Origin of the sequence: Kitasatospora sp. NPDC088548, from assembly GCF_044753005.1 — a bacterium.
Classification (GTDB): Bacteria; Actinomycetota; Actinomycetes; order Streptomycetales; family Streptomycetaceae; genus Kitasatospora.
Genome location: NZ_JBIVMI010000003.1, coordinates 187,779 through 245,449, shown reverse-complemented (window position 1 = coordinate 245,449; position 57,671 = coordinate 187,779). Strand labels below are relative to the sequence as shown.

The 57,671-nt window shown below is 74.8% G+C and carries 38 protein-coding genes (1 of these 38 only partly in view); 16 read left to right on the top strand and 22 right to left on the bottom strand.

Annotated elements, in window-relative coordinates; genetic code table 11:
• From ACIP82_RS06500 to ACIP82_RS06475, 6 genes are all read right to left on the bottom strand, one after another.
• Positions 1 to 527: the 5' portion of a DUF6895 family protein gene (locus ACIP82_RS06500; protein ID WP_400651506.1), read on the bottom strand. 460 nt of this gene lie to the left of the window's left edge; 527 of the gene's 987 nt are visible here — the first part of the coding sequence; its start codon is at positions 525 to 527; its stop codon lies beyond the left edge, outside the window.
• Positions 433 to 1,704, bottom strand: coding sequence for a glycosyltransferase (locus ACIP82_RS06495; protein WP_400651503.1), 1,272 nt, complete (start codon positions 1,702 to 1,704; stop codon positions 433 to 435). The genes ACIP82_RS06500 and ACIP82_RS06495 overlap by 95 nt, the downstream gene beginning before the upstream one ends.
• Positions 1,705 to 1,807: 103 nt before the next feature.
• Positions 1,808 to 1,933, bottom strand: a complete 126-nt coding sequence (locus ACIP82_RS06490; RefSeq protein WP_363608127.1) for a hypothetical protein — start codon at positions 1,931 to 1,933, stop codon at positions 1,808 to 1,810.
• A 172-nt stretch (positions 1,934 to 2,105) separates the two neighbouring features.
• Positions 2,106 to 2,231, bottom strand: a complete 126-nt coding sequence (locus tag ACIP82_RS06485; protein ID WP_363608128.1) for a hypothetical protein — start codon at positions 2,229 to 2,231, stop codon at positions 2,106 to 2,108.
• Positions 2,232 to 2,341: 110 nt separating this feature from the next.
• Positions 2,342 to 4,117, bottom strand: a complete 1,776-nt coding sequence (locus ACIP82_RS06480; RefSeq protein ID WP_400651499.1) for a BTAD domain-containing putative transcriptional regulator — start codon at positions 4,115 to 4,117, stop codon at positions 2,342 to 2,344.
• A gap of 1 nt (position 4,118) precedes the next feature.
• Positions 4,119 to 4,310 carry an aroma-sacti cluster domain-containing protein gene (locus tag ACIP82_RS06475; RefSeq protein ID WP_363608130.1) on the bottom strand — a complete coding sequence of 64 codons (192 nt, stop codon included), beginning with the start codon at positions 4,308 to 4,310 and terminating at the stop codon, positions 4,119 to 4,121.
• Between the two features lie 691 nt (positions 4,311 to 5,001).
• Between ACIP82_RS06475 and ACIP82_RS06470 the strand changes: the two genes are divergently transcribed.
• Together ACIP82_RS06470 and ACIP82_RS06465 are read left to right on the top strand one after the other, a co-directional pair.
• The gene (locus ACIP82_RS06470) at positions 5,002 to 5,679 is read left to right on the top strand and encodes a TetR family transcriptional regulator (RefSeq protein WP_400651497.1); all 678 of its coding nucleotides are present in this window, start codon (positions 5,002 to 5,004) and stop codon (positions 5,677 to 5,679) included.
• Positions 5,680 to 5,766: 87 nt separating this feature from the next.
• The gene (locus ACIP82_RS06465; protein ID WP_363608132.1) at positions 5,767 to 5,961 is read left to right on the top strand and encodes a DUF1918 domain-containing protein; all 195 of its coding nucleotides are present in this window, start codon (positions 5,767 to 5,769) and stop codon (positions 5,959 to 5,961) included.
• Positions 5,962 to 6,043: 82 nt separating this feature from the next.
• Here ACIP82_RS06465 and ACIP82_RS06460 read toward each other — a convergent pair whose 3' ends face one another.
• From ACIP82_RS06460 to ACIP82_RS06435, 6 genes are all read right to left on the bottom strand, one after another.
• Complete coding sequence (locus ACIP82_RS06460) at positions 6,044 to 6,784, bottom strand: PIG-L deacetylase family protein (protein WP_363608133.1); 741 nt, start codon at positions 6,782 to 6,784, stop codon at positions 6,044 to 6,046.
• Positions 6,785 to 7,085: 301 nt separating this feature from the next.
• The gene (locus ACIP82_RS06455; protein ID WP_400651494.1) at positions 7,086 to 8,324 is read right to left on the bottom strand and encodes an MFS transporter; all 1,239 of its coding nucleotides are present in this window, start codon (positions 8,322 to 8,324) and stop codon (positions 7,086 to 7,088) included.
• 5 nt (positions 8,325 to 8,329) lie between these two features.
• Positions 8,330 to 8,899, bottom strand: coding sequence for a GNAT family N-acetyltransferase (locus tag ACIP82_RS06450; RefSeq protein ID WP_363608135.1), 570 nt, complete (start codon positions 8,897 to 8,899; stop codon positions 8,330 to 8,332).
• Positions 8,900 to 10,093, bottom strand: a complete 1,194-nt coding sequence (locus ACIP82_RS06445) for a type III PLP-dependent enzyme (RefSeq protein WP_400651490.1) — start codon at positions 10,091 to 10,093, stop codon at positions 8,900 to 8,902.
• A 19-nt stretch (positions 10,094 to 10,112) separates the two neighbouring features.
• On the bottom strand, positions 10,113 to 11,426 hold the full coding sequence (locus ACIP82_RS06440; RefSeq protein ID WP_400651487.1) for a DUF6271 family protein: 1,314 nt from the start codon (positions 11,424 to 11,426) through the stop codon (positions 10,113 to 10,115).
• Positions 11,408 to 12,472 (bottom strand): phytanoyl-CoA dioxygenase family protein, encoded by a 1,065-nt coding sequence (locus tag ACIP82_RS06435; protein ID WP_363608138.1) that lies wholly within the window; start codon positions 12,470 to 12,472, stop codon positions 11,408 to 11,410. The genes ACIP82_RS06440 and ACIP82_RS06435 overlap by 19 nt, the downstream gene beginning before the upstream one ends.
• A gap of 909 nt (positions 12,473 to 13,381) precedes the next feature.
• Here ACIP82_RS06435 and ACIP82_RS06430 point away from each other — a divergent pair.
• From ACIP82_RS06430 to ACIP82_RS06420, 3 genes are all read left to right on the top strand, one after another.
• Positions 13,382 to 13,987 (top strand): ArsR/SmtB family transcription factor, encoded by a 606-nt coding sequence (locus ACIP82_RS06430; protein WP_400651483.1) that lies wholly within the window; start codon positions 13,382 to 13,384, stop codon positions 13,985 to 13,987.
• Positions 13,984 to 15,291, top strand: a complete 1,308-nt coding sequence (locus ACIP82_RS06425) for an MFS transporter (RefSeq protein ID WP_400651480.1) — start codon at positions 13,984 to 13,986, stop codon at positions 15,289 to 15,291. Before ACIP82_RS06430 ends, ACIP82_RS06425 begins: the two co-directional genes overlap by 4 nt.
• Positions 15,292 to 15,386: 95 nt before the next feature.
• The gene (locus ACIP82_RS06420; protein ID WP_400651477.1) at positions 15,387 to 16,172 is read left to right on the top strand and encodes a GNAT family N-acetyltransferase; all 786 of its coding nucleotides are present in this window, start codon (positions 15,387 to 15,389) and stop codon (positions 16,170 to 16,172) included.
• 92 nt (positions 16,173 to 16,264) lie between these two features.
• Here the strand turns inward: ACIP82_RS06420 and ACIP82_RS06415 are convergent, their stop codons facing one another.
• From ACIP82_RS06415 to ACIP82_RS06375, 9 genes are all read right to left on the bottom strand, one after another.
• Positions 16,265 to 17,749 carry a trypsin-like serine protease gene (locus tag ACIP82_RS06415; protein WP_400651474.1) on the bottom strand — a complete coding sequence of 495 codons (1,485 nt, stop codon included), beginning with the start codon at positions 17,747 to 17,749 and terminating at the stop codon, positions 16,265 to 16,267.
• Positions 17,750 to 18,276: 527 nt separating this feature from the next.
• Positions 18,277 to 19,359, bottom strand: a complete 1,083-nt coding sequence (locus ACIP82_RS06410) for a polyprenyl synthetase family protein (protein ID WP_400651471.1) — start codon at positions 19,357 to 19,359, stop codon at positions 18,277 to 18,279.
• Between the two features lie 85 nt (positions 19,360 to 19,444).
• The gene (locus ACIP82_RS06405) at positions 19,445 to 22,399 is read right to left on the bottom strand and encodes a condensation domain-containing protein (protein WP_400651468.1); all 2,955 of its coding nucleotides are present in this window, start codon (positions 22,397 to 22,399) and stop codon (positions 19,445 to 19,447) included.
• Positions 22,396 to 24,336, bottom strand: coding sequence for a non-ribosomal peptide synthetase (locus tag ACIP82_RS06400; RefSeq protein WP_400651465.1), 1,941 nt, complete (start codon positions 24,334 to 24,336; stop codon positions 22,396 to 22,398). The genes ACIP82_RS06405 and ACIP82_RS06400 overlap by 4 nt, the downstream gene beginning before the upstream one ends.
• Before the next feature lie 58 nt (positions 24,337 to 24,394).
• The gene (locus ACIP82_RS06395) at positions 24,395 to 26,248 is read right to left on the bottom strand and encodes an amino acid adenylation domain-containing protein (RefSeq protein ID WP_400651462.1); all 1,854 of its coding nucleotides are present in this window, start codon (positions 26,246 to 26,248) and stop codon (positions 24,395 to 24,397) included.
• Positions 26,245 to 27,456, bottom strand: a complete 1,212-nt coding sequence (locus ACIP82_RS06390) for an acyl-CoA dehydrogenase family protein (RefSeq protein WP_400651460.1) — start codon at positions 27,454 to 27,456, stop codon at positions 26,245 to 26,247. The genes ACIP82_RS06395 and ACIP82_RS06390 overlap by 4 nt, the downstream gene beginning before the upstream one ends.
• Positions 27,453 to 30,614 (bottom strand): amino acid adenylation domain-containing protein, encoded by a 3,162-nt coding sequence (locus tag ACIP82_RS06385; protein WP_400651458.1) that lies wholly within the window; start codon positions 30,612 to 30,614, stop codon positions 27,453 to 27,455. Before ACIP82_RS06385 ends, ACIP82_RS06390 begins: the two co-directional genes overlap by 4 nt.
• 184 nt (positions 30,615 to 30,798) lie before the next feature.
• A complete protein-coding gene (locus tag ACIP82_RS06380) occupies positions 30,799 to 32,127 on the bottom strand; it encodes a non-ribosomal peptide synthetase (protein ID WP_400651456.1) in 1,329 nt (442 codons plus the stop codon).
• A 138-nt stretch (positions 32,128 to 32,265) separates the two neighbouring features.
• Entirely contained in the window at positions 32,266 to 33,630 is a 1,365-nt protein-coding gene (locus ACIP82_RS06375; protein WP_363608150.1) for an MFS transporter, read from the bottom strand.
• Positions 33,631 to 34,053: 423 nt separating this feature from the next.
• Between ACIP82_RS06375 and ACIP82_RS06370 the strand changes: the two genes are divergently transcribed.
• The 3 genes from ACIP82_RS06370 (at position 34,054) to ACIP82_RS06360 (ending at position 36,619) form a co-directional block, all read left to right on the top strand.
• Positions 34,054 to 35,016 (top strand): hypothetical protein, encoded by a 963-nt coding sequence (locus ACIP82_RS06370; RefSeq protein ID WP_400651452.1) that lies wholly within the window; start codon positions 34,054 to 34,056, stop codon positions 35,014 to 35,016.
• 69 nt (positions 35,017 to 35,085) lie between these two features.
• Complete coding sequence (locus ACIP82_RS06365) at positions 35,086 to 35,760, top strand: hypothetical protein (protein ID WP_363608152.1); 675 nt, start codon at positions 35,086 to 35,088, stop codon at positions 35,758 to 35,760.
• On the top strand, positions 35,738 to 36,619 hold the full coding sequence (locus ACIP82_RS06360) for an inositol monophosphatase (protein ID WP_363608153.1): 882 nt from the start codon (positions 35,738 to 35,740) through the stop codon (positions 36,617 to 36,619). Before ACIP82_RS06365 ends, ACIP82_RS06360 begins: the two co-directional genes overlap by 23 nt.
• Positions 36,620 to 36,656: 37 nt before the next feature.
• Here the strand turns inward: ACIP82_RS06360 and ACIP82_RS06355 are convergent, their stop codons facing one another.
• The gene (locus tag ACIP82_RS06355) at positions 36,657 to 37,859 is read right to left on the bottom strand and encodes an SLC13 family permease (protein WP_363608154.1); all 1,203 of its coding nucleotides are present in this window, start codon (positions 37,857 to 37,859) and stop codon (positions 36,657 to 36,659) included.
• An 85-nt stretch (positions 37,860 to 37,944) separates the two neighbouring features.
• Between ACIP82_RS06355 and ACIP82_RS06350 the strand changes: the two genes are divergently transcribed.
• The 8 genes from ACIP82_RS06350 to ACIP82_RS06315 form a co-directional block, all read left to right on the top strand.
• A complete protein-coding gene (locus ACIP82_RS06350) occupies positions 37,945 to 43,788 on the top strand; it encodes a TIR domain-containing protein (protein WP_400651449.1) in 5,844 nt (1,947 codons plus the stop codon).
• A gap of 340 nt (positions 43,789 to 44,128) precedes the next feature.
• Positions 44,129 to 46,579 carry an amino acid adenylation domain-containing protein gene (locus ACIP82_RS06345; protein ID WP_400651447.1) on the top strand — a complete coding sequence of 817 codons (2,451 nt, stop codon included), beginning with the start codon at positions 44,129 to 44,131 and terminating at the stop codon, positions 46,577 to 46,579.
• An 88-nt stretch (positions 46,580 to 46,667) separates the two neighbouring features.
• Entirely contained in the window at positions 46,668 to 50,738 is a 4,071-nt protein-coding gene (locus ACIP82_RS06340) for an amino acid adenylation domain-containing protein (protein ID WP_400651445.1), read from the top strand.
• Positions 50,739 to 50,778: 40 nt separating this feature from the next.
• A complete protein-coding gene (locus tag ACIP82_RS06335; RefSeq protein WP_400651442.1) occupies positions 50,779 to 52,194 on the top strand; it encodes an FAD-binding oxidoreductase in 1,416 nt (471 codons plus the stop codon).
• Between the two features lie 13 nt (positions 52,195 to 52,207).
• Positions 52,208 to 53,263, top strand: a complete 1,056-nt coding sequence (locus ACIP82_RS06330) for an amino acid--tRNA ligase-related protein (protein ID WP_400651439.1) — start codon at positions 52,208 to 52,210, stop codon at positions 53,261 to 53,263.
• Between the two features lie 111 nt (positions 53,264 to 53,374).
• Positions 53,375 to 54,139, top strand: coding sequence for a thioesterase II family protein (locus ACIP82_RS06325; protein WP_400651437.1), 765 nt, complete (start codon positions 53,375 to 53,377; stop codon positions 54,137 to 54,139).
• Positions 54,130 to 54,954, top strand: coding sequence for an SDR family oxidoreductase (locus ACIP82_RS06320; protein ID WP_363608161.1), 825 nt, complete (start codon positions 54,130 to 54,132; stop codon positions 54,952 to 54,954). The genes ACIP82_RS06325 and ACIP82_RS06320 overlap by 10 nt, the downstream gene beginning before the upstream one ends.
• A gap of 34 nt (positions 54,955 to 54,988) precedes the next feature.
• Positions 54,989 to 57,671: amino acid adenylation domain-containing protein (locus tag ACIP82_RS06315; protein ID WP_400651434.1), on the top strand; the 2,683-nt coding region annotated here is incomplete at its 3' end.

Below are 57,671 nucleotides of genomic sequence, written 5' to 3'. Positions count from 1 at the left end.
ACCGACCGCCCGTCACCGTGCCGGGCCAGCAGGCTGGCTTCGTACAGCTCCCGGTAGGAGTGCAACCGGTGGCCGACGCCCGCGAGATCGGCGTAGTACCTGGTCTCCAGATGGAGGTACGGCGACTTCCCGCGCGGCGTCAGAAAGCCGTCGTCCTCGACCCGGGCGAGCGCGGCCCGGTGCGGCCCTCCGGCGAGCCCGGCGGGTGCCAGCGCGCCGTATATCAGCTGGAACGCCCGTGCGTAGCGCGGGTCGAGGGTGAGCAGGCGCGCGTGGTCCGGGTTCTGCCAGACCCGTTCGACGGTCGCGGCCACCTGGCCCAGGCCCGGGTCCGACGGCGCGGCCTTCTCCCAGCAGCGGTACAGCAGGGCGAGTTGCAGCAGCGCCTTCACCCGAGGGGTCACCGGAAGCTCGGCACGACCTGACGCAGAGTCAAGATAGGCCGAGTGCAGCCGTATCCACCGTAGCGCTCCCTCCGACAGCCTCTCCACGGCCGCCTTGTCCAGGCCGGTGGACCGAGTACCCATGCTTCTCCCTAGTCCTGGAGGTCGCGGACCGCTGAGCCGCCCGCTCGATGACATCGGCCGCGCGGACCGGGTTGTTCGCCGCGGCGAGCCGGTGGCCGAGTTCGCGGGCGCGTTCCCGCAACAGGTCGTTCTGCCAAGCCGATTCGAGCGGACCGGAGGGGTCCGGCGTCACCGCTCTCGGGATGTGCGCGGCGACACCGGCCCGCAGACAGGCCCCGGAGAGCAGCGGCTGCTCGGCGCCGTTGGGCGAGACCCCGAGGACCCGGCCGCGCACCAGTGCGGCCAGCACCGGGGCGGACGTGCCGTTGGTCAGCACCAGTCCGGCCAGATCGATGAGCGGCCCCATCCACGGCTTGCGCACGAGCAGGATGTCGGCGCCGGGCGCGGGCCGCGGATCCGTCGACCGCCCCTGCTCGACCACGGCCTGGAACCGGCCGTCGGTGAAGGTGGCGTTGAGGCGGGGCCACGGGGTGCCACCCCCGAAGAAGCGGCCCAGATGCACATAGACGACGGGCTTGCCGGACAGCTCCACCTGGGCCCTGACCGCCGCGAGCTCGGCCTGGTCGGCGGCCGGCTCCCACGCCAGCGGCCCGACGTGGTGCACCCGTTCGGGCAGCACCGCTCCCGGACACTCCAGCACGGGGTCGCCGCGGAGCAGCAGCGCGTCGCCCAGCAGCGGGCTCTCCGGCCACCGGGGACGCCGCCCGGCCAGACCGGCCTGCTCCCGGGTGGCGGTGTACAGCTCCAGGCACGCGTGGGTCCGGTTCTTCCTGGTCCGGCCCAGCTGCGGCTCATCGTCCCCGCCGGCCCGGTAGTTCCACAGGTGGACCGAGAGCCCGATCACCACCACCGGAATGTCCAGCGCCTCGGCGGCGAGCAGGGCGCCGTTGCACAGCACCGAGGTGACCAGCAGGTCGGCCCCGGCCTGCCGGGCGGCGCGCACGGTCGCCCGGTACTGGGCCGGCCCGGTGGTGCCCCAGCAGGCGGCGGAGAAGGCCCGCCGCCCGCCGAAGTCCTCGGCCGCCGCGAACGGCAGGCCGGCCTCGGCCGCGACGGGCGCGGCGGCGGACCGGCCGAGCACGCCGACCTGGTGACCCCGGCGCCGCAGCTCACGCCCGGCCGCGATCGCGGGGTAGAGGTAGCCGCCGTCACTGAGCGGGCAGAGCAGGATGTTCACGGCGCCTCCGGGGCTGTCGGGCGTCGAGCGGGCCACCCGGCCTCCGGCAGCCTGTGCCGGAGGCCGGGCGGCCCGCTCAGTCCTCACGACTCGACGTGTCGGGTCAGAGCGCCGAGCTGTTGTTGACGATGCAGCCGGCGGTGTCGTCGTGCGCACCGTGCGCGACGACGTCGACGTCCTCCTCCTCGGCCTCGACCTCGGTCGGCTCCGGGTTGATGTCCTCGGACATGCTGTCCTCCTCTGCGATGGCGGCGTCCGCTACGCCGGTTCAAGAGAAACCTTGCGGATCTCCGGTTTGACGGCGACTGGTCAGCGGTTTGATATCGGTATGACGATTGGTCAGCGGCTCGACACCGTCCCGCACAACCCACCCGGCAGGGCCCGGGGATCGACGTGTCGGGTCAGAGCGACGCGGTCAAGTTGACGATGCAGCAGGCGTCGTCGTCGTGCGCACCGTGCGCGACGACGTCGACGTCCTCCTCCTCGGCCTCGACCTCGGCCGGCTCCGGGTTGACGGACTCGGGCATGCTGTCCTCCTCTGCGATGGCGGCGTCCGCTACGCCGGCTCGGGAGACACCGTGCGGGCCCCCGGTATGACGACGGCTGGCCGGCGGTTCGACAGCGGCATGACGACCGGTCAGCGACTCGACGCCGGTACACGGTCGGCCGCGCGGGCCGCCAGCTCCCGCGCGTAGGCGTAGGGCAGCGCCGGCATCTCGTACTGCACCGTGTGCGCGAGCACCTCCACGTTCGGGACGGTGAGCAGGCTGGCCTCCAGCAGGTGCTCCAGCACCCGCACCGCCGTGTCCGGGTCGGAATCCAGCACGGCGGCGGCCTGCTCCAGCGTGAACACCGGCTCCGCGAGCCTGCCGAGCCGCAGGACCGCCCAGTGCGCGGCCTCGGGCAGGTCCTCGATCGACTCGGCCAGCCGGGCGCGCACCGCCGAGTCGCCCCCGCACAACTCGTCCAGCAGAGCCCTGGTGCCCGCCATCCGCGCGCCGTACTCCCGCAAGGGCACATGGCGCAGGAAGGCCAGCCGGTCGGCCACCAGCCGGACGCCGAGGGGCAGCAACCCGGCCGCCCTGACGATCCGCCCGGCGGACTCGCGGTCCGCGTCGACCCGGTCCATGCCGATCACCCGGCCCAGGAACTCCACCGCCTCCTCCGCCGCGAAGGGCGAGAGCCAGAGCCGGTGGGCGCCCTCCAGACCGATCAGCCGGGGCCGGGCCGTCACCACGACGGCGCTCTCCCCGGCCTCCGGCAGCAGCGGCCGCACCTCGCACTCCCGCCGGGCGTCGTCGACGACGACCAGGGCCCGGCGCCCGGTCAGCCAGAGTTGCCAGGCCCACCGCGGGTCCGGCGGGTCCGGCGGGCCCGGCTGTTCCGGCCGGCCTGGCGAGGCCGCGGCCAGCAGCTGGCGCAGCACGTCCTCCAGCAGCCGCAGTCTGCCGTCCTCGCCACGAAGCCGCACGAACAGGCGGCCGTCCGGGAAGTGGTCGCCGAGCCGGTGCGCGACGTGGACCGCCAGCGCGGTCTTGCCCGCGCCGAGCGGGCCGGTCACCACGGCCAGCCGGTTGCCGCCCCGGACCAGCCCGTCCGTCAGGTGCCGGGTGGCCGACACCCGCCCCGTGAAGGCCGGCGGATCGCAGGGCAGCAGGTTCGGCGGGACCTCCCGACGCGGGCGCGGAGCGGCCGGCCGCGGTTCGGCGGGCACCTGCTCGCACAGCAGCGAACGGTAGAACCGGGCCAGCGCCGGGCTGGGCGGCAGCCCGAGCTCGTAGGCCAGCGACTGACGCAGCTCGTCGTAGACCGCCAGGGCCTCGGAGCGCCGCCCCGCCTGGCACAGCGCGGTCATCTGCAGCATGCGCAGCCGCTCCCGGAACGGGTGCTGCTGAGCGATCTCGGTGACGCGCTCGATCGCGGCGGGCCCGCCGCCGGCCGCGATCTCCGCCTCCGTCCAGTCCTCGAAGACCCCGAGGAAGCGCCGGTCCAGCCGTTGAGCGGCGGCGTTGATCAGTGGTACGTCCCGGAACCCGTCCAGGGCCGAGCCGCGCCACAGCGCCAGGGCCTCGGCCAGTTCGCCGGCCCGGGCCCGCTGCTCGAAGCAGAGCGAGTCGAGCTCCCCGACCGCCGCGTGGAGCACGTACCCGCCGGCCTGGTGGCTGATCCGCGAGCCGGACTCCGCGCCGACCAGCCGGCGCAGCGCGGATATGTACACCTGAATGTTCTTGCGGGCCGTTCGCGGCGGCGCGTCGTCCCACAGCGCCTCGACCAGGGAGTCGAACGACACCCGTGAATTCGCCTGGCACAACAGCGCGACCAGGAGAATCTGCTGTTTCCGCGTTCCAGGGTCCACTGAACGGCCGTCGTCCAGCACTCGGAGAGGGCCGAGAATCCCGAAACCAACGGCCATGTCACGCCAACTTGATAGCGGTGGAATGCCCTTCTACCTCGGCGTCCGAAACAGCGTCCAGCCGCTCTTTGACGGAGTTGAGGACCGCCACCTCGTCCTCGGTGAGCCGGGAGAGAACGTCCTGCTGCTCCGGCGTCAGCAGATCGACCGGGTTCCCCGCTTGCCGAAGGGCGGCGAGGGCGTCAAAGGTCATATTCCCCTCCTGTGTCGTGTCCCAGAACGTCATCGTCCTCGGCCCGGGCGACGCCCATGGGACCTCTGGCCACAGGGCGCCACCGGCCGGAGCCGATGCGACAACCAGCGCGAAGAGTCCGGCCTGAAACCTGGACTGAAGTCTCAGTTCCGCCGGCCGCGCTGCCCTCATGCTGACGCCAGTGCCCGGCACCGGCAAGAGGGCGTACCAGCCCTGATCGTGCCAACATATCTGTGAGGCAAAGGGTTTGGGACGTGACCGGACATCCGGAAGGGCCCCTGGACCAAGGCGCGGAGGCCCGCCGGAATCGATCGCGGCTCGTCGGCCGTTCCACACCGGTCGGTGGCGACGAGGGGGGTCAGGAAATGACCTCCCGGCCGGCCCGATCGCCGACTACGGTGCGGTCATGCGCACGCAGCCCCCGGGCGGCGGACCCTCGACGCCCCCGCCGGGCCTGCTCGCGGTCCACGCCCGTCCTGACGCCCCGCACCGGTACGGCCGACCCGCCCGGCCACTTCGCCGGAGGGTGGCCCGGCGGGTGGCCGGACGGGTGGCCCGACGGGTGGAGGCGGTCGGGCATCCCGGCGCCCCCTCGGCCGTTTCACCCGCTCCTTTCCCCCGCGGCCAGAACATGAGGAAAACTCATGTTCGTGATTCGCCGCCGGAACACCGGATGCGGCACAGTGGCCCCATGAGCGCGGACACGAGGAGCCACCAGGCGGCCGGGCGGACCGGGCCTGCCCGGCGGCGGCCGGTGCAACAGCGCAGCCAGGAACGCTACGAGCGGATCCTGGACGCCTGCGCCGGGCTGCTCGACGAGGCCGGCGCCACCGCGCTCACCACCAAGGAGGTCGCGCACCGCGCCCAGGTGCCGATCGGCACGCTCTACCAGTTCTTCTCCGGCAAGGAGGACCTGCTGGCCGCGCTGGCCCACCGCAACCTCGACCACTACCTCCAGCGCCTCGACCGCCGGCTGTCCGCCGGGGCCCCCGCCGGACCGGCCGGGTTCACCGACCTCGCGGTGGACGAGTTCGTCGCGATGAAGCGGGACGTCCCCGGCTTCGGCCAGGTGGACTTCGGCCTGGCCGGCACGAGTGGCCCGACCGGTTTCCGGGGCGACCGGCACCTGCTGGACACCGATCTGGACAACAACGCGGCCGTCGCGCTGCGGCTGCAGGCCCTCGGCGGCGAAGTGTTCGCGGCGGCCGACCCGGTGGCCCTCACCATCGGCCTGCGGGTCGCGCTGGAGGCGGCCGACGCGGTGCTCAATCTCGCCTTCCGGAGCGATCCGGACGGCGACCCGGTGCTGATCGCCGAATGCAAGCGGTTGGTCCGCTGCTACCTTGCGGAGCAGCTGGGACACGATTGAGCCGAGGCGTTGCGAGCCCGCTCCCGCCGCCGCACAGTGGAAGCAGAACGGCCGCCGAGGCGGCCACCACGACCCGAGGAGCAGACCATGCACGCAGCGGTAGGTGACCAGCTCCACATCCACAGTCGGTCGGTGGGCATGGTGGACCAGAAGGGCGAGATCATCGAGATCCGCGGCACCGAGGGCGAACCGCCGTACGTGGTCCGCTTCGAGGACGGCCACACGGGCCTGATCTACCCAGGCCCCGACTGCGTCGTCGAGACCCGCCAGGCAAGTCACTGACGCGCCCGCCCCCCGGCCGCCGCCCGGTACCACGGAGGCGGCCGGGGGCGGCGGCGTGCGGCAAAGCGGCCGACGTCCGGCGTCAGCGCAGCGGGAACACCTCGAACGGCACGGCGAACCGCACCCCGAGCCGGCAGCCCGCGCCCCGGCCGAAACCCTCCAGGAACTCCCGCGGGTCGCCCATGGCGCCGCCCAGCCCGGCCAGATAGGCCCGGTGCTCCTCCAGCGAGGCCACCCCCCGGTCGAAGTACCCGGTGGTGTCCACCGCGTGCCGCGCCAGCGGCGAGGCGACCGCCCAGATCTCCCGCACCCCGTTCCAGGGCTCGTGGCCCTCGGCGGTCAGCTCGCGGAACACCCACCGGTTGCCGGCGTCCCGCACCGCGTCCAGGGTGGCCCGGCCGACCGCGATGTGGTCGGCCTGGTTGAGGAGCGTCCCGCCGTACGTCTCGCGGAAGTTGCTGGTGATCACGATGTCCGGGCGGTGGCGGCGCACCGCGCGGGCGATGTCGCGGCGCAGCGGCAGACCGTACTCCAGCGCACCGTCCGGGTAACCGAGGAACTCGACGGTGTCGACGCCGACCACGGCGGCGGAGGCGATCTGTTCGGCCTCGCGCAGCGGGCCGCACTCCTCCGGGCTCAGCGAGTCGATCCCGGCCTCGCCGCTGGTGACCATGACATAGACGACCTTCTTGCCCTGGGCCGTCCAGCGGGCGACGGCGGCGGCCCCGCCGTACTCCATGTCGTCCGGGTGGGCGACGACCGCCAGCGCGGTCTGCCAGTTCTCGGTGACGGGCTCGAACGGCTCGGGTGCCTGCTCGCTCATGGTGGTGCTGCCTTTCCGGGCGGGGGCGGTCGCGCGGTCGTACGGCCTTTCCTTCGGACGGTCGTACCGCGGGTGACTCTAGAAGATCACCGTCCGGTCGGCCGCCGGACACCGCTGCCACCCCGATGGGCCTGCCCCTGACGCACGGGTCAGGGATTGCGTCCCGGCACCCGCAGCGACCGGCCGCGCTGAACGCCGAGATCGAGCGGCTCACCCGGCTGCGCGACGGCCTCGCCCGCCACGCCGCTACGGGCGGGGCGGGCGTGGCCGACGGGGCCGGCCGAGTGGTCGGGGCGGAACCCTAGGAGGCGTCCGGGGTCAGCCGGTCGGCCAGGGCCAGGTCGTCGCCCTGCGTGCCCGCGTCCTTCTCCAGCGACGGCCAGCGGATCTGGGTGGCGCACAGGGAGACGACGACCGCCGAGGCGGCGACCGCGCCCATGCCCCAGACCAGGCTGGTGGCGTTCGCGATGAAGCCGATCACCGCGGGGCCGGCCAGCAGACCGGTCGTCCCCATCGCGGCGACCAGGGCCAGCGCCTCGGAGCCCTGGCGGGCCGCGGCCACGTAGACGCACGGGGTCACGGCCGCGACGCCCAGGCCGACGCAGGCGAACCCGAGCAGCGTCGGCACCACGCCGCCGACCAGCAGGGCGAGCGCCAGCCCGGTACCGGCCAGCACGCTGCCGAACCGGACGATCCGGCCGTCACCGAAGCGGCTGCGCCAGCCGTCGGCGAAGATCCGGGCCAGCACCATCATCACCGAGACGACCGCGATGCCCATCGGGGCCAGCGACGGCGCCGCGTGGACGACGTCCTTGATGTAGAGCGCCGACCAGTCGTTCATGGCGCCCTCGGTGACGGTGCCGAACACCATGGCGGCGCCCATCCAGATCGTCACCCGGGACGGCAGGCTGAGCTTGCGGCGCTCCTTCTTCTCCGCCTTCTCCGCCTTATCGGCCGCCTCGCCTGGATGCTGATCCTCCGTCAGGAGCCCGGGCCGGGCCAGGCCGAGGAGCAGCACCAGGAGCACGGCCGCCACCGCGAAGTGCACCATCAGGGTGGTGGTGAACGCGTTGACCGCGGAGGCGAGCAGCGCGGCGAGCAGCGAGCCGGCGCTGAACGTCGCGTGCAGCTTCGACATCGCGGTCCGCTGGAACCTCACCTCCAGCGCGGCGCCCTGCGCGTTCATGGCGACGTTCAGACAGCCGACGGCCATGCCGTCGGCGCAGAGGACCAGCAGGGCGACCGGGTAGTTCGGCACCACGGCGAGGACCGGCAGCAGCAGACCCAGGCAGAGCGCCGACAGCCCGGCCAGGCGCCGGGAGCCCAGCCGCTTCATCAGGACCGCCACGAGCGGGAAGGAGACGGCCGCACCGACGCCGCAGGCCATCAGCAGCAGGCCGATCTCGGCCTCGCTCAGGTCGAGCCGGGTCTTGAGCGCGGGCAGCCGCGACACCCAGGTCGCGTACTGAAAGCCAAGCAGGCAGAACAGTGCTGCGATGGCCAGTAGTGCTCGGTGGAATTCATCGCGAACACGGAACATGTGAATCAGCCCACTTCGTCTTTCGGTGGTGACCCGTACAACGGATCGCTGGTGTGCTTCGAGGGCTCGGCCGGGGCCGCCCCCAGGGCCATGGACATGTAGACCGCGTGGGCGCCGTAGCTCTCCGGGAACGCGACCTCGGGGTGCGCGCTGTACCCCAGCGGGGACCAGAGCACCTCGGTGCCGCCGACCGCCACCATGGAGAGCCGCTCGTACCCCTGCGCCCGGGCGGTCCGGGCCAGGTGGTTCAGCAGCCGCGGGGCCAGCCCCCGGCCGCGCAACTCCTCGGCGATCACCACGTCGTGCACGTGCAGATTGCTCGACCGGAAGCCGGCCCGCTCCTCCCGGGCCAGGTCCGGGCAGTGGAACAGCGGGTAGGGCAGGGACAGCAGATAGCCGCCCAGCCGCCCCCGGCGCTCCACCGCGAAGCAGGTGGTGGGCGAGGAGCGTCCCCGGGACTCCAGCGCGGCCCGCCCCTCGGAGAGACCGCTCGCGCTGTAGGCGCCGGCCTCCAGCGCCGCGACGCCCTCCCAGTCGTCGTCGGCCAGCGGCCGGATGCGGATGTCGTCGTCCATCTACTCAGAACCTCCCGGGGAGTCGCCGGCACCGCGGACGCAGGTGTACGGAAGCGGGTGGAAGCCGTTGAAACCCTGGGTCGCGTAGCTGGTGGCGTAGGCACCGCAGGAGTGGATCCAGACCGGATCACCCGAGGCGGCGGCCTCGGGGACCGGGACCAGGTCGCCCTCGTGGGCGTAGGCGTCGTCGCTGTCGCAGGTGGGGCCCGCGACCACGGCCGGCACCGACGTCCCGCCGGGGTGGGTGGGGAACTCCAGCCGGTACCGCAACTCGTCCATCTCGTACAGGCCGTTGAACTTCCCGCAGCTCAGGTAGAGCCAGTGCTGCCGCTCACCGGTGAGCTGCTGACGGGACGACAGCCGGGACACGTGGGCCCGGATGGCGCCGTGGTCGGCGACCAGGTGCCGCCCCGGCTCCATGAGGAACTCCAGGGGCGACTCCGACACCTCCCGCAGGCGCTGCATGCCCTCCCGGAGCACGGCGAACATCTTGTCCAGCGGCGGGTCCAGCAGCCGGCCCCGCTTGTCGAGACAGCCGAGCGCGGGCAGGCCGCCGCCGAGGTTGACGTGGTCCAGCAGGATCCCGCGCCGGTTCAGCGTCACCAGGACGTCGGCCAGCGAGTCCAGGGCGCTCTGCCAGGCCTCGGAGGTCATCTGCTGCGAGCCGACATGGACCGAGAGGCCGGACGGTGTCAGGCCCGCCGCCCGCGCGGCCTCCAGCACCCGGACGGCGTCGTCGGCCGAGCAGCCGAACTTCTGGCTCAGGCCCCAGAGCGCCCCCTCCCCGGTGGTGGCGAGGCGGCAGAACACCCGGGCGCCGGGGGCGTGGGCGGCGATCGCCGCCACGTCCTCCAGACTGTCGGTGGCGAAGTCCCTGACTCCGAGCCGGTACGCCTCGGCGATGTTCCGGTCGGACTTGATGGTGTTGCCGTAGTGGATCCGGTCGACGGGTACGCCGGTCCGGAGGGCCTGCTCGATCTCGTGCGGGCTGGCCGCGTCGAAGCCGGCGCCCCGCCCCGCGAGGCAGGCCAGGACCTCGTCGACCGGGCACGCCTTCATGGCGAAGCGCACCGCGATACCGGGCAGTTCACGCAGCAGTGCCGCGTACTGGCCCTCGATCCCGGTGAGGTCGAAGACGAGCAGGTCGTCGGTGGCGGCCGCCAGGGCCGCGCGGATGGATGTGTTCTGATGCATGTCGATGCTCCGGGTACGGCTACCGGAGTAGCTGGTGGGTGCCGACGGCCTTGCTCGCCTGCACCAGCGGGCCCCACGCGTCGATCAGCAGCGCGAAGTACTCGATGTCCGCCTGGGCCTCGTCGAGCAGGCGCTCGCGCAGGGGCCGCAGGTGGTCGGCGAACTCGGCGTACTTGCCGCCCAGTTGACGGTAGGAACGGTCAAGGACGTCCAGTCGTCGGATGTTCTCCGCCCGGTCCGCCCCTGCGCTGCGCCGGACCGAGCCGGCGATCGCGGCGACCCGCACATGGTGCTGCTCGTCGAGCAGCAGCCCGCCGGCCGCCTCCATGTCGTGGTAGACGGGGTAGAAGTAGAGCATCGACAGCAGGAACTTGGTGAACCGCAGCTGATAGGCGGTGAATCCGGGACCGGTCCGCCGCTCGGGGGTGTAGTGGTTCACGATGTTGCGGTTGTGCACGACCCCCGGCAGGGCGGCGTCACGGATCAGGTGCAGCAGGAAGTAGTCGCTGCCGATGGTGGCGGTGGCCGGCGGCAGCGGGACGCGCTCGTAGACCTCGTGGTCGAAGCCGATGTTGCACATGTCCAGCCGCCAGATGTCGGGGCTGCCCAGCGTCGACCGGTCCGCACTGAACGGCTCGGTGCCGGAGCCGACGAACGAGTCGTCGACCAGCTCCCGGCGCTCCTCCTCCGAGGCACCGGCATCGGCCCAGAGGCCGACCACCTCGTAGTAGACGGCGGGGTCCAGCTCCCTTATCTCGCCGATGTCCACCGACAGTTCACCGATGAAGGAACTGCCCACCAGCGACACCGGCCGCTCGGCGAGCGCCGGCTCCAGCTCGACGTCCGTAACGCCCGGCACCGCGTCGGCCGCCCGCTTGCCGAGCGACAGCAGTTCGTGGTGGACCGGGAAGACCGGTTCGCCGTCGAGGACCTGGTAGTCGCTGTCGGAGTCCCGGCGGAGGACGGCCTGGCAGCCGAGCGCGCCGGCGATCAGGAACGCCCGGTTGGTGCAGGCGCCGTAGGAGACGGCGTCCGGCAGCATCAGGTCCAGCACCAGCTCCGGCTCGGCGGCCCCGGACCGCTGGATCACCTGCCGCAGGAACGCGCGCTGCCGCTCCTCGTCGACGTGGTGCACGACCACGTTCGCCGCCGCGGGCAACCCGGCGACGGCCTTGGCGTGCAGGGCGAAGGTGGCCTCGTCCGAGGAGTCCAGGATCAGCAGATGCACCTCGACGTCGAAGGTCTCCGCGCCGTACACCGCCTCACCGTGGACGGCCGGGATCGTCGCGACGCACTCCCGGTTGGTCGGAAGAGTCAGGCAGACTCTGCGCATTCCGGCTCCCCCGTCGCCTCGTCGAACTCCTGGCCGCGCCACGACTTCAGCCCCAGCAGCTTCTCGCCGAGCCCGTTCAGCGCGGCGGTGCCGTAGCGGAGGGACTCGTGCCTGGTCGCGTCGCCGACCAGCGTCGCGTTCCAGTCCGGCGTGCTGAGGTGGCGCCAGGAGTCCACCCGGGAGCGGCGCAGCTTCTCGGCCTCCTCCAGGGCGGGCATCATGGACAGGTACTGGACCGAACGGACGCCGCTCTCCGAGGTGTTGCGGGCCACCCCGTGCGCGAGCAGGCCGTTCCAGATCAGCAGGTCGCCGGCCTTGAGCTCGGGCCGCACCACCGGGAACTCGTCCCAGTCGACGGCGGGCCGGATCGGGTCCCGGTCGGCCGGCTGGGAGATCTTCCACGGCTCGAACCGCCGGAACAGCTCGGGCGAGCACTGGAAGCCGCCGTGGTCCGGCTTGGTGTCGTTGAGCGCGATGATGCCCTGCACCCGCTGCGGCAGCACGCCGAGCGTGGTGTCCACGTCCCAGTGCAGCTCGATGTCGAAGCCGGTGTCGGTGGGCGCGATCAGCTTGCGGTCGCGGTTCCGGACGTTCGGCGGGTTCAGGTTGAGCCGGTCCAGCGTCACCCACAGCTCTTCGCAGTCCCAGACGTCGACGAACGCGTCGTAGACGCGCCGCGCCTGGCGGCTGTCCCAGACGAGCTGGTGGTGGTAGGCCTCGACGAAGCCGTAGACGTACAGGTCCCGGTCCAGATCGTCGCGGAACTCCCGTTCGGTGTACCAGTCTTCCGGCCGGGTCGGGTCGAGCCCCTGGAAGTCCCAGGTGAACTCCAGCAGGCGGGCCGCCGCCTCGGCGGGGATCGCCTCCTTCACCACGACGTAGCCGTAGGTCTGCCAGAACTCGAAGTCCTCTTCGGAGAGCACGCGGAGCGGCCGCGACTTCCGGATGTCCCGCAGCTGCGTCCGCGCCAGGTAGGTCTCGCCGTCCGCGCTGAAGTACGGGACGTCCGAGGCTGCTCGGTGCAGATATCCGTCAGGCGTCGACATGCAATCACTCCAAAGCTAGAAATTTCTGCGGCCGGACAGCGCGGACCGCTCCCACGAGCGGTACGCGAACGGCCTCGGCACGGCCTTCACCACCAGGCCCGCCGGAAGTACGGTGTTCGAGAGGACGGCTGACACGAGATCACCTGTCGCGAAGGGGAATCAGCCGGCCGGGCGCGATCTCATCCGCACACGTTGAAGCAAGGCCCGCCCGAGGGCGGAAAAGGACGGAAACCGACCTGCGGTGGCATATCGCGCCAAGTGGATCGGGCCCAGGGACAACGGAATTGCTGGGCACCTCCGGCCGCTTCGGCCGACTGCCCGGTGGAGGTGGCGGTTTTCCGCGCGAAAACAGCCGGAATTCCTACCTCCTCGTACTCGGCGCCCCTCACGGGACGCGGACACCCACAGCAAACTTCGCGAAGCTGGTCGGCCAACTCGCGGATCGGGCAAGGGTCTCGTTCCGTCTTCACCTTGCCGAACTTACGTTCCACTACGGTGGACTAGACCAACTTCCGGTGTCAACCCTCGACCTGGGGAGACTCGGTGACGGGACACCAGAAATCCGGAAACGCACCGCCCCTCATGAACGAACCACGCCCGTCCGCCTTTTGTTCCGTCAAACGACATACACCGGAAGCGGATCGCTCCACTCGACCGGAACCGGGCGGCTCGTCTTTTGTTCCGTTAATCGACATTCATCGAAGACGGGTATGCCATTCACCGCCCATAAGCGGCGAGGCCCGCGTCGCATGCCGCGCGGCGCGTGCCGACCGGACGGGCGGAGCGGACGGCCTCACCGAACACGCGAAGGCTTCCGCCCCGACGACCGCCACCGCAGGCCTCTCCTCCACAGAGACACCTCTACAGAGACCTCTATGCAGAGAGTCCTCTGCATCGTAGGATGCCGACATGACCGAGCAACCGGAACAGTCGCCCCCGCCCGCTAGCGCCCACCGCCGGATCGACGCCCGCAGCCTGCGCGGGCTCGCCCATCCGCTGCGGATGCAGATCTTCGAACTGCTCAACCTGGACGGCCCCTCCACCGCCACCCGGCTCGCCGAACGCCTCGGCGAGAACACCGGCACCGTCAGCTGGCACCTGCGCCACCTCGCCGAGCACGGCTTCATCGAGGAGGAGACCGGCCGGGGCACCAGGCGCGAGCGCTGGTGGCGGCGGGTGCCCGTCGCCACCCAGCTGAACAGCGCCGACTTCCACGACGACCCCGACAGCCGGGGCGCCCTCTCGCTCTACCTGCACGAGCTGGTGCAGCAGTACTTCACCCGGGTCTCCTCCTACATCAGCGAGGACTGGGAGGACGACTGGCGCAACGTCGGCACCATCTCGGACTGGAGCCACCTGCGACTGACGCCCCAACAACTCAAGGCCCTCAACGAGGACTTGGCAGCCGTCATCGCCCGCCACACCCCCGGGCCGGGCACCGAGCCCGAGGCCGGCGCGCTGCCGATCGTGGTCCAGCTCCAGTCCTTCCCGCGCAAGCCGCGCGACACCGCATGAGCGCCGACGCACGCGGCGGACTGCTCCGCCGCCACCGGGACTTCCGGCTGCTCTGGTGCGGCGAGACCGCGGGGAGGTTCGGCGCCTCCGTCTCCGGGGTCGCGATGCCGCTGATCGCCGTCACCGACCTGCACGCGAGCACCTTCGAGATCGGCCTGCTGTTCGCCGCCTCCTGGGCCCCCTGGCTGGTCATCGGCCTGCCGGCCGGCGTCTGGGTGGACCGCTTACCGCGCCGCCCGATCATGCTGGCCACGGCCGCGCTCTCGCTCGGGCTGTTCGCCGCCGTCCCGGTGGCCTCCTGGCTCGGCGTGCTCAGCACCGGTCTGCTGCTGGCCGTCGCGCTGCTCAGCGGCACCGCCGCCGTCTTCTTCCAGACCGCCTACACCGCCTACCTCCCCAGCCTGCTCGACCCCGCCGACCAGCCCGAGGGCAACGCCAAGCTGCACGGCAGCGCCTCCGCCGCGCAGATCGCCGGCCTCGGCTCCGGCGGCCTGATCGCGCAACTGGCCGGAGCGGTGAACGGCATGCTCACCAACGCCGCGACCTTCCTGGTCTCCCTCGTCTGTCTGAGCCGCATCCGGCACCGGGAGGCGCCGCCCGCCCGGCCGGACCGGCCCAGGGCGCTCGGCCGCGAGATCGGCGAGGGTCTGCGGCTGGTCGCCGGGGACCGCTGGCTGAGAGCGCTGACACTGTTCGGCGCCGCCTCCAACCTGTCCCTGATGGGGTTTCAGTCCATCCAGGTGGCCTTCCTGGTCCGCGAGGTCGGGCTCGCCCCGGGCACCGTCGGCGGGCTGATCGCGGCCGGGGCGAGCGGCGGCGTCGCCGGGGCCTTCGCCGCCCGCCGGGTCGCCGCCCGGATCGGCACCGCCCGCGCGATGATCCTCTTCGAACTGTGCCTGCCCGTCCTGGCCCTGCTCATCCCGCTCACCACCAAGGGCGCGGGCGTACTCGTCTACGTGGCGGGCGGGTTCGGCGTCTCCGCGGGCGTCGTGGCCGGCAATGTGATCAAGTCCGGCTTCCAGCAGCGTTACTGCCCGTCCGACCTGCTGGGCCGCATCACGGCCAGCACCGCCGTCCTCAACTACGGCACCATCCCGCTCGGCGCCCTCCTCGCCGGCGTCCTCGGCACCGCCCTCGGGCTGCGCCCCGCGATGTGGATCACCACCGCCGGAGTCCCGCTCGCCGCGCTCGTCCTGCTCTTCTCCCCGATCGGCCGCACTCGCGACCTCCCGACCTCCCGCACCGGCGAAGCCGCGGCCCCCACCGGCCGGGAAGCGTCCTCGCAGCCGGCGGCCTCGAAGTGATCCGCTTCCGGGACCGGCGTCCGGGCCGCCCCGGGGTCACTTCGGAAGGCACCCCGGGCGGCCGTCGGCCGGGGCGGGGCGCGTAGGCTCGGCGGATGTCCCTGCTCAGCCTGCACGACCGGGCGGCGCTGACCGACCGGTTCCGCGGTGATCCCGGCCTGCATCTCTTCGAACTCGGCGACCTCGACGACCTGTTGTGGCCGCACACCGCCTGGTACACGGTGTCGGACGACGGGCCGGTGGCGCTGCTCTACGCCGTGGGCGAGATCCCGACCCTGCTCGGGTTCGCGCCCGAGGAGCGGTGGCGGTCGCTGGAGGAGCTGCTTCGGGCCATGCTGCCGGTGCTGCCACGGCGGTTCCTGGCCCATCTGTCCGGCCGGGCGGAGGAGGCCCTCGCCCCGGTCTACCGCGTGGAGCGGCGGGCGGCGCTGCTGAGAATGACGCTGTCGGACCGGTCGTGCCTCGCACCGCACCTCGACGGCCCGTGGGCCCCGGCTCCGCTGGGGCGGGCCGATCTGCCCGAGTTGCGTGCCCTCTTCTCGGTGGCCTACCCGGGCAACTGGTTCGACGAGCGGATGCTGGACACCGGCCAGTACGTCGGTGTGCGCGAGGGCGGCGCCCTGGTGGCGGTCGCCGGGGTGCACGTCCACTCCCCCGCCCACCGGGTGGCCGCGATCGGCAACGTCGCCACCCACCCGGCGGTGCGCGGCCGGGGCGCGGCCGGCGCCTGTGTCGCGGAGCTGTGCCGCCGCCTGACCGGCACCACCGACCACATCGGGCTCAACGTCCGGGCCGACAACCCGGGCGCCGCCGGCCTCTACCGGCGGCTGGGGTTCACGGTCGTGGCGGAGTTCAACGAGTCGCTGCTCAGCGCCCGTTGACCCCGGTTCCGCCGGGTGCGGCGGAACCGGGGTCAACGGCAGGTGCTGCGGGGTGGCGCGGGAATCAGGCGAAGGCGGTCAGGGGAAGGTGATCAGGCGAAGGTGTTGGTGCTCCAGATCGCACCGCCGACGCCCTCGCCGCCCTCCTTCTTGTAGATCACGAGGTTGCCGTCGTCCTGGAGCTTCATGAAGGCTCCGGCGCTCCAGAAGGTGCCGGAGCTCCAGACCGAACCGACGCCGTTGCCCTGGCCCGCCGGGTAGACGACCGCGTTGCCGTCGGCCTGCATGACGAAGTAGCCGAAGGTGCTGGTGTAGGTGCCGGTCGACCAGAGGTGGGCGCCGTCGCTCTTGCGGTACAGGGCGAAGTTGCCGTCCCGCTGCATGATCAGCACGGTGGACTTGGACTCGGTCCACTGGGCGGACCAGACCGGCTGGCCGGAGCCGATGGTGCTGCCGATCCTGGTCGAGCCGGCACCCCAGGCCGCGCCGCCCGCGAGCGGGCCGCCGCCCTTCTTGTAGACGACGATGTTGCCGTCGTCCTGGAGGCTCAGGTAACCGCCCGGGGAGCTCCAGGTGGCGGTGTTCCAGATCGGGTGCTTGTCGGCCGTGTAGACGACGAAGTTGCCGTCGGGCTGCATCTCGGCGTAGGCGCCGGCGTTCCCGCCGGTGCCGGTGGCCCAGATGATGCCGTTGGGGGCGTTCTTGTGGGTCAGCGTGAGGTTGCCGTCGGCCCGCATGGTCAGCCGCAGGTCGCGGCCGGCGAGCGTCTGGCCGGAGGCGAGCCGCGCGCCGGGGCCGAGCAGGGCCTGGTCGACCGAGGAGCTGTCGAGGATCCACTGGCGGATGTCGTCGACCCGGCTCTCGACCGCGTCGGTGCGGGTCTCGGTGGAGCCGAAGCAGCCGCCCTGCCAGGAGAGGCTGTGGATGCCGGCCAGGACCGCGGTCGCGCCGTTCTCGCGGAAGGTCGGGCCGCCGGTGTCGCCCTTGCAGATCGCGCCGGTGGCCGGGGCCTTGGCGGCGATGCCGACGGTGGTCGCCGCGGTCGACTTGACCGTGACGGCCGCGCCGTGGAGGCGGTTCGGCACCCACTCGTCCTGGGTGCGCCCGTAGCCGGTGGCGCGCAGGGTGTCGCCCACCGCCGGGGCGGTGTCGGCGAGGGTCACCGGGGTGACGCCGAAGACCGGGCCGGCCAGGCGGGCGACGACGAGGTCCCGGTCGGCGCGCGGCTTGAGGTCGATCACGTCGACGGAGACACCGGTCTGGCTGCCCAGGTCGGTACGGCCGACGGTGACGACGGCGTGGTCCTTGGGCTTCCCGGCGGTCACCGTCGAGGGGTCGGCCGGGTCGGCGGCGAAACAGCTGGCGGCGGTGATCACCCAGGTCGGGTTGATCAGGGCCGCCGAGCAGGAGCGCTTGCCGTCGCCGATGTCGAGCCTGGCCGTGAAGGCGTAGCCGCCGTCGGCCACCGGATCGCCGACGACCGCGTTGGCGGGGACCGTGCCGAGGGCACAGACGCCGGCGACGGCGGTGGCGAGAACGCTGGTCATCCACGCGGCGCGTGGACGCTTGAACTGCATCTGTCGATCACCTTCGGGTCGTGGTGGAGGAGCAGGGCTACTGGCATGCGCCTGCCAGACCGGCACTCGGACCGGGGTTCGGACCGGGGAACGGATCAGACGGGCGGGACCTGCTCGTGAAGGCGGCCCGGGGCGCTTCGGAGAACCCTCGGGCGGCGGGGGAACGGAAACGGGCCTACTGCCCCGCGTCCGGCTTTCAGAGAGGGGCGGGCACGGTGGCACGCGTCCGGTCCGGCGACAACCCGGTGTCCGGCGGCCGACCGCCGATATGTGCGTCCATCACGCCACAACCCCCGTTTTCTGGCATGCCGATCAGTGGTGTGGGAGAGCGACGCCCCCCATCACCGGATCGATCTTCATACTGATATCACCCATGACCTGCCCAGCGGCAGATGATCACACGAAATCCATCACCGGCCGGGCGAAAATCGTCCGGTACGTGATCTCCATTCAGATGGGCTCCACACCCGGGCGACTGACCGTTCATCACACTGCGGACGGCCCGGACGCGCGGGGAACCGGCCGGTTCAGGCCACCCGCCGGGCGCTCCACAGCGGCAGGCCCTCGAAGAAGGCCACCGCCTCCGCGCGCCAGTACGGGCGCCAGCCGGCGGCCTCGGCGCGGGCGGCCTCGGCGTAACGGCGCAGGTCCGCGCGAAGGCGCTCGTCCACACCCCGCTGCCGGGCGATGGCGCGGACGCGCTCGACCGTCCCGGGCGGGCAGTGCGGGTCGCCGAGCGCGGACTCCACGACGGCCCGCTCCGCCCCGGCGGTGGCGGCCAGGAGAGCGGTGACGGCGTAACTGCGGCGCCCCGCGCGGAGGTCGGCGCCGGTGGACTTCCCGGTGGCGGCCTCGTCGCCGAACAGGTCGAGGTAGTCGTCGCACAGCTGACCGCCGATGCCGACCAGGGTCGCGTAGCGGCGCAGCCGCCCGTCGTGGGCGGCCAGGTCCTCGCCGGCGGCCAGCAGCCCGAGCCGCAGCGGCGCGAGGACCGAGTACCGGGTGGACTTGTACTCGCAGACGGTGTGCAGCAGTTCCTCGTCCGGCAGGGCGTGGGAGTCGCGCTCCAGGTCGACGATCTGGCCCACGACCGTCTCCGCGCCCGCGCTCAGCTGCACCTCCAGCATGGCGTGCCGCAGCCGCGCCGGCACCTCCGCGTCGAGCAGGACCCGCATGGCCAGGAAGGCCGCGAGATCCCCGGCCAGCACGGCCAGGCCCAGCGCCGTCCGCTCCCCGGCCGGGAACTCCTCGCGGTAGGCGTAGTACGTCGACGGGCCGCCGCGCCGGACGGGCGCGTCGTCGATGATGTCGTCGTGGACGAGCCCGTGCGTCTGGAGCAGTTCGATGCTCAGCGCGGCCTCCGCCAGCCCGGGCACCGGCTCGGCGGTCACCAGCCGGGCCGCCTCGTACAGCAGGGCGACCCGCAGCCGCTTGCCGCCGCGCAGCGAGAGCTCCCGCAGGAGCTCCAGGCAGCGGGGGGTGAAGCGGCTGAGCGCCGGGGTGTCCAGGTGCTCCGGCAGGGCCGCGAAGTACGCCGCGAAGCGGGCGTCGAAGCGGCGCCGGTGGGCGGCGGCCCGTTCGTGGGCGGCGGCCATGATCGTCTCGTCCATGGGCCCACCCTTCCAGCCGGACGGACCGGACCGGCAGCGGGGGCGGGCCCCGGCCGGATGTGTGCCCGGCCGGGGCCCGTCGCGACTACCGCACCATGGCGGCGAGCACGCTGCGCCAGTCCTCGCCGGGCTCCGGGCGGAGCAGGTCCGCCAGCGCCTCGGCCCGGTAGTGCCAGGGTCGCCGCAGCTCCGGTTCGGCGTCCGCCCGCAGCTCGACGGCGCTGGGCGAGCCGAGCAGCCGCACCAGCTCGGCCGCCAGCTCGGCCCAGGCCACCTGGCCGGTGACGGCGTTGACCGTCCGTCCGGACGCCCGGCCGGTCCCGTCGGCGCAGCCGACGACGGCCCGGGCGAGGGCGGCGGAGTGCACCCAGGAGGCGCCGTACCAGCCGTGGCCGTCCGCCGCCGGGGTGGGCAGCACGATCGGCCGGCCGGCCAGCGCGGCCTGGTAGAGCGCGCCGGTGGAGCCCCAGCGGAGCTGGTCGCGCAGCCGCCGGTGCGGGCCCCAGACGATCGGGGACCGCACCACCGTGCCCGCGCCGCGCCCGCCCGTCCCGGCGGCGGCCAGCAGGATCCGCTCGCAGTCCAGCTTGGTCTGCCCGTAGGGGCTGACCGGGGCCTCGGCCGGGGCGCCCTCGGGGACGTCGGCGGCGGCCGGTCGGCCGTAGGCGTCGACGCTGCTGACGAAGACGAACTCGCCGCCCCGCCAGCCGTCCACCAGGGTCCGCATGGCGGCGAGGTCGGTCCGGTGCTCGGTGAAGGTGCACGCGGCGTGGATGACGGCGTCGACGCCCTCGACCGCGCGGCGCAGGCTGTCGTGGTCGGCCAGGTCCCCCTCGGCGGCCTCGGCCCCGTTCGCCGCCACCAGGTGCGCCGACTCGGGCCGGACCAGCGCCCGGACCGGGCGGCCCTGGGCGATCAGCTCCTGCAGGACGGCGGCGCCGACCCCGCCGGTGGCGCCGGTGAGCAGCACGGTGCCCGCCCGGGTGGTGCGGTGACGGGCGGCCGGCCGGGCGTGGCCGGTCGGCCGGGCGGCGGTGGCGGCGCGGCGCTCGGCGGCGCGGGTGTCGAGCAGCCCGGCCAGGGCGCGCGGGGTGCGCTGCTCCAGGACGTCGAGCCCGGTCAGCGGGAGGCCGGTGCGGGCCCGCAGCCGCTCCGCCAGCTGAACCGCCATCAGTGAGTGGCCGCCCAGGTGGAAGAAGTCCGCGTCCGCCGTCGGCCGGCCGCTCAGCAGTTCGCCGAAGACGGTCCGCACCGCCGCCAGCGCCTCGGACTCGCGGGCGGCGGGCGCGCCGGGCAGCCGGGCCCGGTCGACCGTGCCGTCGGGGTGCCGGGGCAGCGCGTCGACCAGGGTGACGGCGGCGGGGAGCCGGTCGGCCGGGAGGCGGTGGCGCAGGGCGGCGCGCAGCTCGGTGCCGCTCGGCGAGGCGGGGCCGCGGACCACCGCGTACGCGAGGGCCGGCCGGCCCTCGGCGGCCACCACGGCGGCCTCGACGATCCGGGGGTCGGCCAGCAGCGCGCCGACGGCGGGGTGGTCGGGCCCGGCCGCCGGTCCGCCTGTGCGGTCAGGACCGGACCAGCGACCAGGACCGGACCAGGGACCAGGGGCGGCGGGCAGGCCGGCGAGGGGGCGGTCCGCGTCGGCCGCGACGGCCGTCAGCAGGTCGGCGAACCCGGTGAGCAGCCGGCCCGCGGCGGCCTCGTCGAGCGCCGCGACGTCGTGCTGGACGAGGCAGCGCGGCCGTGGGCCGTCCTCGACCAGCAGGGCGAGGCCGAACTTGGCGAGCCCGAGGTCGATGTCGACGGCCTCCGCCGCCAGGCCGGGCAGCGCGAGGGCCCCGGCCGGCCGGACGAGGTCGCAGCTGACGGCGAGCAGCGGATGGCCGCCCTCGCCCCGGGCGGCGGCCCCGAGCCGTTCGACGACCAGGTCGAACGGGACGTCGCGCCGTTCCTGCGCGTCGAGCAGGGCGCTCCGGACCCGGGTCAGCGCCTCGGTGAAGGTCGGCTCCCCGGAGAGGTCGGCCCGGACCGGCAGGGTGTTGACGCTCAGGCCGACCGTCCGGCGCAGCTCGGGCCGGGCGCGGTGGCCGCTGGCGCAGCCGACGGTGAGGTCGGGCTCGCCGGTGGCGAGGCGCAGGGTGGCGAAGGCCGCCGCCAGCACGACGGTGAACAGGGTGGCGCCGTGCCGGGTGCCGAGCCGCCGCAGGCCGTCCAGGGTCTCCGGGGTGAGCGGCGCGGTGTGCAGGGCGGCCGGCCGGGCGCCCGGGCCGGGTGGGACGGGGCGCAGCAGCGGTACCGGCCGGGCACCGGTGAGCCGGGCGGCCCAGGTGCCGGCGGCGGCGGCGAGTTCGGCGTCGCGGGACCGCTCCCAGCGGGCGTAGTCGGCGTACTGCGGCCCGGCCGGGGGCAGGTCGGCGGGCTGCCCGGTGAGCGCGGCCCGGTACAGGGCGGCGAGGTCGGCGGCGAGCACGGGCAGTGAGCCGCCGTCGACGGCGATGTGGTGCAGCGTCAGCAGCAGGGTGTGGTCGTCCTGGCCGTGCCGCAGGAGCAGGGCCCGCAGGACCGGGCCGGTGGCGAGGTCGAACGGGCGCCCGGCCTCGGTGCGCAGCAGGGCGGGGGCGGCCTCGGGGGTGGCGGGCAGCACCGGGACGGGTACCGGGGTGGCCGGTGCTGCCTCCTGGTAGGGGTGGTCGCCCCGCTGCCCGTAGCGGGTGCGCAGGACGGCGTGGCGGGCGGTGAGCGCGGTGAGGGCGGCGGCCAGCGCCTCGGTGTCGAGCGGGCCGCGCAGGCGGGTGGCGAGCGGTACGTGGTAGCCGGCGCCGCCCTGGCCGAGGCGGTCCATCAGCCACATCCGCTGCTGGGCGTGCGAGAGCGGGGCGGGGCCCTCGGCGGTCTGCCCGGCCGGAACGGAACCGGTCCGGGCGGAACCAGCTGGGGCGGAACCGGTCCGGGCGGGGGCGGTCCGGGCGGGACCGGCGCCGGCCCGTCGGCGGGCGAGCCGCAGCAGGTCGGCCTGCCGGGCGGCCTGGTCGGTGCCGGTCATCGGGCCGACTCCCCGTGCTGCACGTGCTGCACGTGCTGCACGGGGCCGGCGGCGGCCGCCTCGCCGTGGGCGGCGAGGAGGGCGCGTTCGATCAGGGCGGCCTGGGCGGCGACGGTGGGGTGGTCGAGGAACTCGGCGAGCGAGAGCTCCACGCCGAGGTCCTCCCGGAGGTCGTCGACCACCCACATGGCCAGCAGCGAGTGGCCGCCCTCGGCGAGGAAGTCGGCGTCCGGCGCGGTCACCGGGCGCTCCAGGGCCCGTGACCAGGCCTCGGCGACGGCCTGCTGGATGGGCGTCAGGAGGGCGGTGGCGGCCGGGCCGGTCCCGGCCGGCGGCTCGTCCGCGGCGAGCGCGCGGCGGTCGACCTTGCCGGTGCCGGTGAACGGCAGGGCGTCCAGCACGGTCCAGGCGGTGGGTACCAGGTGGGCCGGCAGCCGGTCGGCCAGCCGGCGGCGGAGCGTCTCGGCCACCGGCCGCGTGCCCTCGGCGGGGACGACGTACGCGGCGAGCACGGCGTCCTCCTGACCGGGGCGGCGGACCACGACCGCCGCCTCGGCGACCTCGGGGTCCTGCCGCAGGACGTGCTCGATCTCTCCGGGTTCGATCCGGAAGCCGCGGACCTTGACCTGGTCGTCGAGCCGGCCGTGGAACTCCAGGGTGCCGTCCGGGCGCTCCGAGACCAGGTCGCCGCTGCGGTAGGCCCGCCCGAGGCCGGGGATGTCCCGGAAGCGCTCCGCCGTCAGGTCCGGCCGGCCGAGGTAGCCGAGGGCCAGCCGGGCGCCGCCGATCCACAGCTCACCGCGGGTGCCGGGGGGCACCGGGGCCTGCCGCTCGTCCAGGACGACGGTGCGGGCCCCGCCGAACGGGCGGCCGATCGGCACCTGCCCGGTGCGGTCGGCCGGGCCGATCCGGTGCAGGGTGGTGATGGTGGTGGACTCGGTCGGCCCGTAGGCGTTGACCAGGTCGAGCCAGGGGAACGCCCGCAGCACGGTGGCCGCGTGCCCGGGCGACAGGGCCTCGCCGCCGACGAGCAGCGTGCGCAGCACCCCGAAGATCCGCGACTCGCGGGCGGCCAGCCGGTGGAAGAGGGCGGTGGTGAACAGGGCGGTGGTGACGCCGAACCGCTCGATGTCGCGGGCGAGTTCCTCGGCGGTGGGCCGCTCGGCGGGCGAGACCGCGACGGCGGCGCCGCGCACCAGCGGGGCCCAGAGCTCGAAGGTCGAGGCGTCGAAGGTGGCGGGCGAGTGGAAGAGCACGCGGTCGCCTGGGCCGAGCGCGATCGCGTCGGGGGCGGCGACCAGGTCGGCGACCGCGCCGTGCGGCACCTGGACGCCCTTGGGGCGGCCGGTGGAACCGGAGGTGTAGATCACCAGGGCGACCGCCGCCGGGCCGGTCACGGCCGGCGCCTCCGGGCTCTCGGGAGCCTCGAAGGCATCCGGTGCCTCGAAGGCGTCAGGGGCGTCGGTGAGCCCGGCGGCGGCCAGCACGAGGACCTGGCCGGCCGGCAGACCGGCCTCCGCGAGCAGCGCCTTGTCGCCGAGGGTGAGCCGGACCCCGGCGTCCTCGATCATCGCGGCGGTGCGCGGACGCGGGTACGCCGGGTCCAGCGGCACGACGTGGCCGCCCGCCCACCAGACGGCGAGCTGGGCGACGACCAGGCGGGTGGAACGGGCGCAGAGCAGGCCGACGGCGCTGCCGGGGACGATCCCGCGCGCGGCCAGTTCACCGGCCAGCTGTCGTGCGGAAGTGATCAGTTGACGATACGTCAGGACAGTGGAGCCGTCCGTCACGGCGAGCGCCCGCGGACATCGGTCGGCCTGCCGGGCGATCAGGACGGGGACGGAGTCGGCCCCGGCAACGGAGCCGCCCGGCGCGGACAGGGCCGCGGGCCTGGCGGGTGCGGGCCTGGTGGCTGAGGGCATGGTGGGTGCGGACATGGTGGTTCCCTTCCGGGCGCCCCGGCTTCGCGCCGGGGCGCCCTGCTACGGCGTGTGGTCAGGAGGCGGCGACGGCGCTCGGGCGTTTCTCCTCGACCAGCCACCCGACGCCGCGCAGGTCGGGCTGGCGCAGCACCTGGGGGGCGCGCAGCCGGACCTCGTACTCCTCCTCCAGAGCCGCCAGCAGACGGGCGGCGGCGAGCGAATTGCCGCCCGCGTCGAGGAAGTTGTCCAGCGGACCGAGGTCGGGGCGGCCCAGCAGCTCCCGGCAGAGCCGCAGCACGGTCCGCTCGGTGGGCGTGGCACCCTCCCCGGCGGCCCCGGCGCCGCGGGTCTCCTCCTCGGCCGCGAGCAGGGCGGCCCGGTCGACCTTGCCGTTGGCGTCCAGCGGGAATGCGTCGACCACCCGGACGACGGCCGGCACGGCCTGCTCCGGCAGCCAGGCCCGGACCTCCGGCAGCAGCTCGGCACCGGTCGGGCCGCCGGTGCCCAGACCGCCGTCACCCGGCGCCGGCTGGACGAAGGCGACCAGCTGGACCCCGCCCGCCCGGTCCTGCCTGGCCGCGACGACGGCCCGGCGGACCCTGGCGTCACGCTCGAACGCCGCCTCGACCTCGGCGGGTTCGATCCGGACGCCGCTGACCTTGACCTGGTCGTCGAGGCGGCCCAGGAACTCCAGCACGCCGTCCGGCCGCATCAGCACCCGGTCGCCGGTGCGGTAGACGCGGTCGGCGCCCTCCACCCCGTCCGGCGCGGGGACGAAGCGGCGGGCGGTGAGCTCCTCGTCCAGGTAGCCGAGGGAGAGGCAGCGGCCGCCGATCCACAGTTCACCGGAGTGTCCGCGCGGCACCGGCCGGCCCGCCCCGTCGGCGACCAGCAGCACCGCGCCGGGCACCGGCCGGCCGATCGGCGGCGCGCCGGTGCCGTGGTCGGCACCGGGCGCCATGGTGTGCGTGGTGGTGACCACGGTGGCCTCGGCCGGCCCGTACATGTTGTGCACGGTGGCGGTGACGTCCGGGCCGGGGGCGCGGCGCAGCCGGTCGCCGCCGATGCCGAGGTGGCGCAGCGCCAGCCCGGTGGGCCAGGGCCGGTCGAGCACGGGTTCGGCCAGCGGGGTGGGCAGCACGCTGACGGTGATCCCCGCCGAACGCCACCAGTCGGTGAGCGCGCCCCGGTCCCAGCGGACGGCTTCGGGGGCCACGACGAGGGCGGCGCCGGAGGTGAGGGTGGCCCAGAGCTCCTTCACGTGCGGGTCGAAGGCGACGCCGATCAGCAGGCTGTGCCGGTCGCCGGGGCCCAGGCCGGTGAGCTCGCGGTACCAGTGCAGCAGGGAGCCGAGGGAGGGCTCCCCGACGGCGACCGCCTTGGGGGTGCCGGTGGAGCCGGAGGTGAGGACGGCGTAGTGGGTGCCGGCCGGGGCCCCGACCGCGCCGGCCGGGGCCGGGGCGAAGGCGGCGACCACGGTGGGGTCGGCGACCGCCCCGGCGAGCGGGGCGGAGAGCGGGAGGTGCTCGCCCCCGGCGTGGGCGGGCGGCAGCAGCGCCGGGTCGCCGACCAGGCAGGCCAGTCGCAGGTTGCGGGCGACGGCCTGGAGCCGGCGTTCGCCGGGGCGCGGGCCGAGCGGCAGGTGGACGGCGCCGAGCCGGGCGACCGCCAGGGTGACGGCGACCAGCCCCGCCGAGTGGTCCAGGCAGACGCCGACCAGGTCGCCGGGACGCACCCGGTCGCGCAGGGAGTCGGCCAGCGTGTCGGCGAGGCGGTCGAGTTCGGCGTAGCTCCAGGTGCGCGCACCGTCGACGAGCGCCGGGGCGTCCGGGGTCCGGCGGACCCAGTCGGCGAAGAGGCCGAGCACGGCGCCGTCCTGGTGCGGGCGGCCGTACGCGACGCTGGAATCAACCTGATTGTTCGTCATATCGCGCCCTCCGGGCGAGTGGTGGTCGGCCGGCCCAGACCCATGGCCTGCGCGACGATCACCTTCTGGACCTCGGAGGTCCCCTCGATGATCGTCATCATCCGGACGTAGCGGTACAGGAACTCCAGCGGGTGCCCGCGCACCCAGCCGGTGGCGCCGTGCACCTGGAGCGAACGGTCCACCGCGCGGACGGCGGTCTCGGAGGCGGTGAGCTTGGCGAGCGCCGCGTTCTCGGGCGCCTCGGTGCCGTCGTCGACCAGCCGGGCGCAGGCCAGGGTGAGCAGCTTGGCGGCCTCCACCTCGGCCCGGGTGCTCACCAGGTGCTCCTGGACGTGCTGGTAGCTCCCGATCCGTTCGCCGAAGGCCTGCCGTTCCCGGGCGTACTCGACGCCGAGCCGCAGCGCGTACTCGGCGACGCCGTTGCACATCGCGGCGACCACCAGGCGGCCCCGGGAGAGGCTCTCCATGGCGAGGGCCGTGGCGGCGCCGACACCCTCGGCTCCGCCGATCACCGCGTCCATCGGCACCCGGACCCGGTCGAGCGTCAGCTCGAACAGCGGCTCGCCGGACATGCCCTCGTACCGCTGGCCGATCCGCAGTCCCGGCTGGTCCATCGGGAGGGCGAAGGCGGTGGCTCCGGCGGTCGGGCCGGCGCCCCGCCCTAGGTCGGTGGCGGTGACGACGAGGGCGAGGTCGGCGCGGTCGGCGTTGCTGACGAAGGTCTTGCGGCCGTCGATCACCCAGCCGTCGCCGTCGCGGACGGCGGTGGTGGTGAGCCGGAACGCGTCGGATCCGGCGTGCGGTTCGGTGAGGGCCAGGCAGCGGGCCGCCTCGCCCCGCACCAGCGGCAGCAGCCAGCGCTCGATCTGCTCGGGCGTGCCGTGCCGCAGCAGCGGGCTCGGGCCGTCCGAACCGGCCAGCGCGTACGGCGCCAGCGGGCAGCCGCTGCGGCCCGCCGCGTGGTGCAGCAGCACCACGGCCGTGAACGGCATGCCGGAGCCGCCGAGTTCCTCCGGGTAGTCGCCGGCGTAGAAGCCGAGCGCGGCCGAGCGCTTGCGGACGTACGCGCGCAGCTCGGCGGGCGGCTGGTCGGCGGTCTCGGGCAGTTCGGCGGCCAGCGGGACGAGTTCGCGGCGGACGAAGCTCTCGAACGCGTCGACCAGTTCGCGGTGGTCGCGTTCCAGGACGGCGGAGGGTGCGGCGTTCACCGGGCGCCTCCGGTCAGGACGCGGGCCTGGTCGGCGAGGACGGGGTGCTGGAACAGCGTGCGCAGCGCCGGTCGGCCGCCCAGGTGCGGCTCCAGCCAGGCGGCCAGCCGGGCGGCGAGCAGCGAGTGGCCGCCGACCTCGAAGAAGTGCGAGTCGGCGGTGAAGCGGTCGTGGCCGAGCACCTCGCGCCAGGCCTCGGCGACCAGGTGCTGGCCGGGGTCGGCGAAGGCGGTGGCCGTCGGCGCGGTCCGCTCGCCGGGGGCGGGCAGTTCGGCGGCGATCCGGGCGAGGGCGGCCCGGTCGGGCTTGCCGCCGGGCAGGGTCGGCATGGTGTCCAGCGCCGTCCAGACGGCCGGGACGAGCCCGCCGGGCAGCCGCAGCGCGAGGGCGGCATGCAGCGCGGCCTGGTCGGGCTGTTCGGTGCCCTCCAGGAACCCGAGCAGACGGGGGCCGACGTCCTGCCCCTGACTCTGCTCCCGGTCCCGGTCCCGGTCCTGGTCCTGGTCCTGGTGCAGCACCACCGCGCAGGACCGGCCGCCGAGTTCGGCCGAGGCGGCCGCCTCGATCTCCTCCAGCTCGATCCGGTGACCGCGGAGCTTGACCTGGTTGTCCCGGCGGCCGAGGAACCAGAGCCGGCCGGTCAGGTCGCGGTACCCGCGGTCGCCGGTGCGGTACACCCGCTCGCCGCCGAGCGCCGGCACCGCGACGAACCGGGCGTCCGTGAGATCGGGGAGGCCGAGGTAGCCGTCGGCCAGCGCGGCGCCGCCGACCGCCAGCTCGCCGACGCACCCGGCGGGCAGCGGCTGGAGCCCCTCGTCCACGACGTGCACCCGCACGCCCGGCAGCTCGACGCCGAGCGGGATCTCGGCGTCCCCGGCCAGGTCGGCCGCGGTGACCTCGTGCACGGTGGAGGTGACGGTCGCCTCGGTGACGCCGTAGGCGTTCAGCACCGTGGTGGCGGTGCCGTCGGTCAGACCGCGCAGCGCCCGGGCGGGCAGCCGCTCACCGCCCAGCACGAGCAGCCGCGGGGACCACCGCCCGTCCGCCAGCGCCTCCCGCAGGTCCTCCCGGACGGCCAGGAAGTAACTGGTCGGCAGGTTGGCGACGGTGACGCCGCGGGCGGCCAGCACCGCGACCAGCTCCGGCCCGGTCGGCACCTCGCGCTGCGGCAGGACGAGGGTGGCGCCGGCCGCCAGCGAGGGCAGTACCTCCTCCAGCGCCACGTCGAAGGAGGGCCGGGCGAACAGCAGCACCCGGTCGGCGGGGCTCAGCCCGTACCGGCGGGCGAGGGCGGCGACCCAGCCGGCCAGCGCGTCCCGGCCGACCAGCACCGGCTTGGGCACACCGGTCGAGCCCGAGGTGTGGATCAGGTACGCGGCGCCGTCGAGCACCGCGGCCGGCTCCGCCTTCGGGAACGCCGGACCGTCCAGCAGCGCCGGGGTGACGCCCTCGGCGGGCAGGGCGAGCGCGCTCTGCCGGGTGGCCAGGACGAGGGCGGGGCTCAGCCGTTCCAGCAGCAGGCCGAGGCGGGCCGCCGGGTCCTCGGCGGACAGCGGGGCGTACACCGCGCCGTGGCGCAGACAGGCGAGCAGGGCGACCACGCTGTCCACCCCGCGCGGCAGCACGGCGGCCACCGGCTGGCCGGGGGTCACTCCGGCGGCGCTCAGCCGGTCGGCGAGCGCGCCGACCCGGCGGTCGAGGTCGCCGTAGGTGAGCCGCTCGGCGCCGGCGACCAGGGCGAGCGCGGCCGGGTCCTGCGCGGCGGCCGGGTCGAGGACGACGGGGGCGGCGGCCTCGACCACGGGCCCGGCGACGGGGACGGGCCCGGCCGCCAGCTCGGCCAGGGCCGCCTGCGGCCGGTCGAGGTAGCAGCGCAGCAGCTCCAGCAGGCGTTCGGCCAGCAGCCCGGCGGTCTCCTCGCCGAAGAGGTCCGCGTCGTAGTCCCAGACCAGGGTCATCCCGGCGGCGCCGTGCTTCTCGCCGACCACCCGGCGGTCGTCCGGCAGCAGCACCAGGTCCAGGTCGAAGCGGGTGGTGCCGGTGTTGAAGCCCTCGTACAGCGAGACCTCCAGGCCCGGCGCCTGGACATCGGGCAGCGCCGCGTCGTGCGCGCTGAACATCACGCTGAACAGCGGGTTGTCCGCCCCGGTGGTGTGCAGCCCGAGCAGCCGCGTCAGCTCCTGGACCGGCACGTCCTGGTGGGGCAGGGCGCGGAGCAGGACGTCGGTCGCCTCGTCCACCGCCTCGGTGCCGGGCGCGGCCGGGTCCAGCCGCAGCCGCAGCGGCACCGTGTTGACGAACATGCCGACGGTGCCCTCGAAGCCGGGCGGCCGGTTGCCGACGGCGGTGCCGACCACCAGCTCCCGGTGGCCGCTGTGGCGGCGCAGCAGCTCGGCGAAGAGGGTGAGGAGGGTGCTGAACGGCGTGTGGCCGTCCTGCCGGCCGCGGTCGCGCAGCCGCTCGGCCAGGTCGGCGCCGATCGACTGGCGCAGCTGGCCGCCCCGGTGGCGGCGGACCGCCCCCGGGCGGGCCAGCCCGGGCAGGGCCAGGGCGAGCGGGGCGTCCGTCAGCTCGCGGCGCCAGAACTCCAGGCCGCGGGCGCGGTCCCCGTCCCGGGAGCCGTCGGTGCCGGTCCGGACGTGCTCCTCGTAGGAGGGGGCGGCGGGCAGTTCGGCCGGCTCGCCGAGGACGTGCCCGCGGTAGACCGTGAACAGGTCGCGCAGCAGGATCGCGAACGAGTGCCCGTCGTGGACCAGGTGGTGTTCGACGTGGATCAGCCGGTGGTGGTCCTCGCCGAGCCGGACGAGGTGCCAGCGCAGCAGGGGCGCCTGCGTGGTGTCCAGCGGTTCCTCGGCCTCGGCGGCGAGCAGCGCGCGGAAGGCGCCTTCGGGGTCGGCCTCGCCGGAGAGGTCGCTGGTGCGCAGCCGCGGTTCGGTCCGGGCGCCGACCCGCTGGCCGGGCACGCCCTCCGGCCGGGCGACGAGCTCCAGCCGGAGGCCGGGGTGGTGGGCGAGCACGGCGGTGAGCCCGGCGCGCAGCGCGTCGGGGTCGAGCGCGCCCCAGAGGTCGAGGGCGGCGGTGAAGTTGTAGGCGCGGCTGCCCGGCAGCATCTGCTCGTGCAGCCAGACGATCTCCTGCGAGGAGGAGAGAGCGAACATGGACGGTCCCTTGGCTGTGGCGGGTGGGTGTTCGTTCGGGATCGGACGGCGGGCGGGCGTGGTGGACCCGCCCCTCGGGTCGGTGCGGGCGCCGGGGGTGGTGGCGCCGGACACCGGTGGTTCGGGCGGACGGTGGTCGCGGGCGGACGGAGGGTCGGAGGGAGGCGGGCGCGCCCGGGTGGGCTCAGGCGGCGCCCAGGTGGTGGCGGAGCGTGGACAGCAGCGCCTCGAACGCGGCCTCGGCGGCGGCGTCCGGGCAGCGGTCGCGGTCCCAGGCGAGGCGGACCAGCAGGTCGTCCCCGTGCGAGGCCGAGACCGCGAGCGGGGCGGCGAGCGGCCGCCCGGCCAGGTGGGTCTCCCGGCCCGCCGTCCCGGCGAGCACCAGCGGCGGGCGCCGGTCCAGGTCCTCGAAGGTCAGCGCCGCGTCCAGGGCTCCCGTCCAGGGCGCCCCGGCGGACCGGGCGGCGCGCACCAGCTCGTCGAACGGGGTGTCGGCGTGGTCGAGGTCGTCCCACCAGGCGGCGCCGAGCGCGCCGAGGTCGCCGGCCGTTCCGGCGGCGGCCGGGTGCACCAGGGTGTTCAGGAAGCAGCCGAGGACCGGCGGCGCACCGGGCAGACGGCCGCCCCACGGGTAGCCGAGCGCGAGCGCGCGGTCCGGGCGGAACGCCCGGTGCGCGGCGACCGAGACGGCGTCCAGCAGGGCGGGGAAGAGCGCGGCGCGGGCCGCGCCGGTCACGGCGGGCAGCCGGTGGACGACCATGCCGGTGGGGCGCGGCGCCGCGCCGCAGGGCGCCGGGCCGCCGCTCAGTCCGCCGAGCCGGGCGGCCCAGTGGGCGTGCGCGGCGGGGCTCGCGGCGGCGGCCTCGGCGGCCAGCTGGAGCTCCACCGCCTCCCGGTAGGCGGCCAGGCCGTCGGCGGCCGGCCCCGGCCCGGACAGCCGCCCGTCCTCCGCGGTCTCCGTGGCCGCTGTGGCCGCTGTGACCGCCGCGCCGTCCGCCGTGTAGGCCGCGCCGAGTTCCGCCGTGGCGAGGCCGAGCGACTGTTCGTCACAGACCGCGTGGTCCAGCGCGAGCGCCAGCAGTTCCTCGTCGTCGTCCGGCCCGGCCGCGAGCAGCAGGCGCAGCGCCGGCCCGTCGGCCGGCCAGTCGAGCAGGGCGCGGCGCAGTGCCTCCCGCGCCGTGTCGCCGGGCCCGACCGTCACCCGGGCCACCTCGACGGACGGCTCGCCGAGCCGCAGCACGGGTGTGCCGCGGACGGTCGCGAAGCCGCCGCGAAGCGCCGGGTGGCGGGACGCCAGCCGGGTGGCGGCACGGCGCAGCCGGGGCAGGTCCACGGCGCCGCGCGGATAGCCGAAGAACAGCGGCACGACGTCCGGGCGGCCCTGCGGGTCGAGCCGGCGGGAGATCAGGAAGCGGCGCTGGGCTCCGGTGAGCGGAAGCAGGCCGGCCGGCCCGCCGGAGGCGGCGACGGACCGGTACCGGGCGAGGTAGGCGGCGGTGATGCTGGGCTGCACGGAAGGGTGCCCGCTTTCGGTTCGAGGCGTGTCGGGGCGTGTAAAGGCGTGTCGGGGCGGCCACCGGGCCGTCCGGCGGCACGCGGCCGGTCGGAGTCGGCGGGCGGGCGGGTCAGCGGATGTGGCCGGTGAACGTGGTCAGTGGGCAGGTCCCGCCCCGTCGGCGCCGGTCGCCGGCCCGGCCACGGTCTCGGCCACCGGCCCGGTCTCGGGCCCGGCCGCCCCGGAATCCGCCGGCCCCGCCCCGTCCGCCCCACCGGTCGGCAGCTCCCGCAGGCCGCGCAGCGGCGACAGCAGCAGCGGCACCGGGACGGCCAGGAACCCGACGGCGCAGACCCAGAGGGCCGTCCGCGGTCCGGCCGCGGCGGCGACGGCGCCCCCGGCCAGGGCGCCCAGCGGCAGGGTGCCCCAGACCAGGAAGCGCATGGTGGCGTTCATCCGGCCGAGCAGCTCGGGCGGGCAGACGCTCTGGCGGAAGCTCACCTGGGCGACGTTGTAGACCACCGCGCCGAACAGCACCACCCCCGAGCCCAGCCCGAACAGCACCGCCCCCGCTCCCCCGCCGGACAGCGGCCAGAGCATCGCGAACGGCGCCGTGGCAACCGCCGAGAGCCAGATCAGCCGGGCCTGGCCGACCCGCCCGGCCAGCCACCCCGCGCACAGCGCGCCGGCCAGGCCGCCGACGGCCGAGACCGAGAGCAGCGCGCCGATGGCGGCGGGCGAGAGCTCCAGCACCCTGACCCAGAAGACGGTCTGAACGGCCATCAGCACGGCGCCGAAGAGGTTGGAGACGGCGGTGGCGGTGGCGATCGCCCGCAGCAGCGGGTGCCGCAGCACGAACCGGACGCCTTCGGCGACCTCCGCGCGCAGCGACCGCCCGGGCACCGGCCGGGGCGCGGGTTCCTCGGTCCGGATACCGGACAGCAGCACCGCCGAGGCCAGGTAGCCGACCGCGTCCGCGGCGATCGCGAGCGGCGCGCCGAGCAGCTGGACCAGCCCGCCGCCCAGTCCTGGGCCGGCCACCTGGGCGGAGGAGCGGACGGTCTCGATCGCCCCGTTGCCGCCGACCAGGTGCTCGCGCGGGAGCAGCGCGGGCAGGAAGGACTGGTGGGCCACGTCGAAGAAGACCGTGGCCACCCCGGTGACCAGGGCAACCAGGTAGAGCTGGGTCATCGTCAGCACGCCGAGCGCGGCGGCCGCCGGGATCGACCCGACGGCGAGGCAGCGCACCACGTCCGCGCGGATCAGTACGGGCCGTTTGCGCGTCCGGTCGAGCCAGGCGCCCGCGGGCAGGCCGACCAGCAGGAAGGCGGCGGTCTCGGCGGCGGTCAGCAGACCGACCTGGAACGGTGTGGCGTCCAGCTCCAGGACCGCGGCCAGTGGGAGCGCGACCAGGGTCACCTGGCTGCCCACCTGGGCGGCGGCGGCGCCGGAGAGCAGGAGGCGGAAGTCGCGGTGGCCCAGCAGGCGGTCCCGTGCCGGACGACGAGGAATGTCGTTCATCAGTACGACTCTCGGTGACGGATCCGATACGGAGCAACCGGCGGGAATGTTTCCGGACGCCTCCCGGAACGGCCGGATCGCGCCACCGTCCCCAGCTGCCCCAGGGGTCGCCTCCGCCCCAGCCGCCCCACCGGGGCCGGTCCGCGCCGCCGGGACCAGCAAGGTCATGACTTGGCAAAGGAAACGGCCCGACGCCCAACAGCGGGTCCGATATTCGGACATTCGTGTTCACGCCACCGGACACACTCCCGCAACTTGGCCGGATCCGGTGAATCCCTGACGGAGCATCACCCTCCGTTGGCGCTGCCGTGATACCGGCGCACGCCCGCGCGAGCGCCCCCGGCCGCATCCCGAACGTGCGGCTGTCTGGCCGTCAACTGCCTCCCCGACCTACCATGTTGGTGGTCGGAGGAGGTGGCGCCGGTGGCACGCGGAGACGGGGAGCCCGGACGGCGACTGGAGGCCGCGATCGCCTGGGCGCTCAGGAACTCGGACGGTGTGATCGCCTTCTGCGGCGCCCTGGTCGTCGGACTCCTCGACATGCTCGGGGGCGCCATCGACGACAACGTCGTCTCCGGGGCCACCCTGCTGGTGCTGGCGGCGGTGGTCTACGGATCGCTGGCCGAGCGCAAGCGGCGGATCACCGACATCCGGGAGGCGACGGCCGGCGCCAGGCAGGCGCTGGACAGCCTGGCCTCGGTGCGCGAGCTGGCCGGCGTGGACCTCGAACGGGCCCTGGAGCTGGCGCGACAGGACACCGACCGCTGGGTGTTCAAGGGCGGCACCGGCACCTACCTGCGGGCCGTCACCCTGCCCGAGTGCGTGCGCGAGGCGCAGCGCAGGCGCCGTTCCCTCACCGTCAAGATCGACATCGTGCACCCCGGAGACGAGCGGGCCTGCGCCTCCTACGCGCGGTTCCGGCAGACCTTCGGCCACCGGCCGGAGGTCCTGCCCGCCGACGGCTGGAGCGTGGAGCGCACCCGCAAGGAGTCGTACGCCACGGTGTTCGCCGCGTGCTGGTACCGGCAGCGGCTCGACACCCTGGAGATCGACGTCCACCTCTCCGCCGTCGTCCCGACGCTGCGCTTCGACCTCTCCGCCTCGTGCCTGATCATCACCCAGGACGATCCGCGCCGGGTCAGCCTGTACGTGGAGCGCGGCCGTCCCCTGTACGACTACTACCTCACCGAGCTGCACCACTACCGGGAGCAGGCCGTCAAGCTCGACCTGCGGGACACCGAGCCGCTCAGCGACGACCCGACCGTCGACGAGGCCCGGCGCCTCTTCGAGCAGCTCCGGCTCCCGCTCCCCGCGGCCTTCGCCGACCGGGACGTCAGCGACATCATCGACCGGGCGCTGCGCGCGGAGAACCCCTACCGCAGGTAGGGCTTGTCTGACAATTCCCGCCGCGCCGCGAACTGTCGGACAAGCCCCAGCCCTCGAAGGCAGGAGACGATGGAGGACCTCTTCACCACGCTCGACCGGGCCACCGGCCGCGACCGGGCGGCCCCCGGACTGGAGGGGCTGGTCCGCGGGATCCTGGCGGACGTCGCCTCGGGGGCGCTGGCCCTGCGCGCGGTGGCCCACCCGCTCGGGTTCTACTGCCTGCCGGTCCTGCGCGAGGGGGCGCACGGGGTGTGCGTGCACGTCTTCGGCCGCGCCCCGCAGGACCCGCGCCGGGCCGCCGACCCCCAGCAGATCCACTGCCACAGCTGGGAGTTGACGAGCAGCGTGCTCTACGGCCGGGTCGGCAACCTGCGGATCGGGGTGTTCGACGAGCCGCGGCGGCCGACGCACCGCGCGTTCGAGGTGCACAGCGCGGCGGGGACGGACGAGATCCGGCCCACCCCCCGGCTGGTGCGCTGGGAGCCCGGCGAGGAGCGGACCAGCGCGCGCGGCGAGACGTACACGCTGCCGGCGGGTGACTTCCACGCGACCCTGTTGCCGGGCGGCGCACCGGCCGCCACCCTGCTCCTGGGGCGGTCCGTGCCCGGGCCGGTGGACATCGTCCTGGGGCCGGTCGACGGCCCCGCCCACCGGGTGGTGCGCCGGCTCTGCAGCGTCGCCCAGACGGTTCGAATCGCCGGCGAGACAGCCAGGAGGATCAGTGAACACGCTCCGGCCGAATGACCCCGCACCCGATCTCTCGTTCGAGTGCCGGATCGCGGTGAAGGCCGCCGAGGAGGCCGGCACGCTGCTGCGGCGCCGCTTCCGGCGGGACTTCGGCGTCCGGCCGAAGGGCGCGGACGGCGATGTGGTCACCGAACTCGACCTGCTGGCCGAGGCCCTGGTCACCCGGCGGCTCGCCGAGTCCTTCCCCGACGACCTGATCGTCGCCGAGGAGGGCGGCCGGACCGACGGACGGAAGGAAGGCCCGCCCTCCGGCCGGACCTGGCTGGTGGACCCGCTCGACGGGAGCAACAACGTGGTGATCGGTCTGCCCGCCTATGTGGTGGGCATCGCGCTCTGCGTCGACGACCTGCCCGTCCTCGGCGTCGTCCACGACCCGGTGGCCGGTCGGACCTGGCGGGCGGTGCGCGGCGGCGGCGCGTTCGGCCCGGGCGGGCCGCTTCGGCCGGCGGCCGGTCCGGTCGCCGCGCCCAGACCGCTGCTCGGCTGGACCCAGGGGCACGGGGTGCCGGCCGGCGATCCGGTGGTCCGGTCACTGAAGGCGGAGCTGGAGACGGGCTCGCGGCGGCTGCTCCAGCTCTGGGCACCGCTCCTCACCTGGTCGATGCTGGCCCGCGGGGACATCGACGGTTTCGTCGGCTACCGGGCGGAGGAGATCGACCTGCCCGCCGGATACCTGCTCGCGGCGGAGGCCGGCCTGGTGGTCCTGGGGCTGGACGGCACCGGGTTCAGCCCCCGGATCGGGCAGCCGGAGACCGCGCGCAGCTTCGTCGCGGGGCGGCCCGAGGTGATCCCGTACCTGCTGGACCTGGTGGCCCGCACGGCCGCCCCGGACCAGAACCGACCGGACCAGGGCTGACCGGAGCAGGGCCGACCGGAGCCGCCGGGCCGCGAGGTCAGTTGGCGACGGCGAGAGCGCCGGTCGCCAGCAGCACCGCGCCGGCCGCCAGCACCGCGCCGGTCCCGGCCACGCTCCGCAGCGGCACCCGCAGGCCGTGCGCGCGGCACCGCTCGTACCAGAGCAGGGTCGCGAGGGAGGCCCACGGCGCCACCAGCGGACCGACGTTGGTCCCGATCAGCAGCGCCAGCAGCTGCTGGTGGTTGCCGGCCGGGACGGCGGCCTCCCCGGCCAGGTACACCGGCAGGTTGTTGAGCAGGTTGGCCAGGCCCGCGCCGACCGCCGAGGCCCGGAACATCCCGACCACCCCGCCGTCCGTCCCGATCGCCCCGGCCAGCACCCGGTGCAGCCCGTGCGCGTCCACCGTCTGCACCACCAGGAACATCCCCGGCACCATCACCAGCAGCCGCCACGGCACCAGGGAGGTCCGCAGCGCCGCCGGCCGCCGCACCGCGAAGGCCAGCACCGCGACGGCCGCGGCCACCCCCGAGGCCGCCCAGAGCGGGAGGTCGGCCAGCAGGGTCGACAGCAGGAAGCCCGCGCAGGCCAGCCCGCAGATCCCGAACAGCACCCGGTCCGCCGGCCGGTGGGCCGGCGGCGGCAGGTAGTCGGCCGCGCCCCGGCGGCCGCGCCGCCAGTAGAACAGCCAGAGGCAGACCATGGTGACCAGGACGGAGGCCAGTTGCGGCGCCCACATCACCCGGGCCAGCCCGGACGGCGACAGCGCGACCCGCTCGGCCGCCAGCAGGTTGGTCAGGTTCGACACCGGCAGCAGCAGGCTCGCGGTGTTGGCCAGCCAGACCGTGGTCATCGCCAGGGGCAGCGGCGCGATCCCCACCCGGGACGCCAGGGCCAGCATCACCGGGGTCAGCAGGACGGCCGTGGTGTCCAGGTTGAGGGTGACGGTGGTGACGGCGGCGAAGGCCACACAGAGCAGGAACAGCAGCGGATAGCTGCCCCGGCCGGCCCGCGCCACGCCCGCCGCCACGACGTCGAACACCTCGGCGGCACTGGTGAGTTCGGCGAGCACGATGACCGTGCCGAGAAAGGCCAGCAGCGGCGCGATCCGGGAGAGCGCCGACCCGGCCGCCGCGGTCGGGAGCAGGCCGGTGGCGAGGCAGAGCAACCCGCAGGCGAGCAGCCCCGCGGCCACCCAGTCCAGCGGATGAAGGCGTCTGACGGCAACGGGGTAGGCGAACACGGGGGTCAGGGTCGCACACGAGCGGACATTGGTCGAGAGCGCCGAACCTGGTGTAAGGGCGGCCGATTGGTCATAGTCTGTGCCCATGGCGGCTCTTGACGCGATCCCGGGTGAACCCGGACCGATGGACTTCTTCATCAGCTACTCGCCGGCCGACGAACGCTGGGCGGCCTGGATCGCCTGGACGCTGGAGGAGGCCGGCTACCGGGCCTTCCTCCAGGCGTGGGACTTCGTCCCCGGGACCAACTTCGTCGACTTCATGGACCGGGGCGTCACCGAGTCCGCCGCCGTCATCGCCCTGCTCTCGCGCAACTACGAACGCTCGCGCTACGGCCGGATGGAGTGGCAGGCCGCCCTGCGCGCCGACCCCGACGCGCCGGAGCGCAGGCTGCTGACCGTCCGGATCGAGGACATCCCGGTGGACGGTCTGCTCGCCACCCTCACCTACATCGACCTGGTGGGCGTCACCGAACCCGCGCGCGCCCGGCAGCTGCTGCTCACCAGGGTCACCCAGGCGCTGGACGGCCGGGCCCGCCCGGAGCTGCGGCCGGGTTACCCGGGCGGCGGCGCCCCCGGCGGCCCGTCACCCGCCGCGCTGCCGCCGCTCAGACCGGTCGGCGGTACCGGCTGGGCCGGCCGGCGCAGGCCCTCCGTCCAGCCCGAGTACCCGGTCGCGGCCGTCGGCGCGGGCGGGCGCGAGGCGGTCACCGTCCTCCATGTGGCCGGTCCCTCGTTCGGCCGCGGCCACGACCCGGTGGACCTCCAGGCCGCCATCTGGGGCGACCTGGTGGAGCTCGCCGACGCCGGCGCCCCGGCCCCCGAACTGGTCGTCGTCACCGGCGATCTGACCGCCTCCGGCAGCCCCCGCGAGTGCGAGCAGGCGCTCGCCTTCCTGACCGGCCTGCGCGCCCTGCTCGGCCTGGAACCCCACCGGGTGGCGATCGTGCCCGGCGGCCAGGACGTCAGCCAGGCGGCCTCGCGCGCCTACTTCAGCACCTGCGAGGCCGACGAACTGCGGCCCACCCCGCCCTACTGGCCCAAGTGGCGCCACTACGCCCGGCTGTTCCAGGAGTTCTACCAGGGCCTGGACGTCGTCTTCGACAGCGCCCAGCCGTGGACGCTCTTCCCCGTCCCCGAACTCGGCACGGTGATCGCGGGCCTGAACTCCTCGATGGCCTACAGCCACCGGGCCGACGACCGGTACGGCTGGCTCGGCCCCGAGCAGGCGGCCTGGTTCGCGCAGGCGCTGCGCCCGTACGAGGCGGAGGGCTGGCTGCGGATCGGCGCGGTGCGCCACCCGGTCCTCACCCGGCCCGCGGCCTCCCGCCCGGGCCGCGGCGGACAGGACCTCGAACCGCTCAGGGACCTCGACCGCTTCACCCGGCTGACCGCGCCCCGGCTGCATCTGCTGCTGCACGGCCCGGCCGCCGGACGGACGGCGCTCCAGAGCCTGCCCACCTCCGTCGGCGAGGTGCGCGTGGCCGGCGCCGCCGCCCCCGGCACGCACCAGTTGCTCCGGCTCACCCGCGACGGCCTCACCCACTGGGCGGCCCCGGACGCCGGACCCCAGCGGCTGACCGCCGACTGGCACCGGGCCCACCGTGCCTTCCCGCAGCCGCCCGACCCGGCCGGGGCCACCGCCCCGCCGCAGCCGCCGGACGGTGCCGGACCACCCACCGAGGCGGAACCCGAGCCCCGGCGGCTGGCCTCCGCGCTCGACGCCCTGCTGGCCCGGGTCGCCGAGGTCTGCCGGACCCGCCACGAGGGCGCCCAGCTGCGCACCGTCCCCGGCTCGCCGCCCCAACTGCTCGTCACCTGGACGGAGTCGGGGTTCGTCCGGCAGCAGCGGGTCGCCGTCTGCGCGCACACCCCCACGGTCGAGGACGTCGACCGCTTCGTCGACGAGGTGCACGCCGCCGGCACCGACCCGGACGCCGAACTCGTCCACGACGGCCCGCCGCCCGCGCGCGAGCTGCGCGACCGGGCCCGGCGCCGCGGCGTCCGGCTGCGCAGCTTCACCGAGTTCCAGGGCCTGCTCGACCTGCGCGGCTACGTGGCCGCCCAGACCGAGCGGCTGCGCGCCGACGGCCAGTACCCGCCCGGCCTCTATCTGCCGCAGCGCTACCGCGAGGCCGAGCGCCCCGGCGGCGAGGAACGCGACGGCCTGGTCGACGAGATGCTGCGGCTGCTCGACTCCGACCACGGCCGGTTCCTGCTCCTGCTGGGCGACTTCGGGCACGGCAAGACCTTCGCCCTGCACGAGCTGGCCCGCCGCATCCCGGCCGAACTCCCCCATCTGACACCACTGTTCATCAACCTCAGCACCCTGGACCGGGCACACTCCTTCGACGGTCTGGTGGCGGCCCACCTGACCGCCCACGGCATCGACACCATCGATCTGCGGGCCTTCCGCTACATGCTCAGGCAGGGCCGGATCGTCCTGCTGTTCGACGGCTTCGACGAGTTGCTGAACCGCGTCAGCTACGAACGGGCCGCCGACCACCTCCAGGTGCTCCTGGACGCCGCCGTGGACAGCGCCAAGATCGTGGTCAGCAGCCGCACCCAGCACTTCAGCTCCCAGGAGCAGGTGCTCACCGCGCTCGGCGAGCGGGTCGGCCTGCTCCCGCAGCGCCGGCTGCTCGCCGTCCAGGACTTCACCACCGGTCAGATCCGCAGCTATCTGGCCAACCGCTACGGCGACGGGACCGCCGCCGACCGCCGGCTTCGGCTGCTCCAGGCCATTCCCGACCTGCTCGCCCTCTGCCGCAACCCCCGGTTGCTGAGCTTCGTCGCCGACCTCGACCACGACCGGCTGCGGGCCGTCGCGGGAGCCGGCCGGGCGCTCAGCGCCGCCGGCCTCTACCAGGAGGTCTTCACCGCCTGGCTGCGGTTCGAGGAGCAGCGCGGCCACGGCGGCCCGGGCGCCGCGCCCGGACTCGACCTCGACCAGCTGTGGGAGGCGGTCACCGCGCTCGCGCTGCGCCTGTGGGAGAGCGGCCGCAACGCCATGCCGTACGACGAACTGCTCGACGTCTCAAGCGTGCTGACCGGCCTGGCGGAGAGCAGGCTGCCCGCCCCGCAGGCCGCGCACGCGGTCGGCTCGGGCTCCCTGCTGGTCCGGACCGACGACGGCGTGTTCCAGTTCATCCACGGCTCGGTGGTGGAGTGGCTGGTGGCCCGCGCGGCGGCGGCCGGCCTCGGGCGGGGCGAACCCGACCTGCTCGCCCGGCGGCCGCTCAGCCGGCTGGCGGTGGAGTTCCTCTGCGACCTCGCCGACCACCGGGTCTGCCAGCAGTGGGCGCAGGACGTCCTGGACGGCACCGCCCCCGCCGACGAGACCGCGCGGCTCAACGCCGTGAAGGTGCTGGCCCGGCTCAGGGTGCCCGCCCACACCGACCTGCGCGGGGCCGGCCTGGCCGGCGAGGACCTCTCCCACCGGGACCTCTCCGGCGTCGACCTCGGCCGGGCCGACCTCACCGACGCCCGGCTGATCGGCGCCAACCTCGCCGGGGCCTCGCTGCGCGGCGCCCGGCTGTCCGGCGCCCGGCTGGACGCGGCCGACCTCACCGGCGCCGACCTGCGCGACGCCGACCTGCGCGGCGCCCGGCTGATCCGCACCGACCTGCGCGGCGCCCGCCTCCAGGGCAGCCACTGGCAGCGGGCCGCCCTGATCTCCGCCGTCACCGACCCGGCGGTGCTGGCCGCCCCCGAGCTGCGCGCGGCGGCGATCGCGCCCGGGCTGCCGGTCGAGGCCGGCTTCCGGCCGTCGGAGGTCGGCGTCCCCTACGGCTTCGACGTCCGCACCACCCGGCTGCCCGAGCCGGTCGCCTTCAGCGCCGACGGCCAGCTGCTCGCCGTGGGCAGCGACGACGGCAGCGTGCTGGTCTGCGACGCCGTCACGGGCGTCGCCCTGCGCACGCTCAAGGACCACATCGGCCGGGTCTACGCGGTGAAGTTCGCCGGGCCGGTGCTCGCCACCGGCAGCGCCGACGGCACCGTACGGCTCTGGGACCCGGTGTCCGGGGAGTGCCGGCACCGCCTCGACGTCCACCCCGGCGGGGTCTGGCCGGTCTCGCTCGGGCCGGCGGGCGCGCTGCTCGCCACCGGCGACGCCGAGGGCACCGTCACCCTCTGGTCCACGGAGACCGGCCGGCCGCTGCACCGGCTGCCCGGCCACGCCGCGCCGGTCTACACCGCGGTGTTCAGCCCGGACGGCTCCCTGCTGGTCACCGGCGACCGGGCCGGCGGCGTCCGGCTCTGGGACACCGGCCGCGGGCAGCGCGTCGCCGAGCTGGCCGGCCATCAGAGCACCGTGTTCCGCGCCCAATTCAGCCCGGACGGCACCCTGCTGGCCACCGGCGACGCGGGCGCCGACGGCGGCCCGGGCGGGACGGTCCGGATCTGGGACGTCGCCGGCCGGCGGCTGCGGCACGCCCTCAGCGGCCACGGCGGCCGGGTCTACACGCTGGCCTTCCACCCCGACGGCACCCTGCTCGCCAGCGGTGACACCACCGGGCGGATCAGCCTCTGGAACCCCCTCGACGGCACCCCGGCCGGCCGGCTGGAGGGCTGCACCGGCGCGGTGTACCAGGTCGCCTTCGCGCCCGACGGCACCCGGCTCGCGGCCGGCGACAGCGACGGCGTGGTCCGGGTCTGGCGGGTCGGCCCCGCGACCGCCGGCGGACACGAGGTGACGGCCCTGCGCCGCCAGCCCCCCGAGCACCGGGGCTCGGTGTGGGCCTGCCGGTTCCGGCCCGCCGGCGATCCGGCCGCCCCGGGCGGCGCCGAGGCCGACGCGCTGCTGGTGACCGGCGGCAACGACGGCGCGGTCCGCCTCTGGGACCCTTCCTCCGGCCGCGGCCGGCACCTGCTGCGCGGCCACGGCCGGCGGATCGGCTCGCTGTCGTTCAGCGGCGACGGCACCATGCTGGCGGCCGGCGGCAACGACGGCGTGGTCCGGATGTGGGAGCCCGCCACCGGCCGCCGGACCAGGGAGCTCTCCGGCCGGAGCAGCCGGCTGGTCTCCGCGCGGTTCAGCCCGGCCGGACCGGTCCTCGCCACCGCCAGCAACGACGGCGACCTGTACCTGTGGAACGCCCTGACCGGCGAGTACCTGCGGGAGATGGACGTCGAGACGGAACACGTCTGGGCGGAGGCGTTCAGCGCCGACGGCGTCTTCGTGGCCACCGCGAACGACGACGACACGGTCCGCATCTGGTACCGCAGCACCGGCGCGCACCTCACCACCCTGCGGGAGCACCGCGGCCGGGTGCGCTCGATCGCGTTCAGCTCGGACGGGCGCCGGCTGGCCACCGGCTGCGACGACAGCGGGGTCCGGATCTGGGACATCGCGGCCGGCCGGGTCGAGTCCCAGCTCACCGCGCACGGCGACCGGGTGTACACGGTGGCGTACGCCCCCGACGACTCCTGGCTGGCCAGCGTCTCCTGGGACGGCCGGGCCGTGGTCTGGGCCGACGGCGCCGCCCGGCACGTGCTGCACGGCCACGCCGGCCGGCTCTGGACCGCCGCCGTCCACCCCCGGCGGCCGCTGCTCGCCACCGCCGGGGACGACCGCGTCGTCCGGCTCTGGGATCCGCTCACCGGGCAGGGCCTCGGCGAGCTGCGCGGCCATACCGGCCGGATCCTGGCGGTGACGTTCAGCCCGGACGGCTCGCTGCTGGCCAGCGGCGGCGAGGACGGCACCGTACGCCTGTGGAACGTGCCGGACGCCGGCCCGCCCACCGCGCGGGCCATCCTGCTCGGGGCCCCGGCCGGCTGGGCGGCCCTTCTGCCATCCGGCGCCTACAAGTACGAGGGCGACGTCGTCGGCGAGTTCTGGCACGCCGTCGGGATGTGCCGCTTCGAGCCGGGTGAACTCGACACCCACCTCCCGGGCGTCCGCCGGCTGCCGCCGGAGGCGGAGCTGTGACACCGGGCACCGGGCTCCGCGGCTGAGACCTGTCTGGCAAGCCCTGGTAGAGCCAGGACTTCGCGTGCCCGGCGGGGAGCGCCGGGCACCCGCTGCCGTCCGGGGGCCGAGGTGCGGCCTCCCCCGGCCCGTCCGGCCGTCCGCCGGGGTGATCCAACTGCCGGTGTTGTGCCGAGAGTTCTGCCGCTGCTGAGCGGCCCCGCCACCTATCGTTGACGACCAGTGGGGCGTCGGCGGGCCGTGCCGTCCTGATGGCCCGAGGCCGTCGGACCCTGCGTGCGCGGGTGCTCCGGGCGGACTCGTGCGCCCTGTCGCGCTTGGCGAGAAAGGGGTTTCGGTGATGACGGATCCGCTGGACGGCGCACCAGCGCACCAGGGTGGAGAGCTTCCTCCGGGCGAGGCCGACGTCCCGTCCGCGTTCCCCTTCGGCGGTTCGTGCTCCCGGCGGAACTGCGGGACGCTGCGGCGGTCGAGCCGGCTGACCGCCGACCTTGCGGCGGCGCTCGGCGACCGGGCGGACGAGGCCGTCCTCGCGGCGCTGCTGATCCTCGCCCGGAAGTACAGCGACGGCACCGCGTTCCGGATCGGCGTCCGGCGGGCCTCCTGGCCGGCCCAGGAGCCCACCGCGTCGCTGGTCGGCTCGATGCCGTCCGCCCTGACGGCGGCCCGGCACCGCCGGACGGTGGTGGCCGGGCTCGCCGGGCTCACCGCCGCCCCGCGCCCGGCGGACGCCGTACCGCCGAAGCTGCTCTGCGTCCTGGACGGGCCCGCCGACGGCAGGTACGGAGCCGACCTGGTGGTCTCCGGCGAGATCACCGCCGACGGGATCACGCTGCACGCCGACTGCCACGACCACGTCCACGACGCGGCCTTCGCCGACCGGCTGCTCGGTCATCTGGCCCACCTGCTGCGGCAGACCGCCGACCGGCCGGACACGCCCATCGGCGACCTGCGGCTGCTGACCGGGGCCGAACGCGAGCAGCTCGCCGGGTTCAACGACACGCGCCGCCCCTATCCGCGGGACGCCCCGGTCTTCCCGCTCTTCGCCGCCCAGACGGCCGCCCACCCCGACCGGATCGCGGTCAGCCACGCGGACGAATCCCTGACGTACCGTCAACTGGAGGAGCGAGCAGCGGAGCTGTCCGCCCGGCTGCACCGCCGGGGCGTCGGCCGGCACAGCCGGGTCGCGTTCCTGCTGGAGAGGTCCCCCCGGCTGGTGGTGGCGGCGCTGGCCATCCTCCGGCTCGGCGCCGCGTACGTGCCCCTCGACCCGGACGTTCCGGCCGCCCGCCGGGACTTCCTGCTCGCGGACAGCGGCGCCGCCCTGCTGCTGACCGAGGACGCGGCGGTGACGGCGGACATCGCCGTCCTCGACCTCTCACAGCCCCATGACGCACCGCGCGAAACCCCGCCGCCCGCCGTCGCCGCCTCGCCGTCGGACGCCGCCTACGTGATGTACACCTCGGGCACCACGGGCCGGCCGAAGGGCGTGCTCGTCAACCAGCGCGCGGTCGTCCGGCTGGTCCTCGGCACCGACTACGTGGACCTCTCGCCCGAGACCAGGATCCTGCAGACCGGCGCGATCGCCTTCGACGCCACCACGTTCGAGTTCTGGGGCGCGCTGCTCAACGGCGGCACCCTCGTACTGGTGCCGGACGGCACCGTCCTGAGCGCGGCCGGCCTCGGCGCCGCGATCTCACGGTACCGGGTCAACACCATGTTCCTGACCTCCTCACTGTTCAACCAGATCGTCGAGCAGGACCCTTCGGTACTCGTCGGCTGCCAGGTGCTGGTCGGCGGCGAGGCGGTGTCCGCGCGGCACGTCGCCGAGGCGATGGACGCCTGTCCGGACAGCGTCTTCGTCAACGCCTACGGCCCGACGGAGAACACCACCTTCTCCGTCGCCCATCGCATCACCCGCCGCTACACCGGACGGGTTCCGATCGGCCGCCCGATCGCCAACTCCACGGCCTGGGTGCTGGACCGCGACGGCCATCCGCAACCGATCGGCGTACCGGGCGAGTTGTGCGTGGGCGGCGACGGGCTGACCGACGGATACCTCAACCGACCCGATCTGAACGCCGGTTCGTTCTTCCTGAGCGGCTCCGGGCCGACGGCCGAACGGCTCTACCGCACCGGCGACCGCGCCCGCTGGACCGCCGAGGGGCTGCTGGACTGCCTCGGCCGCGCGGACACCCAGGTCAAGATCCGGGGCTTCCGGGTCGAGCTGGCGGAGGTGGAGAGCCGGCTGGCCCGACTGCCCTCGGTACGGGAGTCCGTCGTACTGCTGTGCCGGCGCCCGGGCGGGCTGTCCGTCCTCTGCGCCTACGTCACCGCCGACGCGGCACTGAACGGCGCGGACCTCCGCACGGCGCTGCTGGAGCTGCTTCCGGACTACATGGTCCCGTCCTCGTTCCGGCAGCTCGACACGATGCCGCGCACCCGGAACGGGAAGGTCGACCGGGCCGCGCTGGCGGCACTCGAACCGGTCGGCCCCACGGCGTCCGACCGGCCGCGACGGGCGCCGCGAACGCCGCTGGAGACGACCGTGGCCGCGGTCTTCGCGGAGGTGCTGGGCCTGCCCTCGGTCTCGGTCGACGACGACTTCTTCGACCTGGGCGGGCACTCGCTGCGCGTGATGCGGCTGTGGAACCGGATCCGGGCGGTCACCGGCACGGCCGTCGAACTGAAGCAGATCCTCGACGCCCCGACGGTGGCCGGCGTGGTGGCCGCCCTGGAACGGGGGCCGGCCTCGGCCGTCACCCGCCCGAAGCTGGTCCGCCGGTCGTGACGGCTCACGGGACAACTCATGGGACGACCCGGGTGGCACCGGTCCCGACCGCGGTCGTGGTGCGTCCGGTTGCCAAGGATGGTGAGGAGTGAACGTGTTCCCGTTGTCGTTCGCCCAACAGGGTCTCTGGTTCCTGGACCGGCTGGAGGGCCCGGGCTCGACGTACAACGTGCCGGTGATCGTACGGCTGGCCGGCCCACTGGACGCTCCGGCCCTGGAGGCGGCGCTGAACGATGTCGTCGGGCGGCACGAGAGCCTGCGGACGGTGTTCGGCGAGCGCGACGGAGAGCCCTACCAGCGGGTGCTGCCCGCGGCGGCCACCGGCCCGCTCCTGACCGTGCTGGACCGCACCCGGAACCACCTCGACGAGGCCCTCGACGAGGTGATCCGGCGGCCGTTCGACCTCGGCGCCGATCTGCCGCTGCGGGCCTGGCTGATCCGCCTGGCCGCCGACGAACACGTGCTGGTGCTGGTCGCGCACCACGTGGTCTGCGACGGCTGGTCGCTGACCCCGCTGCTGCGCGACCTGAGCGCCGCCTACACCACCCGGCGCAGCGGTCTCGAACCGGCCTGGGAGCCGCTGCCGGTCCAGTACTCCGACTACACCCTGTGGCAGCGCGAGCTGCTGGGCGGCGAGGACGACCCCGGGAGCCTGGTCAGCGAGCAACTGCGGTACTGGCGCGAGGCCCTGGCGGGACTGCCCGAGGAGCTGGCCCTCCCCTACGACCGGGCGCGTCCGGTGGCGGACGGCCAAACCTGCACCGACCGGACCGGCGACGACCGGACCGGCGACGGCCGGGGCGGCGACGGCCGGGGCGGCACCGTCGACCTCCTCGTCGAACCGCGGCTGCACGCCCGACTGCTCACGGTGGCGCGGCAGCACGGGTGCACGCTGTTCATGCTGCTCCAGGCCGCCGTCGCGACGGTGCTGACCCGGTGCGGGGCCGGTCCGGACATCCCGCTCGGCACCCCGGTGACCGGCCGCGCCGACGAGGCGCTGGACGACCTGGTCGGACTCTTCGTCAACACCCTGGTACTGCGCACCGACACCTCCGGCAACCCCACCTTCGGGGAGCTGCTGCGCCGCGTCCGCCGTACGAACCTGGAGGCCTACGCCCACCAGGACGTGCCGTTCGACCGGGTCGTCGAGGCGGTCAATCCCCGGCGGTCGCCGTCCCGGCACCCGCTGTTCCAGGTGATGATCGCGCTGGCCGAGGGACGTCCGGGCGACGGACTGAACCTGCCCGGCCTGCGGGCCTCCCTCCTGCGCCGGACGACGGACACCGCCAAGTTCGACCTCTCCGTCGACTTCGAGGACCGGCGCGACGGCCACGGCGAGCCGGTGGGGCTGCGCACCGCCCTCGAGTACGCCACCGGGCTCTTCGACGAGGCCACCGTCCGGAGCATCGGCGACCGGCTGGTCCGGCTGCTCGGGGCGGTCGCCGGGGATCCGGCGCTGCGCATCCGTGAGCTGCCGGTGCTGTCGGCGGCCGAGCGGCACCAGCAGCTGGTGCGGTGGAACGGTCCCGACCGGGCGGAGGCCGCGGTGGATCTCGGCCGGCAGGTCCGCCGGTGGGCGGCGGAGCGGCCGGACGCCGTCGCCGTCTCCGACGACGGCGTCCGCTACACCTACCGGGACCTCGCCGAGGCCGCCGACCGGGTCGGCCGCGCGCTGTCCGCGGCCGGCGGCGGACCGGACGTGCTCACCGCGATCCTCTCCGACCGCAGCGCCTGGTTCGTCGCCACCGCGCTCGGTGTGCTCCGGTCCGGGGGCGGATACCTGGCCCTGGACGGCACGCTGCCGGCGGACCGGGCCCGCCGGATGCTGGCCGACAGCTCCACCCGCTTCCTGGTGGCCGCGCCGGAACTGCGCGAGCGGGCGGCGTCGATCACCGCCGGCGGGCCCGCCGGCCTGACCCTGCTCCCGCTCGACCCGGCCCCGGGCCAGGCAGGCCACGGGGCGCCCGACCAGGCGCCGGCCTGGGAGCCGCCGGAGCCCGGCGCCCGCCCCGACCGGCTCGCGTACGCCGTCTTCACCTCCGGCTCGACCGGCCGGCCCAAGGGCGTCCTGATTCCGCACCGCGGCCTGTCGAACCACCTGCTCGCGGTGGCCGAGCTGTACGGCCTGGACGAGCGCGACACGATGGCCTTCAACGCGCCCCTGACCTTCGACGTCTCGGTGTGGCAGGCCCTGACCATGTCGCTCGTCGGCGGCCGGGTGCACGTCCTCGGCGAGGACACCACCCGCGATCCGCTGGCGCTCGCCCGGTGCGTCGCCGAACAGGGCATCACCGTCCTGCAGATCGTGCCGCAGGTGCTCCGCGCGGTCCTGGACATGTGGGACCTCGACGACGCCTCGGTGCACCTGCTCAAGGGGCTCCGGTGGATGCTGGTGCACGGCGAGGAGCTCCCGCCCGACCTCGTCGACCGGTGGTTCGCGAGGCACCCCCGAATACCGCTCGCCAACGTGTACGGCCCGGCCGAGTGCTCGGACGACGTGTCGGTCTCGGTCATCACCGCGGGCGACGGGTTCCGGCGCGGCCGGGCCGCGATCGGCCGGCTGCTGCGCAACACGCGGGCGTACGTGCTGGACGAGTTCCTGCAGCTGCTGCCGGCCGGCGCGGTGGGCGAGCTGTACGTCGGGGGCGCCGGCCTGGCGCGCGGATACGCGGGCCGGCCGGACCTGACCGCCCAGCGGTTCGTGGCGAATCCGTTCGGCGCCGCCGGTGAACGGATGTACCGCACGGGCGATCTGGTGCGCTGGAACGCCGGCGGCGAGCTGGAGTTCCTCGGCCGGGTCGACCACCAGGTGAAGATCCGCGGCTTCCGGATCGAGCCGGGCGAGGTCCAGGCGGTCGTCGAGCAGGATCCGCAGGTGCGTCAGGCCTTCGTGGTCGCCAGGGAGGACCGTCCGGGCGACAAACGGCTGGTCGCCTATGTGGTGCCGGCGGGGGCCCCGGCGCTGGACGAGGCCGGGGTGCGGCGGCGGGTGGCCCGGGTGCTGCCGGAGTACATGGTCCCGTCGTTCTTCGTGGCGCTGGACGAGCTGCCGGTGACGGCCAACGGCAAGCTGGACCGCCGGGCACTGCCGGCCCCCGACCTGTCGTCGGCCGTCGCGGGCCTGCCCCCGCGCACCCCGCGTGAGCAGGTCCTGTGCGGGCTGTTCGCCGAGGTGCTGGGCCTGCCCCGGGTCGGTGTCGAGGACGGCTTCTTCGACCTGGGCGGGCACTCGATGCTCGCGATGCGGCTGCTGAGCCGGATCCGCGCGGAGCTGGGCCTGGAGGTCGGCGTCCGCGCGCTGATCGCGGCGCCCACCGTCGCCGGGCTCCTGGACGCCGCCCGGCAGCAGGGCGCGCCCGACGACTACGACGTACTGCTGCCCTTGCGCACCGGCACCAGCACCGGCACCGGCCCGCGCCCGCTGTTCTGCGTGCACCCCGCGACCGGGCTCGCCTGGAGCTATGCCGCGCTGGCGGAGCGACTGCCCGCGGAGGTCGCCGTGTACGGCCTCCAGGCCCCCGGGCTGGCGGCGGGTACGGAGCTCCCGAAGGACCTGGACGAGATGCTCGACCGGATGCTCGCGGAGATCCGCCGGGTCCAGCCCGCCGGACCGTACCGCCTGCTCGGCTGGTCGCTCGGGGGCACCATCGCCCACGCGCTGGCCGGCCGGCTGCAGGCCGACGGGGCCGGGACCGAGCTGCTCTGCCTCGTCGACGCGTACCCGAACGAGGTGTGGCCGTACCCGTCGTTCGCGACGCCCGAGCAGTGGGACGAGTTCAGCCTGCTGGTCACCCTGGCGCCCGGGGCGGTCGGCCGGGAGGAGGTGGAGCGCGACATCCGCGCGGCGCTGACGGAGCTGCGCCGCGCCGCGCGGGAGCGGCTCGGCCTCGACCCCGCCACCATGGCCAGGCTGGTCGCCGTGGGCGTCAACAGCAGCCGCCTGGTCGCGCGGCACCGGCCCCGCCGCGTCCGCGGCCGGACCGTCTTCTTCACCGCGGCGCTGGAACGCGGCGCGGCCCGCCCGTCTCCGCTGACCTGGTCGCCCTACCTCGACGGGTTCGAGAACCACGACCTCCCGTGCCGGCACGAAGAGGCGATGGACGCCGAACACCGAGGACGCATCGCCGAGATCATCACCGCCGAGCTGCTCCGCCGCTGACGGCCGAGCCCCACCGACAGACCGGAAGGCGAAGACCTCCATGACTGACCTGCTGGGCCCGGTGCACCGGGAATCCGCCGAATCCTCCCTCCGCCGGCGGTTCGAGGGCCGGCTCGTCGGACCGGACGACCCGGCGTACGACGAGGTCCGTGCGGTGTGGAACGGCATGCACGAGCGCCGGCCGAGCCTCGTCGCCCGCTGCTCGAACGCCGCGGACGTCGGTGCCGCACTGCGGTACGCCGCCGCGACCGGCCGCGCGGTGACCGTGCGCGGCGGTGGTCACAACGTCGCCGGCACCGCGGTCGCCGACGACGCCGTCATGATCGACCTGTCGCTCATGCGCGGGGTCGACGTCGACCCGGGGGCCCGGATCGCCCGGGCGCAGGGCGGCTGCCTGCTGCGCGACCTCGACGCCGCCACGCTGGCCCACGGCCTGGCCTGTCCGGCGGGCGTGGTCTCGCACACCGGGCTGGGCGGTCTGGCCCTGGGCGGAGGGTACGGCTGGCTGGGCCGCAAGTGGGGCCTGACCTGCGATCATCTGCTGGCCGCCGAGGTGGTGCTCGCCGACGGCACGGTCGTCGAGGCCACCGAGGAGGAGCATCCCGAACTGCTCTGGGGCCTGCGCGGCGGCGGCGGGAACCTCGGCATCGTCACCCGCTTCACCCTTCGCCTGCGGCCGGTCGGCCCGGTGTCCTACCGGACGGGTGTCTTCCCGCTGAGCGAGGCGGCGGCGGCGCTCGCCGACTACCGGGCATTCGCCGAGGCCCAGGGCCCCGATCTGCATGCCGTCGGGGCGCTCAAGCACGCCGGCCGGCAGGACTGGATCCCGGCCGAACTGCGGGGCGCGCCCGCGCTGTTCCTCACCGCCGCCTGGTTCGGCGCCGAGGAGCTCGGTCCGGCGCGCACCGCGCCGCTGTTCGCGCGGGCCGCGCCCGGCGCCACCGCGTCCCGGGTGATGTCGTACGCGCAGCTGCAGGCGCTGGGCGACCACGGTGAACCGCACGGCAACCGCTACTTCACCAAGTCCTGCTACCTCACCGGCCTGTCCGCCGGTCCGGTCGGCCAACTGATCGGATCCGCGAGGGAGATGCCCTCACCCCGGTCCTCCGTCGACTTCGAGTACCTGCGCGGGGCGATCTGCGACGTGCCGGACGCGGACTCCGCCTTCCCGCGCCGGGACGCGCCCTACATCTGCACGGTGTCGGCCCAGTGGACCGATCCGGCCGAGGACGCGGCGAACGCGGCGTGGAGCCGGCGCGGCGTCGAACGGCTCGCCGACTGGCAGTTCGGCGGCGCCTACGTCAACTACCTGCAGGACGAGAAGCCCGGCAAGGTCGCCGAGGTCTACGGCGCGGCCCGCTACGAGCGGCTGGCGGCCGTCAAGCGCCGTTACGACCCGGACAACGTCCTGGCCGGCAACCAGAACATCCCTCCCGCGGCACACCCGCACGCCTAGAGAGAGGACCACCATGTCGCAGCTCGTCTCCGCCCAGCCGACCGTCACCGCTCCGGCCACCTTCGCACGCAACGAGCCGGGCGCCTTCCTGGCCGCCCTGCGCTCCCCCTGGTACGCGCTCATCGCCGACCTGCAGGACACGGTACTGACGACGACGGTCGCGTACGCGAAGTCACGCGGCCTCAAGGCGCTCTACCTGCCGCTGACCACGCGGACCATCACCTGCCCGTCGGGGCTGGGCAGCGACACCAGTCCGGTCCCCGTGACGGTCAACGGGGTCGACACGTATCTACCCGACTCCCTGCAGTTCCTCTTGGAGTACGGAAGCCAGATCGCCACCGAGGGCGGGTACACCATCATGCCCTCGTTCCGGAACGAGATACCGGACAAGACCCATCTCGGCCAGTTCACGCACAGCGAGGCGGAGTTCCCGGGCGGGCTCGACGATCTGATCGACTACGTCGAGGGCTACGTCAAGGCCCTGGCCGGCGCCATCCTGGACCAGCACGGCGGCCGGCTCGCCGGGGCGCGCGGCGACATCTCGCACCTGGAACGCATGGTGACGGCCGGTCACTTCGCGCGGCTCACCTTCGACGAGGCCGCCCGGCTGCTGGCCGACGAGCCCGGCTGCGTCGAAGACGAGGGCGAAGGGCGCAGCCTCACCCGCAAGGGCGAGCACCAACTGATGTCCAGGGTCGGCGAGTTCCTGTGGGTGACGCACTTCGACCACCTGACCGTCCCGTTCTACCAGGCCTTCGGGGACAGCGAGGGCAGGACGGCCCGCAACGCCGACCTGCTCTTCGGCATGGGAGAGGTCGTCGGCTCGGGCGAACGGCACACCGGGGGCGAGGAGGTGCGCAAGGCGCTGGCCATGCACAACGTTCCGGAACACGACTACGCCTGGTACGTGGACATGAAGGAGCAGATGCCGCTGCGGACGTCCGGCTTCGGCATGGGCGTCGAGCGGTTCCTCATGTGGGTCCTGAACCACGACGACATCCGCGACATCCCGCTGGTCTCCCGGGTCAACGAGCCCGGCGCGTGGCCCGACGCCGTCATCCGGCCGTAGCCGGCGCCCCTCTCCCCGACCACCGCCCGCTCCGCCCCGTTCCGCCCCGCGCCGCGCCTCCGCGCGGCCACCCCACCGGCGGTGCGGCACGACAACGAAATCAGGTGTGCCATGGCCCCAGAGCCCCTCTCCCTCCTGTGCCTGCCGCATGCCGGTGCGGGCGCCGGCTTCTTCTGGAAGTGGCGGCAGCAGGCGCCGCCCGGTCTGCGGCTGGTGCCGCTGCAACTGCCCGGTCGCGAGGAGCGGACCGACGAGGAGCCGCACCGCGAAGTGGCCGACGCGGTGCGCGCCCTGCTGCCCGAGGCGACCGCCGCCGTCGCGGGCAGCCCTCGGATCGCCCTGTTCGGGCACAGCCTGGGCGCCGTCCTCGCCTACGAGCTGGGGCGGGCGCTGGAGGAGCGGACCGAACTGCCGGTCGCCCACGTCTTCGTGAGCGGATCTCCCGCGCCGGACCGGGGGCGCGCCCGGCAGGCGGCCGCGCTGGACGACGACGAGTTCCTCGCGCGGGTGGAGGAGCTGGCCGGCTACCGCCATCCGGCCTTCGAGTCCGCCGAGTTCCGGGAGCTGCTGCTGCCGACGCTGCGCGCGGACGTGGCGATGCACGAGGCGTACCGGCCGTCGTCCGACGCTCCGATCCAGGCTCCGATCACCTGCCTGCGCGGCGACGGCGACGCGCTGGTCCCGGAGCGGGACGCGCTGCGGTGGGACGCGGCCACCCACGGTCCCTTCAGCTACGCCGAGTTGCCGGGCGGACACATGTACCTCGCCGACTCCGCCGCCCCGGTCGTCGGCCTGATCGCGGAAACCCTCGGCTGCGACCGGCGGCAGCCCGCCGGAGCCGGGCCCGGGACGGGGGCCGGTGACACATGCGGCTAGCGGGCAAGACCGTCGTGATCACCGGTGCCGGGCGCGGACTGGGCCGGATGTGCGCGGTGCGCTTCGCCGGGCAGGGGGCGGACCTCGTGCTGGTGGACACCGGCGGGGACATCCCGGGCGTGCCCTACCCCCTGGCCACCGAGGACCAGTTGGAGCGCACCGCCCAGCTCTGCCGGCAGGCGGGCGTCGGCACGCTGAGCGTGCTCGCCGACGTGCGCGACACCGCCGCCGTCACGGCGGCCGTCGATGCCGCCCTGCGCCGCTTCGGCCGGATCGACGTCCTGGTCAACAACGCCGGCATCGCCGCGCCCTCCGGCAAGCCCGTCCACGCCATCGCGGACGACGAGTGGCAGCTGATGCTGGACGTCGACCTCTCCGGCGCGTGGCGGATGATCCGGGCGGTCGCCCCCGGCATGGTGCGGCAGCGCGGCGGCAGCATCGTCAACATCGCGTCCACCGCCGGTCTGGTGGGGTACCGGCACTTCGCGGCCTATGTCGCCGCGAAGCACGCGCTGGTCGGCCTCACCAAGGCCGCCGCGCTGGACCTGGCCCCGATGCGGGTCCGGGTCAACGCCGTCTGCCCCGGATCGGTGCGGGACGCGACGCACGTCGAGGGCCGGATGCTGTCCGAGATCGCCCGCTGCCTCGACGTCGGTCCCGACGAGTACGAGCAGGCCTTCGTCACGGCGCAGCCCATGAACGCGCTCGTGGAGCCGGAGGACGTGGCGGACGCCGCCCTCTGGCTGGCCGGTGACGAGTCCCGGCAGGTGACGGGCACCACCGTCGCCGTGGACGGCGGATTCTCCGCGCGATGAGCGAGACCTGGACACGGCCGATTCGGATGGAGACATGACTGATCAGCCTGGACCCCGGAGCGGGGTCGACACCGTCCTCGGCGACGACGCCGGACACGGCATCGTGCTGCGGCTCACCGACGCCGGGCGGATCGGCGCGGCGCAGGCCGCCGTCGACCGGGCGAACACGCCGGCCGCGGCGCGGGACGCGGGCAGCTTCTGGGTCCAGTGGGCCGGGGCCGGATCCGCGTCCCCGCTCGCCGCCCGGCTGCGGCAGCGGGAGGCGGACCGTCCGCTGAACCCCGACGACCCCGGGCTCCGGGTGGTGCTGATCCGCTACCCCGACGGCGCCGCCGACCTCGTCGTGGTGGCCCGCCGCGGTGTGCTCGACCACGCGGGCCTGCGGATCCTCGCGTACGCGCTGACGACGGCGGGCTGCGACGCGGTGGCGCTCGCGGGCAGGTTGCGGCGGTCGTCCGCGCCCGGCGCGACCGGCTGGTCGCCCGCGCCCGCACCGCCGTGGGGTCTGGCCGACGACCCGCCCGGAGGGCCGGAGCAGGCCCTGCCGACGGGTGTGTTCGCCCCGGAGGTGGTGGTGGCCGCGACCGCCGTGGCGCTCTCCCGGTACGAGCGCGGCTCCACGGTGCGCCTCGCGGTGGTGTCCACCGAGCCGGCCGGGCTGAAGCCCGGCGCCAGGGTGATCCGGCTGACCCTCGGTGACGACCTGCCGCTGACCGGGCTGCTCGACCAGGTCCGGGCGGCGCTGGACGGCCCGGGCGAGCCGGCGGTGGGCGAGTTCCCGCCGGTCTGCCTCGTCCTGACCGGTCCGGACCCGGACGAGCGGTACGTCCCCCTCCCGCCGGACGCCGCGCCCCTCGTCCAGATCTGGCAGAGCCGTGCGGATCTGCTGTCCCTGTCGGGGCAGACCCACGACGCCCGGATCCACCCGGCCGTCGCGGACGCCTTCGCCCGGCACACGGCACGGCTGGCCGCGCAGGTGACCGCGGCATCGGCCGCCCGGCCGGCCGGCGGTCCGCCCGGGCGGACCGTCGGTGATCTCGCCCTGCTGGACGCTGCCGACACGGCCCTCGCCCTGGATCTCGGCCGCGGCCCGCGCCGCACCCCGCCCCCCGGTGCCGCCGTCCACCAGGTGGTCGAACGGCTCGCCCGGGAACAACCCGACGCGGTCGCGGTCGGCGACGGCACCCGGAGCCTCACCTACCGGGAGCTCGACGAACTGGCGACCGCGTGGGCGCGCGTCCTCGTGGACTGCGGAGCGGGCCCCGGGCGGTTCGTCGGCGTGTGCCTGAAGCGCACCGTCGATCTGGTGACGGCGCTGCTCGCCGTCCTCAAGTCCGGTGCGGCCTATGTGCCGTTGGATCCGCAGTCCCCCGACGAACGCCTCCGCCACATCGCCGGGGACGCGGAACTCGCGCTGGTCGTCACCACTCTGTCGGGCTTTCCGGCCGGCGACGGCACCCCGGTGCTCGGGCCCGGGGCGCTCACCGCGGCGGCCCCGGCCTCCTCGGGCACCGAGCTGCCCGAGGTCGGGCCCGGCGACCAGGCCTACGCCGTCTACACCTCGGGGACGACCGGACGGCCGAAGGGGGTGGTGGTCGCCCACGGCAGCGTCCTGGCGCTGCTGGACGCGACCGCCGAGGACCTCTCCCTCGGCCCCGACGACGTGTGGACCTTCTTCCACTCCGCCGCCTTCGACTTCTCCGTGTGGGAGATCTGGGGCTGCCTGCTCACCGGGGGGCGCCTGGTCGTCGTGCCGTACCTGGTGTCCCGGTCCCCGGAGGAGTTCCACGCCCTGCTGCTGCGCGAGGGCGTCACGGTGCTGAGCCAGACGCCGTCGGCGTTCGCCGGGCTGCTCGACGCGGACGCGCGGGCCGCCGGTCCCGCCCCCCGGCTGATCGTGTTCGGCGGGGAGGCGTTCGACCCCCGCCTGGTGCGCGGCTGGTTCGGCCGGCACCCCGACAGCCGGTGCCGCCTGGTCAACATGTACGGGATCACCGAGACGACGGTGCACGTCACCGCCCGGACCGTACGGTCCTGGGACCTGCACACCCGGACCCAGCGCGTCGGCCGGCCGATCGCCGGCTGGTCGGTGTCGGTCCGGGACGACCGGGGGCGGCCGCTGCCTCCGGGCGCCGTCGGCGAGATCTTCGTCGGTGGCGCGGGGCTCGCGCTGCGCTACCTCAACCGGCCGGAGCTGACCGGGGAACGGTTCCCCCTGGACCGTTTCAGCGGCGAGCGGGTCTACCGCAGTGGCGACCTGGGGCGGCTCCGGCTCGACGGCTCGCTGGACTGTGTGGGCCGGCTCGACGAGCAGGTCAAGATCCGCGGCTTCCGGATCGAGCTGGGCGAGGTCCGCTCGGTCCTGCTCGACGACGCCGGGGTGGTGGACGCCGCAGTGCTCGTCGAGGGGCAGGACGACGGGCCGGCGCACCTGCGCCTGGTGGGTTACCTGGTGCTCGCGGCGGGTGCGACGACGGCCGAGGTACGCCGGCGAATCACCACGATCCTCCCGGACTACATGGTGCCGGCCGAGCTGCTCGCTCTTCCGTCACTGCCGCTGACCCTGAACGGCAAGCTGGACCGGTCCGCCCTGCCGCGCGCCCGCGGCCCGCTGCCGGGGGGGGGCGGCGGGGGGCCCCCCGGCCCCCCCCCCCCCCCGCCCCCCCCCCGGGCGCGGGGGGGGGCGGGGGGCCCGGGGGGGGGGCCCCCCCCCGCCC

What these genes read in the sequence shown, in the direction of transcription:
- ACIP82_RS06405 (WP_400651468.1), bottom strand. Translation starts at nt 22,399, where the DNA reads ATGACCGGCACCGACCAGGCCGCCCGGCAGGCCGACCTGCTGCGGCTC.
- ACIP82_RS06475 (WP_363608130.1), bottom strand. Translation starts at nt 4,310, where the DNA reads ATGACCTTTGACGCCCTCGCCGCCCTTCGGCAAGCGGGGAACCCGGTC.
- ACIP82_RS06470 (WP_400651497.1), top strand. Translation starts at nt 5,002, where the DNA reads ATGAGCGCGGACACGAGGAGCCACCAGGCGGCCGGGCGGACCGGGCCT.
- ACIP82_RS06480 (WP_400651499.1), bottom strand. Translation starts at nt 4,117, where the DNA reads ATGGCCGTTGGTTTCGGGATTCTCGGCCCTCTCCGAGTGCTGGACGAC.
- ACIP82_RS06485 (WP_363608128.1), bottom strand. Translation starts at nt 2,231, where the DNA reads ATGCCCGAGTCCGTCAACCCGGAGCCGGCCGAGGTCGAGGCCGAGGAG.
- ACIP82_RS06435 (WP_363608138.1), bottom strand. Translation starts at nt 12,472, where the DNA reads ATGTCGACGCCTGACGGATATCTGCACCGAGCAGCCTCGGACGTCCCG.
- ACIP82_RS06425 (WP_400651480.1), top strand. Translation starts at nt 13,984, where the DNA reads ATGAGCGCCGACGCACGCGGCGGACTGCTCCGCCGCCACCGGGACTTC.
- ACIP82_RS06450 (WP_363608135.1), bottom strand. Translation starts at nt 8,899, where the DNA reads ATGGACGACGACATCCGCATCCGGCCGCTGGCCGACGACGACTGGGAG.
- ACIP82_RS06460 (WP_363608133.1), bottom strand. Translation starts at nt 6,784, where the DNA reads ATGAGCGAGCAGGCACCCGAGCCGTTCGAGCCCGTCACCGAGAACTGG.
- ACIP82_RS06385 (WP_400651458.1), bottom strand. Translation starts at nt 30,614, where the DNA reads ATGTTCGCTCTCTCCTCCTCGCAGGAGATCGTCTGGCTGCACGAGCAG.
- ACIP82_RS06440 (WP_400651487.1), bottom strand. Translation starts at nt 11,426, where the DNA reads ATGCGCAGAGTCTGCCTGACTCTTCCGACCAACCGGGAGTGCGTCGCG.
- ACIP82_RS06410 (WP_400651471.1), bottom strand. Translation starts at nt 19,359, where the DNA reads ATGGACGAGACGATCATGGCCGCCGCCCACGAACGGGCCGCCGCCCAC.
- ACIP82_RS06375 (WP_363608150.1), bottom strand. Translation starts at nt 33,630, where the DNA reads ATGAACGACATTCCTCGTCGTCCGGCACGGGACCGCCTGCTGGGCCAC.
- ACIP82_RS06455 (WP_400651494.1), bottom strand. Translation starts at nt 8,324, where the DNA reads ATGTTCCGTGTTCGCGATGAATTCCACCGAGCACTACTGGCCATCGCA.
- ACIP82_RS06335 (WP_400651442.1), top strand. Translation starts at nt 50,779, where the DNA reads ATGACTGACCTGCTGGGCCCGGTGCACCGGGAATCCGCCGAATCCTCC.
- ACIP82_RS06395 (WP_400651462.1), bottom strand. Translation starts at nt 26,248, where the DNA reads ATGACGAACAATCAGGTTGATTCCAGCGTCGCGTACGGCCGCCCGCAC.
- ACIP82_RS06365 (WP_363608152.1), top strand. Translation starts at nt 35,086, where the DNA reads ATGGAGGACCTCTTCACCACGCTCGACCGGGCCACCGGCCGCGACCGG.
- ACIP82_RS06445 (WP_400651490.1), bottom strand. Translation starts at nt 10,093, where the DNA reads ATGCATCAGAACACATCCATCCGCGCGGCCCTGGCGGCCGCCACCGAC.
- ACIP82_RS06415 (WP_400651474.1), bottom strand. Translation starts at nt 17,749, where the DNA reads ATGCAGTTCAAGCGTCCACGCGCCGCGTGGATGACCAGCGTTCTCGCC.
- ACIP82_RS06420 (WP_400651477.1), top strand. Translation starts at nt 15,387, where the DNA reads ATGTCCCTGCTCAGCCTGCACGACCGGGCGGCGCTGACCGACCGGTTC.
- ACIP82_RS06400 (WP_400651465.1), bottom strand. Translation starts at nt 24,336, where the DNA reads ATGTCCGCACCCACCATGCCCTCAGCCACCAGGCCCGCACCCGCCAGG.
- ACIP82_RS06345 (WP_400651447.1), top strand. Translation starts at nt 44,129, where the DNA reads ATGACGGATCCGCTGGACGGCGCACCAGCGCACCAGGGTGGAGAGCTT.
- ACIP82_RS06350 (WP_400651449.1), top strand. Translation starts at nt 37,945, where the DNA reads ATGGCGGCTCTTGACGCGATCCCGGGTGAACCCGGACCGATGGACTTC.
- ACIP82_RS06325 (WP_400651437.1), top strand. Translation starts at nt 53,375, where the DNA reads ATGGCCCCAGAGCCCCTCTCCCTCCTGTGCCTGCCGCATGCCGGTGCG.
- ACIP82_RS06330 (WP_400651439.1), top strand. Translation starts at nt 52,208, where the DNA reads ATGTCGCAGCTCGTCTCCGCCCAGCCGACCGTCACCGCTCCGGCCACC.
- ACIP82_RS06430 (WP_400651483.1), top strand. Translation starts at nt 13,382, where the DNA reads ATGACCGAGCAACCGGAACAGTCGCCCCCGCCCGCTAGCGCCCACCGC.
- ACIP82_RS06320 (WP_363608161.1), top strand. Translation starts at nt 54,130, where the DNA reads ATGCGGCTAGCGGGCAAGACCGTCGTGATCACCGGTGCCGGGCGCGGA.
- ACIP82_RS06490 (WP_363608127.1), bottom strand. Translation starts at nt 1,933, where the DNA reads ATGTCCGAGGACATCAACCCGGAGCCGACCGAGGTCGAGGCCGAGGAG.
- ACIP82_RS06465 (WP_363608132.1), top strand. Translation starts at nt 5,767, where the DNA reads ATGCACGCAGCGGTAGGTGACCAGCTCCACATCCACAGTCGGTCGGTG.